Below are 57,671 nucleotides of genomic sequence, written 5' to 3'. Positions count from 1 at the left end.
CCACCGCATCGGCATTGAAATGAAGGACATCCCCGTGCCCAAGTGGGTGGTGTTCTCGGTTCTCGTCGCCGGGTTCATGATGCTGTTCATGCGCTTCGTGGATCTGCTGATTGCCTTGCTCCAGCGCCGCGTGGATGGCTTCAGCCTGGCCGACGAGGCCCACGACGCCCTGAGCCTGGTCCGCGACGACTCCGCGCCCGCGTCCCGGGAGGCCCGGCCATGACCGCAACCGCCCTGTTTCTTCTTCTGTTCGCGTTCATGTTCATGGGCATGCCCATCGCCATCGCGCTGGGCCTGTCGTCGATCACCACGATCTTGCTGTTCACCAACGATTCCCTGGCCTCGGTGGCGCTCAAGCTGTTCGAGGCGACCACCCGCCACTACACCCTTCTCGCGATTCCGTTTTTCATCCTGTCCTCGCAGTTCCTGTCCACCGGCGGCGTGGCGCGGCGCCTGATCCGCTTTGCCATGGCCAGCGTGGGCTTCATTCGCGGCGGCATGGCCATGGCCTCGGTGCTGGCGTGCATGCTGTTCGCCGCCGTGTCCGGCTCCTCGCCCGCCACCGTGGCCGCCATTGGCGGCATTGTCATCGGGGCCATGGTCAAGGCCGGCTTCCCCAAGAGCTTCGCCGCCGGTGTCATCACCAACGCCGGCACCCTGGGCATCCTGATTCCGCCCAGTATCGTCATGCTGGTGTATTCGGCCGCCACGGAAGTGTCGGCGGCGCGCATGTTCATGGCCGGCGTGGTGCCGGGCATCGCCATCGGCCTCGTGCTGATGGTCGCCATCTACGTGGTGGCCACCGTGCGCCGCCTGCCCCGGCAGCCCTTCGTGGGCTGGGCGGAACTGGGGCGCGCGGCCGTGGGGGCCTCGGGCGGCCTGATCATGATCCTGTTCGTCCTGGGCGTGATCTATGGCGGCGTGGCCAGCCCCACCGAGGCGGCGGCGCTGTCGGCCCTGTACGCCTTCGTGATCGCCGTGTTCGTCTATCGCGACATGGGCCCGCTCAGCCCCGCCCGCCTGGGCGGACGCGCGCCCGGCGCGATGGACGTGCTGCTGGCCGTGCCGCGCTCGCTGATCGATCCCGACGTGCGCCGGGTGGTGCTCGATGCCGCCAAGGTCAGCATCATGCTGCTGTTCATCATCGGCAACGCGATGCTGTTCGCCCACGTGCTGACCACCGCCCAGATTCCCCAGACCATCGCCCAGACGATCAGCGGGCTGGGCTTGCCGGCCTGGGGCTTCCTGATCATCGTCAATATTTTGCTGCTGATCGCCGGCAACTTCATGGAGCCCTCGGCGATCTTGCTGATCATGGCGCCGATCTTGCTGCCCATCGCCTTGTCGCTGGGCATCGATCCGGTTCACTTCGGCATCATCATGGTGGTGAACATGGAAATCGGCATGATCACCCCGCCGGTTGGCCTCAACCTGTTCGTGACCGCCGGCATCACCAACCAGAGCATCTTGTGGGTGGTGCGGGCCTCGCTGCCCTGGCTGCTGCTGATGCTGGTGTGCCTGCTGGTCGTCACCTACGTGCCCGGGCTGTCGTTGTTCCTGCCCAACCAGATGATGGGCCAGCCCCTGGGATGAAAACGACCCGGAAACCGAAACAAGGAAAGGGGGGCCCGCGCCCCCCTTTTTTCTTGCACAGCACCACGCCCGAAGCGGCGGGCGCCTATTCTTCCCGGGGGCGGGCGCCCGCCGGCACCCCGGCCTCGGCCAGCACCCGGGCAACGTCGAGCGAGAAATCCTCGCCCCCCTTCACCGCGTGCCCGCACCCGGGCGCGATATGGTATTCGGGCAGGAAGGCCACGGTGTTCATCCAGCCCAGGGCATCCAGGGCCCCGATCACCTGATAGGGAGGCCGGGCCAGGGGCGGCAGGTACACCGGCGCGCCCAGCGTCACCACCTGGATGTCGGGCAACGGCTTGGGCAGGCGGGCCAGGGTGTTGGCGATCACGAAATTGCCCTTGCTGTGGCCCACCAGCAGCCGCAGGCCCGGAAAGGCCGCCAGCAAGGCGTGCAAGGCATCCTCGTCGCCGGCCGTCGCCCCCGGTTCCGGCACGGGCGGCACGGGAGGCACCGGGGGGGCGGCCCACCCCACCAGGCCCTGTTGCCAGGCCAGCAGGTCGGCGGTCCACCGCGCGGCCAGATTGCCCATCCGCAGGCCAAACCACGCCCCCAGCCCCTCGCTCCAGGCCTCGGCCACGCCATAGCCGGGCACGATGCCCGCCACCGGACGGCCCAGGTGGCGGGCCACGTCGCGGGCGAAGGCCGCCGTTCCCAGGCACGAACTGCCCGCGCCGGTGACCACGACCGTGTCCAGCCCCGGATGCTGGGCCGGATCAAACACCGGCCCCGGCGCGAGCGGCCGCCCCGGCACCCGATAGCGGCGCACGCCCAGGCCCGCGCCCGGTTCCGGGTCCACGACCACCACCGCGCCCTCGGGGATCGGCTGATGCGAGAGCGCCGTCTGTTCGGCCTCGCTCAGAAGCTCGACATGATAAAAGGCTCGATCCAGCACGGTATTCAAACGCTCCCGCGCCACCACGGCCGAAACCGGGGCCGGCGCCACGGGGGAGGAACCATCGCTCATGCCAACCCCTCGACCAGAAGGAAAACCAAAAGGGCGCCCATTGGGCCCCGCCCGCCGGGGCGGGGTCAAGGATCCTGGTGTCCCCGGCCCGGGGCACCCGCTCTCTTGCGTGCGAAATCGGCCATGCCCAGATGAAAAACACCAAACCGATCCGGCGGATCGATCGAACCAGGGCGCGCCGCTCTCGCGGCGTTGGGGAGCCCTCTTGCGACGGCATCCAGGGCTTCACCTGATTGCCCTGGCCCGTCTCCCCTTGGTTCTTGCACTCCCCCAAGGCTCTGGTACCCTCGGGACCGGCCGGAGAGGCGCCGTGAGGACGCCTCCCCTTGGCTTTTGCTGTCTTGCGGAGATCAACCATGGCCCCATCCGCCCCCCGGGACGTCGCCCTCGCCGGCCTGCGCCTGGGGAGTGTCGACCTGGTGCCGGTCTTGTTCGTTCTTGGCCTTCTGGTCACCGGGCTGGGCGTGGCCATGCTGGCGCCGGCGCTGCTGGATGCCCTGGTGCATGACAAGGACTGGGGGGCCTTTTTGCAAGCGGCGGGCATCAGCGTGTTCGTGGGCCTGCTGCTGGTGCTGGGCAACCACCGCCCCCATCTGCGCTTGAACCTGCGCCAGGGCTTCGTGCTCACCGCCCTGGCCTGGGTGACCCTGGGCGTGGTCGGCAGCCTGCCTTTCATGCTCTCGGCCGAAAGCATGAGCTTCAGCGACGCCTACTTCGAAAGCGTCTCGGGCCTCACCACCACCGGCTCCACCGTGATGTCGGGGCTCGACACCCAGCCGCCCGGCCTCTTGTTCTGGCGCGCGCTTTTGCAGTGGATCGGGGGCATTGGCATCATCGGCATGGCCATTGTCCTGCTGCCCGCCTTGCGAGTCGGTGGCATGCAGCTGTTTCGCATGGAAAGCTCGGACACCACCGAGCACGGCCTGACCCGCATTGGCGCGCTTGGGGTGTCGATCACCGCCATCTACATCGCGCTCACGATCCTGATCACCATCGGCTACCTGGTGGCGGGCTCGACCCCGTTCGACGCCGTATGCCTCGCGTTCTCGACGGTGTCGACCGGCGGCTACGCCAACTCCGACGCCTCGCTGGCTGGCATGACCACCCTGGGCCTGTGGATCTCCACGCTGGGGATGATGATGGGGTCGCTGCCCTTTCCCCTGTATGCCCGGGCGGTGCGCGGCAACCCCCTGATCTTGTGGCGCGACCATCAGGTGCGGGGCTTCGTGATCTTCCTGGTCACCTGCTGGCTGGCCGTGGCCGGCTGGCGCTGGCTGACCACCGACGTCGAGTTCTTCAAGGCGCTGACCGCCGCCGCCTTCAACCTGACCTCGATCGTCAGCACCACCGGCTACGCGTCGGAAGACTATACCTTGTGGGGATCGTATCCGGTCTTGATGGTGTTCATGCTCACCTTCGTGGGCGGATGCACGGGCTCGACCGCCGGCGGCATCAAGATGTTCCGCCTGCAAATCTCGCTCAAGATCCTGCGCACCCACATCCGCCGGCGCCATCTGCCCAACGCCGTGATCTTGCCCACCTACGGCGGGCGTCCGATCGACGACGACATCTCGGTTTCGGTGCTCCTGTTCTTTTTCGCCATGGGCTCGACCACCTCCTTGATCGCGCTCATCCTCACCGCCACCGGCCTTGATTGGGTGACCGCCCTCACGGGCGCCGCGACCGCGATTTGCAACGTGGGCCCGGGCCTGGGCCCGATCATCGGCCCCGTGGGCAACTTCGCGCCCCTGCCCGACGTGGCCAAGTGGGTGCTGTCGTTCGCCATGGTCCTGGGACGCCTGGAATTCTTCACTGTCCTGGTCTTGCTCGACCGCCGCTTCTGGACCGCTTGACGCGTGTGGCGCCTTGAATAACCGGACGAGTCGCGCTACCCTTGGTTCAGTCTCTCCGCCCCCGTGCCGGTCTCGATCCGGGCGCGGGGGTTTGTTCGAGCGGCTCCGCGTCGCGCGCCTGCGCTCTTGCCTTTTCCTCCCTTTGTGCTCCCTTTTCTTCTGATCCCGCGAGGACTCCATGTCGATCATCGCCGAGCGCCTGTCCGCCATCAAGCCGTCACCGACCATCGCCGTGACCACCAAGGCCAACGAGCTCAAGGCCGCCGGACGCGACGTCATCGGACTGGGCGCGGGAGAACCTGACTTCGACACGCCGGCCCACATCTGCGAGGCCGCCGCCGAAGCCATGAAGCGCGGCGAAACCCGCTACACCCCGGTGGCCGGCACCGTGGCCCTGCGCAAGGCCATTGCCGCCAAGCTGAAGCGCGAGAACGACCTGGACTACGCGCTGAACGAAATCAGCGTGGGCTGTGGCGGCAAGCAGACCATCTACAACGCCATGATGGCCACCGTCGAACCCGGAACCGAGGTCATCATTCCCACCCCCTACTGGGTGAGCTACCCCGACATCACCTTGCTGTGCGGGGGTACGCCGGTGTTCGTGCCGTGCACGGCCGAAACCGGCTTCAAGATGACCCCCAACGCGCTGGAGCGGGCCATCACCTACCGTACCCGCTGGGTGATCCTGAACAGCCCGTCGAACCCCACGGGGGCCGCCTACTCGGCCGACGAGCTGGCCGCGCTGGCCCATGTGCTGATGGCGCACCCGCATGTGTGGGTGATGAGCGACGACATTTACGAGCATCTGGTCTACGACGGCTTCAAGTTCGCGACCATTGCCCAGGTTGAACCGCGCCTCAAGAACCGCACCTTGACCCTGAACGGTGTGTCGAAGGCCTTTTCGATGACCGGCTGGCGCGTGGGCTACGCGGCCGGCCCGGCCGAGCTGATCTCGGCCATGAACACGCTGCAAAGCCAGTCGACCACCCACACCAGTTCGATCAGCCAGGCGGCGGCGGTCGCGGCCCTCAACGGCCCGCTGGACTTCCTGGCCGAGCGCAACGCGCTGTTCCAGGAACGCCGCGATCTGGTGGTGGCCCGCCTGAACGATTGCCCGGGCCTGTCGGTCAACAAGCCCGAAGGCGCGTTCTATGTGTATCCGTCGTGCGCCGGCGTGATCGGCAAGACGGCGCCCAGCGGCAAGCGCATCGAAACCGACGAGGATTTCGTGACCGAGCTGCTGGAAGCCGAGGGCGTGGCCGCTGTCCATGGGGCCGCCTTTGGCCTGTCGCCTTATTTCCGCATCAGCTACGCCACGGCGACCCAGACGCTGGAAGAAGCCTGCACGCGCATCCGCCGCTTCTGCGAAAGTTTGACCTGACCCCAGCCTGATCAACCGTTGCAAGAAAGAGAAAAGGGCGCTCCCTTGGGGCGCCCTTTTCCCTTGCCAGCCTCCGCGCACCCTGGAACCATGCGAAAACATCCGGTACTCGACCGGAAAAGGGGAAGCCAGAAGGAAAACCCGGGCCCGGAATACGGCGCGTCCGCTTCTTCCGGGGCCATCTTGCCTTCCTTGATCCGGGATGAACGCCGGGCGGTGTGTCGTCCCGTTTGCCTTCCCCCTTATCATCGGTTTCAGGAGTAACAGCCATGCCCGACAGAGCGTCCGCGCCCCGTGTGGCCGCCATCGTGGGTCCCTATTCCAGTGGCAAGACCACCTTGATGGAATCGATCCTGCTGGCCACCGAGGCGATCCACCGCAAGGGCACGGTCGTCGACCATTCGACCGTGGGCGATGCCTCGCCCGAGGCCCGCGACCGCGAAATGACCGTTGAGGTCAACATCGCCCAGACCACCTACCTGAACGGGGCCTGGACGTTCCTGGACTGCCCGGGATCGGTCGAGTTCCTGCAAGATACCTTCAACGCCCTGGCGGTGTGCGACGTGGCCGTGGTGGTGTGCGAACCCGACCCGGCCCGGGCCGTGATGCTGACCCCGATGCTGCAGTTCCTCGACAGCCGGGGCATCCCGCACATGATCTTCATCAACAAGATGGAGAACGCGGAATCGTCGGTGCGCGCCATGATCGAGGCGTTGCAGCTGGTTTCCGCCCGCCCCCTGGTCGCGCGCGAAATCCCGATCCGCGAGGAAGGCAAGGTCGTGGGCTACGTCGACGTGGTCAGCGAACGCGCCTACCGCTACCAGGAAGGCCAGCCCAGCGCCCTGATCCAGATTCCCGAGGCCCTGACCGATCGCGAAAGCTCCCAGCGCCAGGATCTGCTCGAACACCTGGCCGATTTCGACGACACGCTGCTGGAAACCCTGCTGTCCGACGTGGTGCCGCCCAAGGAAGACATCTACCAGTCGCTGGCCCGCGACCTGAGCGAGGACCTGGTGGTCCCGGTGTTCTTTGGCAGCGCCGTTCAGGATAACGGCATCCGCCGCCTGCTCAAGGCGCTGCGCCACGAAGCCCCGACCCTGGACGAAACCCGGACCCGCCTGGGGCTGGAGGGCCAGGACCCCATCGTTCAGGTGTTCCGCACCCGCCATGCCGAGCACGTGGGCAAGCTGTCCATCGCCCGCGTGTGGTCGGGCGGCCTGAGGGATGGCCAGGCGCTGGGCGGCGAAAAAGTCACCGGCCTGTTCACCTTCCCCGCCGGCCAGCAAACCAAGGGGACCGAGGTGCCCGCCGGCACGATCGTGGGCATTGGCCGCCTGGAAAGCGTGACCACCGGCGCCCTGATCAACGCCGAGATGGTGGCCGACCCGTCGCCGCGCCTGGGCCCCCTGTTCGCGCTGGCCTTGCGCACCCGCAAGCAGGGCGACGACGTCAAGCTGACCGCCTCGCTGGCCAAGCTGTGCGAGGAAGACCCCTCGCTGTCGGTCGACATGAACGCCGACACCGGCGAGCTGCTGCTGTGGGGTCAGGGAGATATCCACCTGCAAGTCGCCCTGGCCCGGCTCTCGCGGCAGTTCCACGTGGATGTCGATGCCTCGCGCCCGCAGGTGCCCTACAAGGAAACCATCCGGGGCTCGGTCGATCAGCAGGGCCGCTTCAAGCGCCAGACCGGGGGCCATGGCCAGTTCGGCGACGTGCACCTGACCTTGCGCCCGCAGCCACGCGGCGCCGGCTTTGTGTTCCACGACACCATCACCGGCGGCGTGGTGCCCAGGCAGTACATTCCGGCGGTGGAATACGGGGTCAACGAATACCTGTCGCGCGGCCCGCTCGGCTTCCCGGTGGTTGACCTGTCCGTGACCCTGACCGACGGCAGCTACCACGTGGTTGACAGCTCGGAACAGGCGTTCCGCTCGGCGGCCCAGCTGGCCATGCGCGAAGGCATGCCCAAGTGCGATCCGGTGCTGCTGGAGCCCATCTTGTCGGTGGAAATCAGCGTGCCCACCGAGGCCACCAGCCGCGCCCAGCGTGCCTTGACCACCCGGCGCGGCCAGATCCTGGGCTTCATGCCCAAGGAAGGATGGACCGGCTGGGACGTGGTTCAAGGCTACCTGCCGCAGGCCGAAATGCACGACCTGATCGTCGAGTTGCGCTCGGCGACCATGGGCGTGGGCACCTTCAGCTGGACCTTCGACCACCTGCAGGAACTGGTCGGCCGCCAGGCCGACGACGTGGTGGAAGCCCGCAAGGCCTTCCTGGCTGCCTGAGTCCTGTTTCTTGCCCGCGGGGGGCGCGTGGCCCCCTTTTACCGGCCGGGGATGGGAAAATCCCCGGTTCGGTACGCCAGCGCCCCCGGGCTTGGTTTGCCTTCCGGAAAAGAAAAAAGGCCGGGGACCCGGTGCCCCCAGCCTTTTTCCTTTCGGCGGGCCCCCTCCGCGAGGGTTCCCTCGTCTTGTTAGCGCACGAACACCCGCACTTCGTCGGTGCCCGGGGTGGTGGTGGCCGATTGGGTGATCCGGCTGGGCGGAATGCCGAGGCGGGAGAGCACCCGCACCACCTGTTCGGCCCCGCGCGCGGCGGCGCTGGCCGATCCGCCCGAAACCGCGACCACCGAGAACACGGTGTTGGGATTGCGGGCCAGCGCGGCCTGGGCGGCGCGGGTCAGGGCATCCTCGAAGCGCACGTTGGGCTGATCGAAGCGGATCACGACCAGGGGCACCCCGCCCGGCTCCGCGCCCGCCGAGGCCGGGCCCATCGAGCGCAAGGAGGTGGGGGCGCCGGCCAGCTGGGGGACCGCGCCACCGGTGCCGCCGGTGCTGTAGCCATCGGGCCCGATGGCGCCGAAAAGCTGGCCATTGCGGATGGCCGAGGTCAGCGACGACAGATTGCCGCGCTCGTTGGCGACATAGGCGCTCTGGCGGCGGATGTCGCTGGCCAGTTCGTTCAGCAGGCGATCAATCAGGACCACGGTCTGCTGGGTTTCGTCTTCCAGCACGCGCAACTGGCGGTGATCCTCGTCAACCGCGCCCGGAATGGCGTAGGACGAACGCACCGAGTTCATCAGATAGGCGGCGGTGGCCTGGTTGACCGAAATCATCTGGGCCAGCTGGTCCATCAACACGATGTCCTGGTTGATGGTGTTCAACTGGGCCTGGGCGGTTTCCCAACGGTTCATCAAGATGGGGTTGCCGGGCGTGGTGCCCAGCTGCAACCGGGCCCGCATGCTGGCCACGTTTTCGTGATAGCCGTTGCTGTCTTGAATGGTCTTGTTGCGCAGCGCCTGAAGCTGGGTGTTCTGGCTGCGGATGGTTTCTTGCAGCTGGGTCAGTTCCTGGCGGAACGACACCACCTTCTGGCCCACGAAGGTGCCGGTGGGGGCGCCCGGGCTCACGCCCTCGGGTTCAAAATACGTGCTGCCCAGTTGCGGCGGGCCACCCTCGGCGCCGACGGTAAAACCGGCACTTCCGGTATTCCCTGACGACGAACTCCCCAGGGACGGGAACAAGACGTTATTCCCCCCCTCGCACGCGGCCAGGGCGACGGCGGCCGTGATCAGGACGAAATGCTTGTTTCTGAAGAACGCCATCGACGACGACCTTTTTGCCAAGGCTGGGCCTCTCCTCGATCCGATGGCGCTTGCCGGAGCCGTGCGCGCCGGTGCCGTGCCGTCCCCCCAGACCTGCAACGGAGCTTTTCTCGCGAACAACCTTCCCGCCCCCAACCCAGGAGCGCAGGCAGCCGGTGCTTGGGACGGTCGAGGGTGCCCTAAGAATTTTGCGGCAGTGTACTCAAGAGGGTCTAGGGTCACAAGCGGGTTTTGCGGTTGTCCCCAGGCGGGAAAGGGCTTCCGGCGCCGCCGTGGCGGACCGGCCACGCCCGCCGAATGGGGGTATGGAAAAAAATGACGCTTTCCTTGCCTTTTTGCCTTGCACGCCGGGCGCCTCTCGGGTAAAAAGCCGTCCTCCCGCCGGACGCCCCTGAGGCGCCGCTGGGAAGCGGCAAGGAAAAAGCGCCCGTAGCTCAACTGGATAGAGCATCTGACTACGGATCAGAAGGTTAGGAGTTCGAATCTTCTCGGGCGCGCCACCTTCCTTCCCCGCCCCGTCCGGGTCCGGACGTAAAAAATCGACCGACATGCGCCCGTAGCTCAACTGGATAGAGCATCTGACTACGGATCAGAAGGTTAGGAGTTCGAATCTTCTCGGGCGCGCCATTCCCGCACAAAACCGTCCACGCAGAATGCCGCCGTTTCCACCCTGGAAGCGACGCTGACGGCATGCTTGAAGACGTGCGCGGCATGCTTACTCACAGATGGAAACAGGCGGTTCCCGGCGCGGCAGCCGGATTTCAACGGCAAGGCCAACCTCGCGGGAAGGAAGGATCAGCGCATCGCCTCCGTGTGCCTGCGCGATCGCCTTGACGATGGGCAGGCCCAGACCGGAGCCGCCACCGCTACGCCCCCGCGAATCGTCCGCGCGCCAGAACCGCTCGAAGGCACGCGCGCGGCTTTCGTCGGCAAGCCCTGGTCCGGTGTCGGTGCAGCGGAAGAAAACGTGCTCTCCGGCCACCCCGGTCTCGACGTGCACCGTGCTTTGTGACGCGTAGCGGCAGCAGTTTTCGAGAATCGCGACGAAGGCCTGCCGCAATCGCGGGCGGTCGGCACCCGTGACGGCGCTGTTCAACGACAGGGTTGTGTCGATCCCGGCCGTGCCGAACTGATCCTCAAGCGCGGTCAGCGCCGCCCCGGCCTCCACCGCCAGATCAAGACGTGAATATTGCAAATCGAGCTGACCGGCATTGCTCAGCGCCAGCGTGCGCAATTCCTCCACGATCCCCGACAGATCGTCCACATGCTCGATAAGCCGGCCATAAAGCTCGGCGCTGGGGATGAAGGCGCCATCCAGCAGGCCCTGCAACCGGCCGCGCAGGATGGTCAAAGGGGTACGCAGCTCATGCGCGATCGCCGAATTCGAGTACCGCAATTCGGCCTCGGCGCGCTGCAACCGCTCCGCCATCTGATTGAAGTCGTCGACCAGATCGCTCGCCTCGCCGAAATTGCTTCGGCGCAAGGAGGCGCGCGCCGAAAAATCCCCCTCCGCAACCCTGCGCGCGGCCCCGGCAACCGATTTCAACGGATCCACAATCCGCCGGGCAAGGACCCAGCCGAGCAACGAGGCGGTTGATATGCCGATACCCAGAAGCAGACCCAGGGTGACGACATCACCCGTGCGCAGGAAATCGTCGTCCACGGAATTCGGATAAAGCCATTCGTAGATGAAAAAGAAATAGGCCGTCAGCCCGAAATAAACGACGGCGAAGGCAAGCAGGGTCAGCGCGATCATCGCGCGGACAATCCGCGAATTCAGGTTTCTAGCCATGCGCGTTGTCTAGCCGGTACCCGACGCCACGGACACCGGCGAGCAGGCCGTCAACCCCGGCCGCCGCCAGTTTGCGACGCAGATTGCTGATATGACTGTCCACCGTCCGGTCAAGCGCCTCGCCTTCCGGCAGGCAGGCATCGACCAGTTCCGAGCGCTCGAACACCTTGCCCAGGCTCGCGGCCATATGGGCCAGAATGCGAAATTCGGTTCGCGTCAGGTCGAGCGTCACCGGTCCCGTCGGGCTTTCAACCTCCACGCGATAAGCCTGCGGATCCACCGTCAGCGGCCCGACGCGCAACACCTGTTCGCCGCCGCGCCCCATGGTCCGGCGCAAGACGGCCTTGGCACGGGCCACGATCTCAAGCGGGTTGAACGGCTTGACGACATAGTCGTCGGCACCGATGCGCAGTGCCTGCAACTTGTCGAGATCCTCCGCCAGCGCGGTGACCATGATGACGGGCGTATCGCCCCGGCGACGGATCGCCGCCAGCACCTCGTAACCGTCCTGACCCGGTAGCTTGATGTCCAGCACCACCAGGTCGGGCCGCAGGCGCAGGTGATGGGCAAGCCCGACGGTTCCATCCCCCGCGGTGACGATCCGGAACCCCTCGCGCGACAGATAGGTCCCGATGATGTCAGAAATCTCGGGCTCGTCTTCAACAATGAGGATCAAGGCATTGTTCATGGCTATTTCTCCAATTCCTCAAGCACCGCCTCCGATCCTTCGTCGGGCCATCACCAATTTTTTCTTAAAATTATTCCCCCATGATTTGACATCGGTCAATCGATTGACAACAACGTAAAGCACCGGCACGAAGAAAACCGCCAGCACTGTCGCGGATAGCATCCCGCCAAACACGCCGGTCCCGATTGCATTTTGGATTTCAGAGCCGGCGCCACGGGCGGTCATCAACGGGACAACCCCCAGGATGAAGGCCAGCGACGTCATCAAGATAGGCCGAAGCCGCAACCGGGATGCCTGCAGCACCGCCCGACAGAGACCCTTTCCCTCCCGCCGCAGGTGTCGCGCGTATTCAACCAGCAAGATGGCGTTCTTGGCGGAAAGCCCGATGATCGTAATGAGGCCCACCTTGAAAAACACGTCATTCTCCATCCCACGCGCCAGTACCGCCAGTACCGCGCCGAGCACGCCCAGCGGCACGACCAGCATGACCGCCAGCGGGATTGACCAGCTTTCATAAAGTGCCGCGAGCACGAGGAACACGACCAGCATGGAGGCGGCCAGAAGCACCGGCGCCTGCGCCGCCGATTGTTTTTCCTGCAAGGACTGACCCGTCCACTCCAGCGCGAAGCTCTTTGGCAACTTTCGCGCCAGACGCTCCATCTCGGCCATGGCCACACCGCTGGACACTCCCGGCGCGGCCGAGCCTGAGATGCGGGCGGCTGGATAGCCGTTGTAGCGTTCCAGTTGCAACGGCGTGCTTTCCCAGACGGGCTGAACGACTTCCGACAATGGAACCATGCCGCCGTCAATGTTGCGCACCTGGAGCCGCAGGACATCCTCGACATGCATCCGCGCGGGCGCATCGGCCTGCACCACAACTTGTTGAAGCCGGCCGTCGTTTGGGAAGTCGTTAACGTAGCTCGATCCAACCGCCGTCGAAATCATGTCACTGATCGCCGAGAAGGAGACCCCAAGCGCCAGCGCCTTCTGACGATCGATCTTCAGCGCTATGCTCTGTCCATCGGGCAGGCCCTCGCTCATGACGCCGGTAAGCACCTTGCTTTCGGATGCCAGCTCGATCAGCTGGTTCTCTGCCGCCTTCAACGCGGCCAGACCCGCGTTCCCCCGGTCCTCCAGCCGCAGCGAAAAGCCTGACGTGGTGCCCAGCGATTCAATGGCGGGGGGCTTCATGATCATCGCGGTGCCTTCGGGGATGGTCACCATCGCGGCCTCGGCCGCCGCGATCTCGTCGTTCACCGTTGTCTCGCGGTCGCTCCAATCCTTCAGACTGGTGAAGGCTTGCGCGGCGTTGGGACCAGAGCCGGAAAAGCCGAACCCCAGAATGACGATGCTCTCGACGATATCGGGACGGGAAGCGGTATGCGCTTCATAGGTTGCGACGATCTCGCGCGTCCGTTCAGCGGTGGCGCCGGCCGGCAGCTCGAACATGGCCATGAAATTCCCCTGATCCTCTTCCGGCACGAACGACGTGGCCACCCGTGAATAGCCAAGGCCCACGGCCACCAGCAGCAAGGCATAGATGACCACCATCCGCCCGCCACGGCGCAGCACCCAGCCGACGGCGCCGGTGTACCGCGCGGTCAAGGCATCGAATTTTCTGTTGAACCACGCGAAGAACCCCTTTCTGGCATGACTGTTCGCGGGTCTCAGGATCGTGGCGCAAAGCGCGGGGGTCAGCGTCAGGGCGAGGAAGGCGGAGAACAGGATTGAAACCGACATCGACAAGGTGAACTGGCGATAGATCGCGCCCACGGAACCGCCAGCCATGCCCATTGGAATGAAGACAGCGGCCAGGACCAGCGTGATCCCGACAATGGCGCCTGAAATCTCGCGCATGGCCTGACGGGTGGCGTCCCTTGGTGACAAGCCCTGTCGGGACATGATCCGCTCGACATTTTCGACGACGACAATGGCATCGTCGACGATGATCCCGATCGCGAGCACCATGCCGAACATGGTCAGCATGTTGATCGAATACCCCGCGACCATCATCACCGCGAAGGTACCCAAAAGCGCGATTGGCGCGACAATGGTTGGGATCAGCGTATAGCGGATTTTCTGCAAGAACAGCAGGACCACCAGGAAAACCAGCACCATGGCCTCGATCAGGGTCTGGATGACCGTGGTAATCGACACCTTTACGAATGGCGCGGTGTTGTAGGAGATCGTGACCTCCATATCCTTCGGCATCGCGGTCCGCAGCTCGGCCAGACGCGCTTCGATCGCGGCGGCGGTGCTCACCGCGTTCGCGCCGGGCGTCATCTGGATCGCGGCCGCCGCCGCGGGCTTCCCATTGCTGCTGACACTGAAAGCAAGGGTCTGCGCGCCGAGTTCCACCCGCGCGACATCCGACAGGAGAAGACGCGAGCCGTCGGTCCGCGCGCGCAACGGTATCGCGGCAAATTCCTCGGGCGTGTTCAACTGGCCCTGGACGGTCAGCGGCGTCGAGACCTTCGTTCCCGGAACCGTTGGCTCGTCGCCGACCCTGCCAGGCGACACCTGAGCGTTTTCGCGCGTGATGGCGGCGGTCACATCGGCCATGGCAAGGTTGTAGGCCGCCAGCTTGGCCGGATCGACCCAGACACGCATGGCGCGTTCTGAACCGAACTGCTGGACACGGCCGACGCCCGGCACGCGCCTCAGTTCTTCACTGATGGCGCGGGTAAGATAATCGCCAAGCGCCAGTTCCCCGGTCTCTCCGCTGAGCGACTTCACTGTAATAACCATCAGAAAACCCGATTCAGCGGCCTCGACACTGAGACCACCGCGCCGGACCGCTTCCGGCAGACGCGGTTCGGCGTTCTTGAGCCGGTTTTGCACATCCACCTGTGCCAGTTCCGGGTCGGTTCCGGGTTTGAACGTCACCGTGATGCTGACGCCACCAGTCGAATCGACCGTGGATTCGGAATAGAGCACGTTCTTGACGCTCGTGAGTTCCTTTTCAATGGGCGTGACCACGCTGTCATTGACGGTTTGCACGGTCGCGCCGGTGTATGTGGCGAAGATGCCAATGCTCGGCGGCGCAATGACGGGAAAACGCGCCACCGGAAGCTGGGGAATGGCGACGAGTCCCGCCAACGCGATGAAGATCGCGATCACCCAGGCAAAGACCGGGCGATCAATGAAGAAGTGTGGCATGATCATCAGACCTTTAACGCTTGGCGGTCGCAGGCGCGGCATCCCGCGCGGCGGTAGCCGGGTTCACGGTCATTCCGTCCTGCACGCGGTCTTGTCCGCGAACGACGATGACCTCGCCCGCCTTCAGGCCCGACGTCACGACAAGGCGCCTTCCCACGGCCTCGCCCAGGACCACGTCGCGCTGTTCGGCCCGCCCGTCGGCCGCCACGACCACGATCCGCGCCTCACCGGCACCGGTGCGAATGACGGCGTCTTCCGGAACGAGCACCGCATCGGGAAGGAGGCCACGGGGTAGTCGCGCGCGCACATACATTCCGGGGAGAAGCTGCAAGCCCGGGTTTTCCGCTTCAATCCGGACTGTCGCGTTGCCGGTTCCCGAATCCACCGCGACATCCGACACCACCAGCGTGCCTGGACGGGGGTGTGGGTTACCCTTCGCGTCGAGGATCTCGACCTGACCTAATCCTTGCCTGGCGGCGGACTGCAATCCGTCAAGTTTCGTCGCGGGCACGCGCAGATCCACATACACACGGTCCAGTTCCTGCACCACGGCGAGTTCCGTCTGGCTCGATGTCGATGCGAGGGCGCCTTCGTCGGCCAGCGTGAGCCCGACATACCCTTTGACCGGCGACCTTATGGTGGCAAAGTCAAGATCGAGCTGGCGGCGGCGAACCACCGCCCGGGCCTCGGCAAGGTTAGCCTGCGCCGTGGCCAGCTCGTTGCGCGCGTCTTCGTAATTCTTGCGGCTCGTCGCGTTGCTTGCAACGAGGGCCTCGGCGCGTTCCATCCCTCGCCGCGCGTGCTCCACCGCCCCTTCGGCTCTGGTCAACCCTGCCCGCGCGGTTTCGAGATCGGCCAGGAGCAAGGCCGGGTCGATTTCAAACAGGATGTCCCCAGCCTCGACCTGGGTCCCCCCTTTCGCAAACCGCCTCTTGATGAGGCCGCCGACCTGGGGCCGTATTTCCACCCTGCGATAGGCGACCACCCGCCCGGGAAGCTCATCGACCAAAACAACGCGTTCCGGGGTAAGCCTGGCGGTGACGACCTGCGTGGGGCCGGGCGCATCGGAGGAAGCGCCCTCCGGCTGCGAAACCGCGCCGCCTCGAAAGATCAGCAGGAACGAAAACACAAAAACGCAAACGACGAAGGCGGCGACCGAAAGGCGATGCAACATGGGACGTGTCCGGACTGAGGATTTCAGCCGATCACTGACACGCGCCCTTCGACACCAGGTCGAGAAATGATGGAGATTTGGTGGAGACGCCGGCGAATTCCGGCGACCGCAAAGGACGCGGGCAAACTCAACCAAAGAAACCAATAGGCTGTCCGCTTCAACGCGAAACAGACAGCCTCCAGAGTAATCCGAGATCAGGTTGGGCCATTTCTTGGCCCAACCTGATCTCGAAGTTACTCTAAAATTTATAGAATTAAACTGAAACTGGGCCAACTTGACTCAAGTTGATCCAGTTTCAGTCCAGCGTGGATCCGTAATGGTCGCCGCCATGATGGGGTAGGTTAAAGAGCACCGCGCGTGAAACCGGATCCGCTCACGGTGCCCTCTCCCTTTTTACCCTCGGGCGATCCGAGAAGCGGTACCCCCTTCTCCCTGACAAACTCTAATCCGGGGCGTTGGGGGGGTCGGGATCCTCGGCCCAGTTGGCGGGGGGCGGCGGGAAGCGGGATAGCGTGGCTTCCAGAAGCGCCACGTGCTCGCCCTCCTCGGCCGCGAACGCGGTGGCCAGGGCCTTGACCTGGGCATTGACCGTGCGCGCGGCCACGCCGGCGTAAAACGCCTGGCCTTGCCGTTCGCTCGCCAACGCCTGAAGCAAGGCGTGGTGGGCGGTCATGCGGTAATGGGTATCCTCGACGCTCGGGGTTTCGGGCGCCTCGGCATTCGGCCACGAGAATTCCCACGGCCGCAGATGGGGCAGCACAACCCCCACCGCCCGGTCCTGAACCTCGCGCAGGTGCAGGCGCGAGAAGTGGGCCATCTTGCGAAACAGCTCCACCACCTCGGGATTGTGGTGCACCTCAAGCGAATCGGCGAGGGCATCGAAGCGTTCGCCCGATTCCTTTTCCAGCGCCACCGCGTGCGCCAAAAACGTTCCCAGGTCATCCATGGCCGCATTCCTCCTGTCGCGGGTCGCCGCCCTTATGCCTTGGCAAGGAAAGGCAGGGCATCCCCTGCCCCCTCGTCATGCCGGGACCGAGCCCCCAACGGGAGGGTGGGAGTCCCCCCTCCCCGCCACGGGTCGCCCCCAGGGCGACCATTACACCACGAATTGGGTTTCCATGTCGCTCAGGGCAACCCGGGGCCGTTCCACCGGCTTCGCCGCCGGCTCGCTGCCACGGAACAAAATGCCGGTTGCAAAGCCGTCATCCTCCAGCAGCGTCCGGAAGGCCTCGGTGCGATCGCTGGCCGGCTGCGACCAGTCCTGATGCACCTTGTCCTTGTAGGCGCGCTGCTCCGGCCGATACGTGATGCACGGCGAGAGCACATGAATGAAGGAAAAGCCCTTGTGACAGATCGCCTCGCAGATCTGGCGGGTCAGCTCGGCCGGCTGCCCGGAAAAAGCCCGCGCCACGAACGAGGCCCCGGCCGACAGCGCGATTTCCAGCGGCTGGAAGGGCGCGATGCCCGGGCCGCCCGGGGTCAGCTTGGAGCCGTCCCAGTCGGCTTCCGTGGTCGGCGAGGCCTGCCCCTTGGTCATGCCATACACGCTGTTGTCCATGACAATGTAGGTCAGGTCGACATTGCGCCGGCAGGCGTGCAGGAAGTGGTTGCCGCCGATCGAAAACCCGTCGCCGTCGCCGCCCGCGACCAGCACGGTCAGATCCTGGCGCGCCATCTTCAGGCCCGTGGCCACCGGCAGGGCGCGGCCATGCACGCCGTGGAACCCGTACACGGTGGAGTACGCGGGCAAACGCGACGAACAGCCGATGCCCGAAATCAAGGCCACGTTCTCGCGCGCCAGGCCCAGTTCGGCCAGGGCGCGGGCCACGCTGGTGATGACGGCAAAGTGGCCGCACCCGGGGCACCACACCGGCTTGACGTCCGAGCGGTAATCCTGCGGGTTGGGGTGGGTCATGCTTTCGCCGTCCATGGTTACTCTCCCTTGTCCCAGGCGGTGACGGCCGCGACGATTTCGTGGGGGCGGATGGGCACCGGTCCCGGCCGGGCGCACACGCGCACCGACCCCGGCAGATCAAGGTGGGCGCGCAGCAGGCGACTGAACTGCATGCCGTGGCTTTGTTCAACCACAAGCACGCGCGACACCCCGGCCAGGGCCTCGGCGACGACCTCGGGCCGCAGGGGCGACAAAAGGCGCACGCTGATCACCCGCACCGCGATCCCGTCGGCGCGCAGGCGGTGCGCGGCATCCATGGCGGCCCCGGTCAGCGACCCCCAGGTGATGATCGCCGTGTCGCCCTCGCCCGCGCCATCGATCACCGCCCAGTGGGCGCCATAGTCAAAGCCGGTGATTTTACGCAGTCGTTTATCGAGCTGCTCCTGGTGGTGGGCCGCCTGGGTGGACGGCGTGCCGCGCGGGCTGTGTTCCAGCCCGTCGGCGGTGTAGGCACACTCGGGCGTGCCCGGAATCGCCATCGGCGACACCCCCGACGCGGTCACGGCGTAGCGCTGGTACGCCATCGCGCCCTGGGCCGAAACCGTTTCGCGCCGGCCCACGAAGGCCACGTCGGCCGGGCGGTCGATGACCGCGCGCGCCTGGCCCATGGCCTGGTCGGTGAGCATGATCACCGGCACCTGCATGGCCTCGGCCAGGTAAACCGACCACTGGGCGGTGAACAGGCAATCCGCGATCGAGGTCGCGGCGGTCACGATGTGCGGCGCGTCGCCATGCAGGCCATAGACCGCCATGTTCAAGTCGGCCTGCTCCGACTTGGTGGGAATCCCCGTCGAGGGACCGCCGCGCATGACGTTGCACACCACGATCGGCACTTCCGCCGCCACGCCCAGCCCCAGGGCCTCGGTCATCAGGGCGAGGCCCGGCCCCGAGGTCGCGGTCATCGAGGGCACCCCCCCGAACGACGCCCCCAGGATCATGTTGATCGAGGCCAGTTCGTCCTCGGCCTGGACCAGGCAGCCGCCCACCTTGGGCAGGGCCACCGCCAGCCATTCCAGGATTTCGGTCGCGGGCGTGATGGGATAGGCGGCCACGAATCGCACGCCGCCTCGCAGCACGCCAAACGCGGTGGCATCGTTGCCGCTGATCGACCATTTCTCGCGCCCGGTCGGGGCCTGGCTCAGGTCAAGCGTGGGGGTGTCGTCGATGGTCGCCACCGCTTCCTCGCCCACCGTCACCGCCTGCAAGCCGGCGGTCAGCGCCGCTTCACCCTTGCGCTTCAGGGTTTTGGACAGAACCGAGGGCACGGTTGCATCGGGCAGGCCAATCAGCGAGGCCACCAGCCCCAGGGCCACCATGTTGACGCGGCCGTCGGGAATCGCGGCCGCCAGATCGCGAAACGGCACCATGACCACCCGCGCCCCGGACGCGGCGATCACCTCCGGCACCGGACCTTGCGCCGGATCCGCGACCACGAGACTCGACGGCGCCAGGGGAATTTCGGCCGCGAAGCGCTCGATGTTGCCCCAGTCCACCGCCACCAGCAGATCGCAAATGTCGTCCAGGCCATCGACCGGACGGGTGCCCAGTCGAACCAGCGCGGCCGACTCTCCCCCTCGGATCTGCGGGCCCAGCGAGCGGGTCATGAGGCCATAGAGACCCGCCTCGGCGGCGGCATCCATCAAGATGCGTCCCGCCGTCATGACACCGGCTCCACCCGAGCCTGTCAACGCGATGGAAACAGAGGCCATCGTCATACTCATGGTCCTTTCCCTGTTCGTCGCCGCGAACCAGGGTCACGGCGAGCCGTCCCGCGCCCGCCTGGGCGGCGACGCGCGCCTTTTCGACCAAATTGAGTCCATGGTTATAAATCCGACATCCTCCCACGCGCAACACTTTGCACCCAAACGGAGAAATGTCCCTTATTTTTCATGGTTTTCCCCGGGATCGAACGGAACGGTTAATTTCTGCGCGCAGGGGCCTGGTTTGCTATATGTCAATTCCGACGCCCCCATTTCCTGCTAGAGGGCCCCTCACGGGTGGGCGATCCCCCGGCCGTCCGTGCGCCGCTTCGCGGCCGCGGCCCGACGGTCCGCCTCCTGTGACCCTAATCCAGCATCCCCAAGGGAGCGTTATCATGAGCCTGAAAATCACCGACGAGTGCATCAACTGCGGTGCGTGCGAGCCGGAATGCCCGAACGAGGCCATCAGCCAGGGCGACCCGACCTTCAAGATCGACCCCAAGAAGTGCACCGAGTGCAAGGGCGTCCATGACGAGCCGCAGTGCGTGCCCGTCTGCCCCGTGGAATGCATCGTCAAGGCCGCCTGAGGCCCCGACCCCAAAGGACCCCAAAGGGGGGGCGGCCGCGCGCCCCCTTTGCGTGCGTGTGCCTTTGAAACGCGACCGGGGGAAAGGCTGTGCCTTCCCCCCTGTTTTTTTAAGTCGTCGCAAGCCCGGCCGTCTGGCGTGCCCCGCGACGCCCGTGCGCCGCGAAGACGCCCGACACCTTACGAAGCCATCGCGCGCAGCATCCACGCGGTCTTTTCATGCGTTTGCATGCGCTGCGTCAGCAGGTCGGCGGTCGGCTGGTCGTTGGCTTCCTCGGCCAGCGGGAACACCGAACGCGCCGTGCGCGCCACCGCTTCCTGGTCGCGGGCCAGTTCGCGGATCATTTCCTCGGCCGGCGGAACCTCGGTCGCTTCCTTGATCACGGTCAGCCCGGCGAACTGGGCATAGCTGCCCGGAGCCGGCTCGCCCAGCGCGCGAATGCGCTCGGCCACCGTATCGACCGCCAGGGCCAGTTCATTGTACTGCGTCTCGAACATGAGATGCAGGGTATTGAACATGGGACCCGTCACGTTCCAGTGGAAGTTGTGGGTCTTGAGATAGAGGGTATAGGTATCCGCCAGCAGGCGGGAGAGCCCCTCGGCGATCGCCTTGCGCTTCTCCTCGGGGATGCCGATGTTGATGGACATGCCGTCGGTCATCGAAAAATCTCCTTGTCTTGGATCCCTCGGCACCGGGGGGACGCGGCGCCGTCCACGCTTTCCCCAGCCCGGGACCAGCGGGGACAACCCCAATCTAGGGATAACCCCACTCTCCATCCAGTCATCTTTTCTGGATTTTTTGTTCGGTTTTATCGATCGTTTAGCCCTCGCTTCTCCGACGGCGGGACGAAAGGCAGACCATGGCCCAAAAAGCACTCCCGACCTTGCGACAACTGCGCTACCTGGTGGCGGTGAGCGATACCCGCCACTTCGGCCGCGCGGCTGAAACCTGCGCGGTCACCCAATCCACCTTGTCGGCCGGGGTCCAGGAACTGGAAACCCTGCTGGGCGTGCGCCTGATCGAGCGGCGCAGCCGCCGGCAGGTCGTGTTCACCCCCCTGGGCGAGGATCTGGCGCAACGCGCCCGCGCCTTGCTCGCCGACGCGGAAGCCCTGGTCGACACGGCCCAGGCCGGTACCCGCCCGCTCACGGGCGAGCTGCACCTGGGCGTGATTCCAACCATTGGCCCCTATGTCCTCCCCTCGCTGATTCCCACCGTGCGCACCGCCTACCCGGACCTGCGCTTGTTCCTGCGCGAGGAGACCTCGGCGTCGCTGCTGGCCCGCCTGCACGCCGGGCGCCTGGATGTCGCCTTGATGGCCCTGCCCTACGCCATCGGGGATCTGCCGCGCCTGGAACTGGTGTCCGAGCCCGTGGTCCTGGCCCTGCCCGAGGGCCACCCCTTGAGCGCCCTGCCCGAAGTCCCCCTGGAAGCCCTGAGCGACGAAACCCTGCTGATGCTGGAGGACGGGCATTGCCTGCGCGAGCACGCCATGGAGGCCTGCCGCCTGACCCGCTCGCGCCAGAACGAGGCCTTCCAGGCCACCAGCCTGGCGACGCTCGCGCGCATGGTCGCGGGCGGCGTGGGGCTCACCTTGATTCCCGCCCTGGCGGTGCCCGAGGAAGCCCGTCCGGGCTCGGGCATCACCGTGCGCCCGGTCGCCGACACCGCCAGCGCGCGCACCCTGGCCTTGCTGTGGCGCCCGGGCTCGCCGCGCGCCCGCGACTACGCCTTGCTGGGCGCCGCGATCGAGCGCACCGTGCGCGCCATTCTGGAAAGCGCCGCCAAACGCCTGGCGGCTCTTGGCGTTCCGGCCGATCCCGCCGGCGCCTTGTTGTCCGACCCCGATAAGGACCGATCATGATCGACTTCCACACCGCGCCCACCCCCAACGGCCGCAAGGTTTCCATCCTTCTGGAAGAACTGGCCCTGCCCTATCAGGTTCACACCGTGAACCTGTCCAAGGGCGAGCAGAAGGCACCCGGGTTCCTGGCCCTGAACGCCAACGGCAAGATTCCCGTGATCGTCGATTCCGAGGGGCCGGTGGTGCTCGCGGAATCGGGCGCCATCCTGATCTACCTGGCCGAGAAGACCGGCTCGGCCCTGCTGCCCGCCACCGGGGCCGCCCGCGCCCAGGTGTTCCAGTGGCTGATGTTCCAGATCAGCGGCCTGGGCGCCACCTTCGGCCGGGTTTTCTATTTCCGCTCGCGCCTGCCCGAGCCCCAGCCCGTGGGTCTTGCCCATTTCGAAACCGAGGCCCAGCGCCTGCTCGACGTGATGGAAACCCAGCTTGCCGCCCACCCCTGGCTCGGGGGAGACACCTACTCCATCGCCGACATTGCCACCTATCCGTGGATGGCCCCCCACGAAAAGCTGGGCATCCCCCTGGGCGAGCGCCCCGCGGTGCGCCGCTGGATGGACACCATGGCCCAGCGCCCGGCCGTGATCGCCGGCATGGCCGTGCCGGGCTGACCCGGAAAGGCGGGCGGGAAGGACAACGGCCTCCGGGCACGAAAACACGCGCTCCCGCCCGAACCCGGCCGGGGCCAGGCCCGGGGATCACCCCGGGCCGCCCACCACCCCGGGAAGGGCCATCAAGGCCACCACGGCGCTAAGGGCCAGGGCGCACAGGCCCGTGAACAGGGCGTTCTCGCGCAGCCCGAAGCGCACCGGCGTCGTGCTCCACGTCGCCGACGAGGCCACCCGCGCCGAGGTCAGCACGGAGGCCGTGAACGGGGACGACGCCGCGACCAGCGCCCACGAACCGCCATAGGCCACCGCCATCATCGCGCCGGGCACCCCGAGAGTGGCGGGACCGGGCAAGGCGGCCGCCAGCAGCGAAATCGACAACACCGGGCTCATGCCCGCCTGACCGCCCGCCACCGCCAGCCACGGCACCATGGCCAGCACCAGCCACGACGGCCAGCCCAGCCACGCAAGCAAAGCCGGCACGGCCTCGGGGGGCAGCACCGCCGCCACCACCAGCCCGATGAACGCCGAGGCCGCGACCACCGCGAGTTCGGTGTGATAGGTCGGGAAGGTCTCGCGCACGTGGGTCAGCAGCCGCGCCCCGGTTTCCGACAACGCGCCGCCCACGGAGCGCCGGCGCAGCACCTGAAGCACGATCCAGCCGGCGGCCACCAGGGGCGAGACCAGCATCACCCCGGCCACCAGCCGGATGCCCAGCCCTTCCTCCAGCGCCACGCCGCCCGCGAAAATCAGCGCGATCACCCCGACCACCGGCACCAGCAGGCTCCACGAGCCGCCTTCGTCGGGTTCGGGGGGCACCGGGGCCGTGGTCCGGCGCACCGGCGAAAACCGGTCCACCCCCCAGCCGATCAGCAAGAACAGACCCGCCACCCCCACCAGCCACGGCGCGCACGCCGACCAGGCGATCTCGGGCAGGGCCGAGAAAATCACCGCCATGCTGACGGTCAAGGGCGACCAGATCAGGGTGGCCACGAACCCCCGGTGCACCGCCTGCGCCATGCGCCGGCGACGGGTGGCCGCGCGCCGGGCCCGCGCCGGGTCGGCGTCGCCGGCCGGGGCCGTGTCGGCGGCGCGGGTGCCCTCCACGATCAAGGTGCCCAGCAGCGGAATGACCCCGAAGTTCAAGATCAGCCCGAACAGGTGGCCGCCCATGGTCAAGGCGCCATAGCGCTGTCCCGGCGGGCGCCGGGCCAGGAAACGCCCGGTGCGGCGCACCAGCTCCGAGGTCAGGGCCGCCTCGCGCAACACCCCGAAACAGGTGAACAGGGCGGCAATGAACCCCGAGCGGCCCAGGGCGTCGCGCAGGTCGATCACGTCCAGCCGGTTGAAGGCCACCGCCGGCACCGCCAGGGCCAGGGCCACCGCGATCATCCCCCGGGCCGAGCGCCCCATGGCCGGCCACACCAGGACCCAGAACACGATCAAGGCGCCCCCCGACCCCCAGGTCAGGTTCTTGGGCGCCCCCAGTTCCATGGCCAGGGTCAAGGCAACGACCATCAGCAGCGACAGCCCGGCCACGGTCTTGCGTCCCCCGGACATGGGCGGGCTCACGGGGGCGCGGTCCGCACCAGGCGGGGCGGATGCCCCGACAGGGGCGTGACCCGCACCGACACCGCGACCCGTTGCGTGCCGCCCCCCAGCATCACGCCCTTGACCGGGCTCACGTCCTCGAAATCGCGGCCCCAGGCCACGGTGATGTGCTCGCGGGTCACGATTTTATCGTTGGTCGGATCCAGGCCGATCCAGCCGCCATTGGGCGCCCCCGGGCACGGCACGAACAAGGAAAGCCAGGCATGGCTGGCATCGCCCCCTTCCAGGGCCGCGCCGTCGTCGGCCGAGCGCGTGAGGATGTAGCCGCTGACATAGCGCGCCGACAGGCCCATGGCCCGCAGGCAGGCGATTTGCAGATGCGCGAAGTCCTGGCACACCCCCCGGCGCCGCGCCAGAACCTCGACCAGGGGCGTGGCGATGGTGGTGGCGGAGGGATCATAGGAAAAGTCGGTGTAAATACGCCGGGTCAGGTCGAGACCCGCTTCCAGAATCGGCCGCCCGGGCGGAAACGACGGGCGCGCGTACTCGGCCACCTCAGGCAGGACACGCGCGTACAAGCTGTCGTGCAACACGGTGCACGCGTCCAGCACATCGGCCCCGAATCCCTGGCTCAGGCGCCGCGCCACCTCTTCCCACGGCGGCGTGATCGCGGGATCGGGAATTTCCGGCGGGTGAATCCGCACCCGGCAGCGCGAGATCAAGGTGAGCGCCTCGTGCGGACGCGACAACGAAAACGTCGTGACCGTGTTGCCGAAGTAGTCGGTGCGTTCCGAGCGCAACTCGGGCAAGGGCGTGGCGCGCAGCTCGGTGTCGATCACCTCCTGGGTTGCGAACGCGCGCGGGCGCAGGTGGGCGCACTGGTGCGACACCGTCACCGGCTGCGAATACGTGTAGGTGGTCACGTGCTCCACGTCATAGACCAGGGGCGCCAGGGGATCGCCCCCCAGAACCCCGGGCGCGGCCTGGGGCAGTAAAACGGAGGCCGGCGCGCTGGCCGGCGCCGGCACGGGGTCGGGTTCGCCGCCCGCGCGGGACTCAGGGGTGCTCACGAAACGATCTCCTCCGTCCCGACCCCGGTCGCGCCTGGGGATGTTTCCTCGTCCCCGGGGGATGCCGGGCCCATTTCGGGACGGCGGTCGGCATCGCGGGCGGCCAGGGCCGCTTCCAGGTCGGGGTGACCGGTCCTTTCCATTTCCGGACTCGTCTCCAGGGCGTGAGCGAAATAATGCAGCGTCAGACTATGGTTCAGCTCGCCCAGCTGGCCGCGCAGGCGCTTGAGCAGCTCGCCCAGCGCCACCTGCCCCGGGCCGGCCTCGGCGTCCAGGGTCACGCGGCGCGGGTCCAAGGTGCGCACCTCGGACAACAGGCCGGTGATCTGGCGGTGCTCCTCGGTGGGCAGGCCAAAGGCCTGATCGGGGGCCAGCTTGGCGATATGCCCTTCAAGCCGGGCAAGCTGATAGGCCAGGGCACGCGGATTGCTTTCGTCGCACACCAGCAGGTCGATGGTCGGCGCCACGCCGGGCGGGGCCAGATAGCGCGAACGGTAGGTCATCGATGAATCGGAAACATCCAGCGCCACGTTCAGGGCCGCCCCCACGTCGGCGTCGTCCACCATCAGCAGGCCGGTCAGCAGGTCGAGAAGGTGGGTCGAGCGCTCCATCCGCCGGCCGATGTCCAGGAAACGCCAGCTCAGCGCCTGGGTCATGGCGTCGAGCGACAGCCCGCCCAGGGCCAGCAAGGGCATGATCAGGCTTTCCAGGGCCCCTTGCGGCGACTCCAGATCCAGGGGCCCTTCCTCGGCCGGCGGCGGCAGCGGCGCCTGGGCCAGTTGCACGATGGCGCGCCAGGTGTCGTTCGAGAGGCGATCGCGCACGGCCACGGCGGTGCGCCGGGCGTTGACCAGGGCGGCGGCCAGCCCCTCGGGTTCCTCGGGATCGGCGTTGAGGCGCAAGACGGCGCGCAGGGCTTCTTCCTGGATGTCGGCGTCGGTGTAGTCGGACTCCAGCGGCAGATGACCCAAAAGGGCGAAGATCGACAGCACCACCGCCAGCTCGGGCTCGCCAAAGCCGTTTTCCGCCGCCAGCACGCAGGCCTTGCGCAGCAATCTTGTCGTGTCTTCGCACCGCTCGGCGTAGCGGCCCAGCCAACAGGTGTTGTCGGCCACGCGCGACGGCAGGTCGCGCAGGCCCCGGCGCGGGGTTTCCTCGCGGCTGCGCACGCTGATCACCGGATCAACGGTTTCGTCCGCCAGCACCCAGACGTCCTTGGTGCCGCCGCCCCGGGTGCGGGCCACCTGACCGGGCGCGAGGCCGGGCCCCGGCCCCACCCGGGCCAGCCCGCCCGGCATGACGATATACCCGCCGTCATGGGCCACCAGATGCACGCGCAGCACCAAAGGCAGCGGTTCCAGGGCCCCGTTGTGCCACACGGGCACGGTGGACAAGGGCACCGCCTCCTGGCCCACGTAGTTCCAGGGCCGGGCGTTGATGTCGGCGGCCAGGGCCTCGCGCTCCTCGGGGGTCGCAAGCGTGGTATCCGAGCGCGCGTTGAACGCCGAGCGCACCGCGAGGGTGTCGAGGTTGCTGCACACGTAAGACCGCTCGCGCGCCTGGCCGCACCACCACGTCGCGACCGAGGGCATCATCAGATCCTCGCCCAGCAACCGCCGGCACAACGCGGGCAGGAAGGGCTTGAGCGCCGGGGCCTCGGCCACGCGCGCCCCCAGGGCATTGGCCACCGATACCGTGCCCGCGTGCACCGCCCCCACCAGCCCGGGCACGCCCAAGGTGCTGTCGCCGCGCAGTTCCAGGGGATCGCAGTAGCTGCCCTCGTTGTGGCGGAAAATCACGTCGATGGGCTTCAGACCCTCCAGGGTCTTGAGGTAAACGCGGTCGTCGCGCGTTGTCATGTCCTCGCCCTCGACCACGGTCAGGCCCAGGTAGCGGGCCAGGTACACGTGTTCGTGGTGGCTGTCGTTGTAGGGTCCCGGCGTCCACACCACCATCAGGGGCGTTTCCACCGCCCGGGGCGTGAGCCGCGCCAGGGTTTCGCGCGCGCGCATGAAAAACGGCGCGAGGCGCTGCACGTTGAAGCCGTGGTAGATCTCGGGCAGCACGCGCGCGACGATCTGGCGGTTTTCCAGGGCATAGCCGGCCCCGGTCGGGGTTTCGGTGCGGTCGTCGATCACCCACCAGCGGCCATCCGGGGCGCGGGCCAAGTCAACGGCGTAGAAATGCAGGAACGTTTTTCCCACCGGCCGCGCCCCGTGCAAGGGACGCAGGAAGCCGGGGTTGGCGTGCAGCAGGGCCGGCGGCAGCTGGCCTTCGTTCAGAAGGTGGTTGGGGCCGTAGAGATCGGCCAGCACGGCGTTGAGCACGGTGGCCCGCTGAATCAGGGCGCACTCGATGTAGCGCCACTCGCGCGGCTCCATCAGCAGCGGGAAGGGGTCCAGCGCCCACGAACGCCCGCCGTCGCCGTGAAAAATCGGGTCCAGGGGCACGTCGTGGGCCAGGCCGGAGTCGCGCAGCAAACGCAAGCCGCGCTCCCAGCGGCGAGTCAGTTCCTCGGGCGCCAGGGTCGAAACCTGCTCCATGAACGGACGCCACGCCGGACGCAGCGACCCGTCCGGAGCCACCATTTCGTCGTATCCCTCGGGCGCCGGATAGGCCAGGGACGGCAGGTCGGGGAGCCCCTGACGCCGGGCGGCCAACTCGGTCGAACGCATCGCGATACTCCACTTGCGCCCCCGGGAAACCCGGAAGGCCGCCCAGAGAACCCGAAAAGCGCGGGCCGTCCACAACCGGCCAAGAGGTTAGCGCTTTTGGTTCCTTTTCAGGTGCATTTCCCAAGCAGGAAAGGAAATCTTCTTGCCTTAGAAATGTTCACGACAGCGGCGGAATCAACCGGACCCGGCCCGTCGCCCTCGCTTTTTGCCCAGATGCGTGTTCTGGCTGGAGAAACGACGTTTTTTTGTCTTCCTCCAGCCCGCAACATCGCGAAACGCCCGCGAATCCCAATAAAAAAGGGCGTTTTGCGTCCATTATGAGCCCGGGCGGCGGCGCAGGTCCAGGGTCATCGGAAAATCCGGGTTCACTTCGGCCGGCGGCACCGGCAGCGGCCCCGCCGAATGGCCGATCGCGAAAAAGCGCGCGAGACGACGGCTTTCCGCCTCGTTGGCATTGACCGGCGTGGTGTCATAGGACCGCCCGCCGGGGTGGGCCACGTGATACATGCACCCGCCCAGCGAGCGCCCGTTCCACGTATCCAGCAGATCGAACACCAGGGGCGTGTGCGGCGCGATGGTGGGATGCAGGCAACGGGAAGGCCACCATGCCCGGTAGCGCACCCCCGCCACCGCCTCGCCCGGGGTGCCGGTTGGAGTCATGGGCAGGCGCCGCCCCTGGCAGGTCAGCACATGGCGCCCGGGCACCAGGCCGGTGGCGCGGATCTGCAGGCGTTCGGCCGAGCTGTCCACGAATCGCACCGTGCCCCCCGCCGACGGATCCTCGCCCATCACGTGCCAGGGCTCCAGGGCGTGGCGCACCTCGATATCGACACCGCCGTGGTGGACGGTGCCATAGGTCGGGAAGCGAAACGCGATGTGCGGCGCGAACCACTCGAAGCGCAGCGGGAAGCCGGCCCGGTTCATGTCGTCGATCACGTCGCGCAGGTCCTGGGCAACGAAGTGCGGCAGCATGAAGCGATCGCGCAGGGCCTGCCCCCAGGGCACCAGGGGGGCCTGGAACGGCGTTTCCCAGAAGCGGGCGATCAGGGCGCGCAGCAACAGTTGCTGAGCCAGGCTCATGCGGGCATGGGGCGGCATCTCGAAGCCCCGGAACTCGACCAGGCCCAGGCGGCCGGTGGGCCCGTCGGGCGAATAGAGCTTGTCGATACTGATTTCGGTGCGGTGCGTGTTGCCGGTGACATCGGTCAGCACGTCGCGCAACACCCGGTCCACCACCCAGGGCGCGATGGTGCCGCACAGGCTTTCGCCGCGCGTGGGCAGGCGATCGAGCGCGATTTCCAGTTCATACAAGCTGTCGTCGCGGGCCTCGTCCACGCGGGGCGCCTGGCTGGTCGGCCCGATGAACAACCCGCTGAACAGGTAGCTGAGCGCCGGATGGACCTGCCAGTAGCGGATCAGGCTGCCCAGCAGGTCGGGCCGGCGCAAGAAGGGGCTGTCGGCCGGGCTCGCGCCCCCCACCACCAGGTGGTTGCCGCCGCCGGTGCCCACGTGGCGGCCGTCGATCATGAACTTTTCCGTGCCCAGGCGGCAGGCGCGGGCTTCCTCGTACAGGGTCTCGGTCACCCTCACCAACTCGTCCCACGACGCGCTGGGCTGCACGTTGACCTCGATCACGCCCGGGTCGGGCGTCACCTTGAGCACGCACAAACGGGGGTCATGGGGCGGCGGATAGCCTTCGATGGTCACGCGGGTATCGAGGGCGGCGGCCGTGTCCTCGATCGCGGTCAGCAGATCCAGGTAATCCTCCAGCGCTTCCACCGGCGGCATGAAGGCATGCAAGCGTCCGTTGCGCACCTCGACGCACAAGGCGGTGCGCACCACGCCGTACCCCCCTTGCGCGCGTTCGATCTCCTGTTCGGGCGAGGGTTCGGCCTCGGGCACGGGAACGGCGGCGGGCCGCGGGTCGGACCCGGGAAGCCCCCCGGCCGGGCGCCGGGTGCGATCGGCCGTGCGGCGGTCCTGACGGGTGAGGCGCGCCGGGGCCAATGGTGGCAACGGCCCGCGCGGCGCGAAGGGATCCAGGGGCGCCATGTAGGGATAGAAGCGGGCCGGAACCCACGGCAGGCTTTCCAGGGGCAGGCGCATGCCCATGGCCGAATCGCCGGGGATCAGGTAGCAGCGCCCCTGCCGGAAACGCCAGACCTCGGTCAGCCAGCGCGCCGGGTGGGCCGGGCTGTTCCAGCGCTGCACCGGCAGGATGTAACCGGTCAACTGATCCAGGCCGCGCTCGAAGGTGCGGGCCAGACGCTCGCGCGTTTGCGGGTCCTTCAGCCGGTTGTCGGTGGGATCGACGTTGAACGGCAGGCGGCTTTCCTGGCCCAGGTAATGCCAGGGGTCCTCGTAGGCCGGCGTCACCGCCTCGCGGTCCACGCCCAGGGCATCGGCCACCGCCGCCAGGAACACCCCGGCATCGCCCGGATCGTGCGGCCCCGGCGTGGCCGGATCGCCCAGGGTCGCCCGGTCGCGCCACAGGGGTTGCCCGTCGGCCCGCCAGTACAGGGCATGGGCCCAGCGCGGCAACTGCTCGCCCGGGTACCATTTGCCCTGCCCGAACACCATCAGGCCATCAGGCGCGAAGCGGGCCTTCAGGCGGTGCAGCAAATCAAGAGCAAGGCGTTCCTTGTCGGGCCCCACCGCCTCGGTGTTCCATTCGGGGCCGTCCATGTCGTCGATGGAAATGAACGTGGGCTCGCCGCCCATGGTCAGGCGGGCATCGGCGGCGTTGAGGCGCGCGTCCACCGCGTGGCCCAGTTCGACGATGCCCTGCCATTGCTCCTCGGTGTAAGGCTTGGTCACGCGCGGTGTTTCCAGCACGCGCTGCACGCTCATGGAAAAATCAAACGTGGTTTCGCAGGCCTCGACCCCGCCCGATACCGGCGCCGCCGAGGGCGTGTCGGGCGTGGCCGCCAGCGGAATGTGCCCCTCGCCGGCGAACAGCCCACTGGTCGGATCCAGGCCGACCCAGCCGGCCCCGGGCAGATAGACTTCGGTCCAGGCGTGCAGGTCGGTGAAATCGGCGGTGGGCCCCTCGGGGCCTTCCAGGGGTTTCTGGTCCGGGGTCAGCTGGATCAGGTAGCCCGACACGAACCGCGCCGCGTACCCCAGATGCCGCAAGATGGCGACCAGCAGCCACGCCGTGTCCCGGCACGAACCGCTGCCCAGGGTCAGGGTTTCCTCGGGCGTTTGCACCCCGGGTTCCATGCGCACCAGATAGCGGATTTCCCGTTGTAGGCGGGCATTGAGATCAACCAGGAAATCCACCGTGCGCCGGGGCGTGCGATCGATCGAGGCCACGAAGGCCGCGAGCTTCGGCCCGGCCTCGGCCACCCGGCGGAAGGGCGCCAGTTCCTCGGCCAGGTCGGAACCATAGGCAAAGGGGCTTTCCTCGGCGTCGGGCTCCAGGAAAAAGTCGAACGGGTTGTACACCGCCATGTCGGCGACCAGATCGACCGTCACCGAGAAATGATCGACCTTTTCCGGAAAAACGATCCGCGCCAGCCAGTTGGCATGCGGGTCTTGCTGCCAGTTGATGAAATGCGGCTGCGGCGAGATATGCAGGGCATACGACAGGATGCGGGTGCGGCTGTGGGGAGCCGGGCGCAGGCGGATCACCTGCGGGGTCAGGCTCACGCGCCGGTCATACGTGTAGACCGTGCGATGGGTCAGCGCGACATGGATGCTCATGGAATACCCCGAACGCCAGAGGAGTGCGCATGGTACGAGCAGAAGCCCACTGCGCGCAAGGCGGGCAGAGATCCCGCGCGGGGCAAGCGGGGCCGCCCCCTTTGGCCCGTTCCGGCCGGGTCTGGCTTTTCGGTCGCGGCGTCCACGCGCGCCATTCCTGGCACTTTCCGGTGACACCCCGGCCCCTTATGTGGAACAAAGGGGCGATCACCGGGCATGGCCCCATCAGGCCCCTTGCATCACCCCCGGCCTGCCGGCTTAACTCGTCGTGCCCGGGCCGCCTGCCTGACGCCCCGAACCGGAGGACCCCCGCCTTGCGCCGCCGTTCCCTTGTCGCCCTTGCTCTTTCCCTTGGCGCCGCCCTTGCCCTGGGCCGCCTCGCGCCCGCCCAGGCGCAATCCCTTTCCTACGAGGAACGCTTCCTGGGCTCGCCCGAGGCCCCGGTGGAAATCATCGAATACTCGTCGCTGCTGTGCTCTCACTGCGCCGACTTCCACGCCCACATCCTGCCCGAGCTGAAAAAAGAATATATCGACACCGGCAAGGTGCGGCTGGTCTTCCGCGACGAAACCCTGGGCCAGCCCCTGGCCGTGGGCGCGGCGATGATCGCCCGGTGCGCCCCGCCCGATGCCTTCTTCACCTTGATCAACACCTTGTTCGCCAATCAAAAAGCCTGGGGCACGGCCAAGAACCCGCTGGATGCCCTGCAAAGCTACGCCGCCCTGGCCGGCCTCGACAAAAGCGCGGTCGCCGGCTGCCTCGACAGCGAGTCCCTGTTCGCGGGCATCCGCCAGGGCGAGGCCCAGGCCAAGGCGCTGGGCATCGATGGCACGCCGACGTTCGTCATCAACGGCAAGCCGGTGATCGTGGGCGCGCAGCCCCTCGACGCCTTCCGGGCCGTGATCGACCCGCTGCTGAAGCCCTGAGCGCGTTTTCTCGGGTCTGACGGAGAGCCCACCCGGTGCTTCATTTTTCGCGTTTGCGCCTGGTGGGCTTCAAATCGTTCGTCGAGCCGGCCGAACTGATCATCGACCCCGGCCTGACCGGGGTGGTGGGGCCCAACGGCTGCGGCAAGTCGAACGTGGTCGAGGCCCTGCGCTGGGTGATGGGCGAAACCTCGGCCCGCCAGTTGCGCGGCACCGACATGGACGACGTGATCTTCGGCGGCACCACCACCCGGCCGCCCCGCAACGTGGCCGAGGTGACCATTTCCCTCGACAACCGCGAGCACACCGCGCCCCCCCAGTTCGACGCCGCCGAGGAACTGGACATCACCCGGCGCATCACCCGGGGCGAGGGCTCGGCCTACAAGGTGAACGGCAAGGAAGTCCGCGCCCGCGACGTCCAGCTTCTGTTCGCCGACGCGGCCACCGGGGCGCGTTCCACCGCCATGGTCAGCCAGGGCCGCGTGGGGGCCCTGATCAACGCCAAGCCCGCCCAGCGCCGCGCCTTGCTGGAGGAAGCGGCCGGCATTGGCGGCCTGCACACCCGCCGCCACGAGGCCGAAACCCGCCTGCGCGCCGCCGAGGGCAACCTCGCGCGCCTCGACGACGTGCTGATTGCCCTGGAAGGCCAGATGGGGGGCTTGCGCCGGCAGGCGAAGCAGGCCCAGGCCTATCGGGCCTTGTCCGAGCAGGTGCAACGGGCCGAGGCCGTGGTGCTGCGCCTGCGCTGGGTGGCCGCGCTCCGGGCGGTGGACACGGCACGGCGCGCCCTGGAGGCGGCCCAGCGCGCCCACGCCGAGGCCACGGCCCGCACCGCCACCGCCACCACCTTGCAAGCCGACGCCGCCCTGGCCCTGGAACCGGCCCGCGCCGCCGAGGCCGAGGCGGGGGCGCGGCTGCAACGCCTGACCCTGGCCCGCGAGCACCTGGACGCCGAGGACCGCGCGCTCGCCCAGGCCACGGCCGAGCACACCACGCGCCTGACCCAGGCCACCGCCGACCTGGGCCGCGAACAGGCCCGCCTGGACGACGCGGCCCAGGCCCTGGAGCGTCTGAAGGAAGACCTGGCCCGCCTGGACGACGAAACCGCCGACGATCCCCTGGCCCAGGCCGCCGCCGCCGAGCGGGTGGACACCGCCACCGACGCCGCCGAAACCCTGGCCGACGCGCTCGCCCGGGCCACCACCCGCCTGGCCGAGCACAAGGCCCGGCGCGACGCCCTGATCCGGGCCGACGCCGAGGCCCGCCAGCGGCGCGACACCACCCTGGCCCGCGTGACCGGCGCCCGGCGCGAGCGCGACGAGGTCGCCGGCACCCAGATCGACCCCCAGGAGCTGGCCGCCGCCACCGAGGCCGAGGCCCAGGCCGACGAAGCCCTGGATCAGGCCCGCGAACGCCAGGAAGAAGCCGAGGCGGCCCGGGCCGAGGCCCGCGCGGCCGCCGAGCACGCGAGCGAAGCCCTGCGCGCCGCCCAGAACACGCTCACCAGCCTGGAAGCCGAGGCGCGGGGCCTGGCCGCGATCCTGGCCCCGGCCCGGCGCACCGACTCCCGCCAGGGCCCCAGCGCCCTTGAAACCCTGCCCGTGCCCCCGGGCCTGGAAAAGGCCCTGGCCGGCGCCCTGGGCGATGCCTCCCAGGCCGGCCTGGATCCGGCCACCGCCAGCCACTGGCGCCCCCTGCCCCCCCTGCGGCTGCCCCCGCTGCCCGAAGGGGCCCGCGCCCTGGCCGAGGCCCTCAAGACGCCCGCGGCCCTGGCGCGGCGCCTGAACGCCACCGGCCTGGTCCCCGACGCCGCCACCGCCGAGCGCCTGCACGGCCAGCTGGCGCCGGGGCAACGCCTGGTTGATCCCGACGGGGGCGTGTGGACGTGGGAAGGCCTCGTGCAGGCCCCGGGCAGCCAGGACGGCGCGGCCGCCGCCGCCGCCCGCCTGGAAACCCGCAACCGTCTGCTGGCCCTGGAAGCCGACACCACCGCCGCCCAGGAGCAGGTGGACCTGGCCGCCCACGCCGAGGCCGAGGCCCGCTTGATCCTGGAAGCCCGCACCGGGGCCGAGCAGGACACCCGCCATCAGGTCCGCGAGGCCGAGCGCGCCCTGACCCAGGCCCGCGAGCGGCGCGCCGCCCTGGACCGCGCCGCCGCCAGCACCGCCGGGCGCCTGAGCGCGCTGGCCGAGGCCCTGATCCGCCTGGAAGAAGACCTGCAAGAAGCCGAGGCCCGGGCCGAGGCCGCCGAGGACGCCCTGGACGCCCTGGGCTCCGATGCCCCGGCCGAGGACGAGGTGGCGCGCCTGAACGCCGACCTTGCCCGGGCACGCTCGGTGCAGGTGGCGGCCCAGGCCGATCACGACCGCCTGAAGCGCGACGCCGACGAACGCGCCCGGCGCCGCCAGGCCCTGGCCCGCGACATCCAGGCCTGGACCGCCCGCGAAGCCGACGCCCAGGCCCGCCTGGACGAACTGAATGCCCGGCGCGAAGGCGCGCTCGCGGCGCTGGCCGACCTGGAAGGGCGCCCCGACGCCCTGGCCGAGCAGCGCGACGCCCTGCTCGACGCCCTGGAGGAAGCCGAGGCCCGGCGCCGCGAGGCCTCCGACGCCCTGGCCCGGAGCGAACGCGCCCTCAAGGACGCCGACAAGGCCCAGCGCGACGCGGAGCGGGCCGAGGCCCAGGCCCGCGAGGACGAGGTGCGCGCCGAGGCGGCCCTGGAGCAGGGCCAGGCCGAGGCCCGCGCCGCCGCCCAGGCCATTGCCGAGCGGCGCGACTGCACGCCCGAGGCCCTGGCCGCCCAGGCCGACCTGCCCCCCGACGACACCTTGCCCCCGATCACCGAGGCCGAGGAGCTGTTCCACCGCCTCAGCCGCCAGCGCGACGCCATGGGCCCGGTCAACCTGCGCGCCGACCAGGAACTGCGCGAGCTGGAGGAGCAGGTTTCCACCCTGACCCTGGAACGCGACGATCTGATTGCCGCCATTGCCCGCCTGCGCCACGGGATCAATGAACTGAACAAGGAAGGCCGCGCCCGCCTGCTGGAGTCGTTCAACAAGGTCGATCAGCACTTCCAGGCCCTGTTCCAGCGCCTGTTCGGGGGTGGGCGCGCCCACCTGACCTTGATCGAATCCGACGACCCCCTGGAAGCGGGGCTGGAAATCATGGCGAGCCCGCCGGGCAAGCGCCTGCAAAGCCTGTCGCTTCTGTCGGGCGGCGAACAGGCCCTGACCGCGACCGCCTTGCTCTTTGCCGTGTTCCTGACCAACCCGGCGCCCATTTGCGTGCTCGACGAGGTGGACGCCCCCCTGGACGACGCCAACGTCGATCGCTTCTGCTCCATGCTGCGCACGCTGACCGACACCACCCGCACCCGCTTCCTGGTGGTCACCCACCACCGCATGACCATGGCGCGCATGGACCGCCTGTTTGGCGTGACCATGGCCGAGCGCGGCATTTCGTCGCTGGTTTCGGTTGATCTGCGCCACGCCGCCGACCTGGCCGCCCAGCCCGGCCCCACCGCGTGAGTCAAGCGCACGAAGTGCGCACCCGGCGTTTGAGGACACCAAAAGGACTCCAACGCAACCGGTTCACCCGGTCGCCCTGGGGGTCTTGGGGGGATGACATCGCCCGACCAAGGCCTATATTGGGGCTCCCCCCTGGCCTGGCTTGCCACGAAGGAAACGATCATGACCCCCTATGACTACGACCTGATCGTCATTGGCGCCGGTTCCGGCGGCGTGCGCGCGGCCCGGGTGGCCGGCAGCTATGGCGCCCGCGTCGCCCTGATCGAAAGCAGCCGGGTGGGCGGAACCTGCGTCATGCGCGGTTGCGTGCCCAAGAAGCTGCTGGTCTACGGGGCCCACTTCGCCCACGACCTGGAGGACATGGCCGGCTTTGGCTGGTCGGTGGAGGGCGCTTCCTTCGACTGGCCGGCCCTGGTCGTTGCCAAGAACCGCGAGCTTGACCGGCTGGAAGGCGTGTACCGCTCCTTGCTGAAGGCCAGCCACGTGGAGCTGATCGAAGGCCGGGGCAAGCTGGTCGATCCCTTCACCGTCGCGGTGGAAGGGCGCAAGATCACGGCCGAGAAGATCCTGATCGCCGTGGGCGGCTGGCCGTCGATGCCGGCGATCCCGGGCATCGAGCACGCCATCACCTCGAACGAGGCGCTGGACCTGATGGTGATGCCCGAGCGCATCCTGATCGTGGGCGGCGGGTACATCGCGGTGGAATTCGCGGGCATCTTCCGGGCCTTTGGCGCCGATGTCTCGCTGGTCATCCGCAAGGACCGGGTGCTGCGCGGCTTCGACGACGACGTGCGCGACGCCCTGACCACCGAAATGACCCGCCAGGGCATTCATATCCTGCCCGAAACCGTGATCAACCGGATCGACAAGCTGCAAGATGGCAGCTACCGGGTCAAGCGCACCCCCGGGCCCGACATCGAAACCGATCTGGTGATGTACGCCACCGGCCGCGCCCCCAACATCTCGGGCCTGGGCCTGGCCGAGGCCGGCGTGCGCGTGGACGCGCGCGGCGTGGTGCCGGTGGACGAATGGAACACCACCAACATCCCCAGCGTGTTCGCGATCGGCGACGTGACCGGGCGCGTGGAGCTGACCCCGGTGGCCCTCAATGAAGGCCTCAACTTCGCGGAAACCCAGTTCAACGACAACCCCCGGGTGATGGACTACAACACGATCCCGTCGGCCGTGTTCAGCTCCCCCCCCATCGGCACCGTGGGCCTGACCGAGGCGGCGGCCCGCCAGCGCGGCCCCGTGCGCGTGTACCGCTCGCGCTTCCGGCCGATGAAGCACACCCTTTCGGGGCGCGCCGAGCAGACCCTGATCAAGCTGATCGTCGATGCCCGCTCCGACCGGGTGCTGGGCTGCCACATGGTCGGCCCCGAGGCCCCGGAGATTATCCAGGGTCTGGCCATCGCCATGAAGTGCGGCGCGACCAAGGCCCAGTTCGACGCCACCATTGGCGTGCACCCCACGGCGGCCGAGGAATTCGTGACCTTGCGCGAGCCCGTGCCCGAGTAACACCGGGCCGCACCCCGGGGGGAAGCGTTCCCCTCCCTACCGGGCGAACTGGGCGCGGTAGCGGGTGGGGGACGTGCCCAGGCGCTGGCGGAAGTGGTGGCGCAAGGTGGCGGCCGAGCCCAGGCCGGCCCGGGTTGCCACGTCCTCGATCCCCAGGCGGGTGGTTTCCAGCAGCTCGCAGGCCAGGGCCACCCGGGCCGCTCCCACCCATTCCCCCGGCGTTGTCCCCGTGGCCTCGAAGAAGCGGCGCAAAAAGGTGCGGGGCGCCACGCCGGCGCGTTGGGCCAGCCGCTCCACGCTCAGGTCCTCGGCCAGCGAGGCCCGCATCCACTCCAGCAGGGCCGCGAGCCCGGCCCCTTCGCTGTGCGCCGCCACCGGGCGCGGGATGAACTGCGCCTGCCCCCCGCCCCGGTGCGCCGGCACCACCAGGGCGCGCGCGATGGTGTTGGCCGCCTGGGCCCCATGGTCTCGGCGCACCAGGTGCAAGCACAGATCCAGCCCGGCGGCGCTGCCGGCCGAGGTCAGGATCGGGCCTTCGTCCACGTACAGCACGTCGGGCTGAAACACGATGTCGGGATAGCGCCGGGCGAAGTCGGCCCCGTGGCGCCAGTGAGTGGTCGCGCCGGCCCGCCAGCACCCCGGCCTCGGCCAGCACGTAGGCCCCGCTGCAAATCGATACCAAGCGCGCCCCTTGCGCGTGAGCCCGGCGCAGGGCGGGCCCCAGAGCCTCGGGCACCTGGGGCCGGGGGTCGCGCCAGCCGGGCACGATCACCGTCCCCGCTCCCTCCAGCCGCTCCAGCCCACCGTCGGCCGCCACCACCAGCCCGCCTTGCGCGCGCAACGGCCCGGGCTCGACGGCGGCGGTTTCCAGCCGGTACCAGCCGCGCGTGCCCGGGGGCGGCGGGGCCCCGAACACCTCCACCACGATGCCGAATTCAAAGGTGCACAGCCCCTGATAGACCAGGGCCACGACCCGGTGCGGGGCGGGGTCCGGCGTCGGCGCCGGCGATGAAACGGGGGGGATCGGCGGGTTTGTCATGATTTTTACGATAGGTGTCAATCGCGCCACTTGCCAGGAAAAAGCGCCCCGCCGACCCTTGGGTCTCCTTGGATCGGAGACCCGCCATGCCCCGTTTTCGCCCCCCTGCCGCGCGTCCTGTTCCCGTCGGCGTTGTCGCCGTGGGCCTGATGGTGCTTTCCAGCCTGCTGTATGTCGTGGGGTATTCGCTGACCAGGATCCTGGTCGTGGAGCACGGGCTGGCGCCGTTGCAGGTTACGTTTTTGCGCTGCGTGCTGGTGCTGGCGGCGGCCGGGCTCGCCATGGCGTGGCCCCGGGCCGGGATCACCCCCGACCGGCTGCTGCGCCCGCGCAGGGCGTGGGTCCAACGCGGGGCGGCGGCGGCCCTGGTGATTTCAAACGTGATGGGGATCGTGGCCTACAGCCTGATGCCCGTCACCCTGGCTTCGGCGCTGGGCTTCCTGACCCCGCTTCTGGTCGCCGGTCTGGCCGGGTGGCTGCTGCGCGAAAGCGTGGGCGCGCGGCGCTGGCTGGGGGTGGGGCTGGCGTTCGTCGGCATGCTGCTGATCGTGCGCCCCGGTGCCGCGCCCCCGCTGACCGGCCTTTTGGCCTCGATCACCGCCGCCCTGGCCTACGCGGTCTACCAGATCCAGATGCGCACCTTGCGCGACGTTGCCACCAGCCTGGACGGCGCCCTTCAGGTCGCGCTGGTCGGTACCCTCGCCCTGGCCGTACCCGCTTGGATCGGCTGGCATCCGGTGTCGGCCCTGGCCTGGGGGCTGGTGGGCGCGTTTGTCGTGGTTCAGACCGCCGCCCTGGTCTGCCTCAACGCCGCCTTGCACCGGGGCGAGGCCTCAAGGCTGGCGCCGTGGCAGTTCTCGGGGCTGGTGTGGGGCATGGCCTTCGACCTTGGCCTTTTCGGGCTCCTGCCCGGGCCGTTGTCGCTGCTGGGGGGCGTGCTGATCGGCGCCGGCGGGGTGCTGGCCCAGACCCGGCCGGGGAAGCGGCGGGGTGGGGGAAGGGAAAGGAAGGGACATCCAGCCCTTGTTGGGGGCCCCGGCCCCCAAACCCCCGGCCGGGGAAGCGGGCTTCCCCGGACCCCTTGCGAGGAATCAGGCGGGAGAACCGGCCTTGAGTAGGGCCACGAACACCGGTTTGTCGTCGTCGGCGCGCCGGCCCTGGAACGGGGACTCCCACGCGCCGCCAGCCTCGGGCAGGGTGCCTTCAAGGATCACGGTGTCGCCCAGGCGGCTTTCGGCCAGGAAATTGACCTCGTAGTGGGTCAGGGGGCTGGCGTCGAGCACCGGCAGGGGCAGGGCATCGAGGATCCACTGGGCATAGTGGGTGTTGTTGACGTGGCCGTTGATGTCCAGGTCGCTGGTGCGCACCCGCACCCGGTCGATTTCGCTCAGGCCGTCGTGGCCGCGCAGCTTGGCCGGATCCTCGGCCCAGGTGCCTTCGGTGCGGCAGAACGCCAGCGCCTCGTCGCCCAGGGCGATTTTCAGCGGCCGGCGGGTGTGCAGATCCAAGGTCAGCCAGCTGGCCGTGGCCTCGGCAAAGCGGCGCCCGCCCACGACCACCTCGTAATCGCGCATCGCGATCGCGCCGGTGGGCTTGCGCACCCAGGTGTTCACGTCCAGGCGCTCGCCCCATTCCGGCCACGGGCCTTGGGCGCGCAGGACAAAGCGCGTGAGCACCCACAAGGTGCCGCGCTCCAGCATGGCGCCAAACCCGTGCCCCAGATGGTCGGCATGGGCCCAGGCCACATCCTGAAGAATCTGCAAAAGCCCCACCAAACCCAGCCGTTTCTGGTGGGTGAGCACCAGGCTGGTGACATCGTGGGGCGCGGTCCAGATCACCTGTTTCATGACGCGGGACCGTAGCCCCGTGCCCGGGCGCCGTCAAGGCGAGGGCGGCGCGGACTCGGGCTTGGGAATATCCGCGAACAGGGGCCATTGGGCATTGTTCAAGGCCTCGCGGTATTGGGAAGCGCGCAACTCATCTTTGCGCACCGTGTCCCGCATGAACCACTCCGCAACCTGCAAGACCACATCCACGACAACGGGAATCACAATAGCCCAAGGAGACTTTTCCCCGTTGTCGGTTGCCGTCAGCAGGGCATCGGTGTGCGCGCAAAAGCCATCTCGCTTGCTGCTGGCCAACCGCAAATCCCGTTTAATTCCCTCCAGTTCCTGGTCTGGGTTGCCTTGGGCAAGCGCCAGGCGCAAGCGCACGATGGCGGCATTGAACTCCGCCCGGGCGTCCTCGTATTCCTTTTCCAATGCGGCCCGTTGCCTGGCGTCGGCGGGCGGAAAAGCTTTCAACACCTTGGCGCAGGCAATGGCTTTGTCCCGCTCCTGGTTCAAGACCGCGATGGCCTGGGGAAAATCTGGGATATCCTCCCCGGCGGCAGGGACCAACACGGGAAAAAGGAGCAGCCCGACAAGCCCCCCCATCACCGCGCCCCACAACCCGCGCCCTGTTTTATCGCGCATGGTTGCCTCCTTTCGCTTGAGATCAAAACCCGACAGCGAACAGATCGCCGCCAAAACGCGTTTCAATGGTGGGACTCTGCCGGCCGTGGGTCAGGACGGGAACTTTGCGCCGGACATAATCGGCCAGTTCCTCCACACTCAGCGCCCCGTTGGCGTCGCGGTCCGCTTCGCCGCGCAAGGCTTCCAGCACCGCCTTGGTCAACGCACCATGCGCCCATGTTTCGCTTTCCAACGAAACCTGATTGGGTCCCGAGGAGGCAAACAAGGTCACGTTTCCTGTCACCAAGCGCCGCAATTCGTCCGCCAGACGATTGCGTTTTTCTCCGGTCGAGGACAGGGCGCCGGCCTCGCAGGCATCTATCAGCAGCACGACCCGCGCGTATTGGGAAAGCACGGCGATTTCACGGCGCAGACGTTCGCCGGACAGGGCGCTGTGCTCCAGGGCCGCGTTGCTTCCCAGCTTCACATCAACGGGCAGCAGGTAGAAATCCTCCAGCGCCCCGGGGCCTGAAACCCGGCCGTGGCCGAAAAAAAACAAGACAACAAGATCATCTCTCGATTGCACAGAAGACTCCTGAAGCTTCCACCGCAACCTCTCCATCTCAAGATATATATTTTCCCGGGTTGCTTCTCCCGGCCTGAAATAGCTCTCGAATCCCAAATCGTAGCGCCCACCCATTTGGTTTTGCATTTCCCTGGCGATCGCGTCGGCATCGTTTTGAGAGTACTTCAATTTCAAGGAGGCTTCTCTGGAATCCCCCACGCCGAGGGTCAGTACAAACAAGCGTGGCCGGGCTCCCACGGGCTGGGGCGCTGCCTGACGGGCAAGATCCTCCCTCATCGCCGCAAGATCCTTGCCACGTTCCTCCTGTTCGGCTTCCAGAAGCGCCTGGGCCAGGGTGGGCGCGGTCAAAATCCGCCTGATAACCTGGGGCCGATAGGAAAAGCGCAATCGCTCGGCCGGAATTTCTCGCGCAGGTTTGTTCCTGCCCTCGTTCATGACCCAGCGTAACGTGGTGTGGGCCCGAGCGGTACCTGCGTAGCGCCCCTCGGGATCCCACGCCACCCAGTTCTGGCCATCCTTGAACACGAACAGGGCCAGCACCTCCGCCCCGTCGTCCAGGCGGTGCCAGCGCACGGTGCCATCGCCGTAGGCGGCCACAACCCGTTTACCGTTGCCGGTGATGTTCACCGCCCACACGATTCCGGGCACCGGCTGGCGCCACAGGGAAGTGCCGTTTTTATCGAAAGCGCGCAACCACCACTCGGTCCCCAGCACGAAGCGCTGGCCGTCGGGGGCGATGGCCAGGCTGCGCGAGGTCTCGAACCGATCCAACGCCAGCGGGCGGCCGTTCACAGTGGGGTGATCGGTGTCTTTCCAATCCTTGATCGACAAGGTGGTTTGGAGAGGGAGCGTGGTGTGGGAAGGAGTGAGGGGTCCCGAAGTCAAGACCAATTTCTCCACATCAAAACGCACCGGGGTCTTGCCCTCCGTTTCGAGCCCCAACTCCACCGTTTGGCCGTCGGCGGACACGGCCAGGGTGGAGTGCGGGTCGCACACATCCATGGGCCGGGGCTCCTGGCGCCAGCGCGGCCTGCCCTGGGCGTCCAGCCGGGCCAGGAAGGGATCCTGGGCTCCCACCACCAAGTCCCCCCCGGGGAGAGGCTTCAGACTCATCACCGTAGTCTGGCTGCCGGAAAGAAGTCGGCGGGTTCCATCTTCGTCCCAAGCCACCACGGGACTTTGCCCCGTCCCATCGTCGTAGCGCCCGGCAGCGTACAAGGTGCGGCCGTCCCGCGACCAAGCGACTTTTGAAAAGTTACCACCGACGAGCCCCGAAACCGAGGGGGCGGACAGCGGGGCCAGGGTATTGCCGTCGTACAGATGCACCAGCGGTTCACCCTCGAACCCCACTGCGAGTCGGTTGTCCCGGGGATTGAAGGCAAGGCCAAAGGGATACTCCAGGCCGGTAGCATGTTGGGCACTCTTCACGCCTTTGGCGTCGTACAGGCGCACCAGCCCATCCAAGCTTGTCGTCGCAAACCGACCATCGCGGGCGAAAGCTACACCGTAGCAATCTCCCCCGTACGCTGCATCCCGGATACGTTCAACCCAGCCGCCCGGTCCTCTTTCGTACAGGCGCACCCCATGGCTTCCTCCCAGCCCCGCAGCCAGCTGCCGGCCATCGGGGGAAAAGGCAAGGTGGAGAACCACGCTAGGCAGGCCTTCCAAACGCTGGATCACGGCCCCCGTGTTGGCGTCGAACAGGTAGAGGGCCAATCCGTTTTTGGGCGGATCCGTCCACCCGCCAGCGGCAATTGTTTCGCCGTCGGGACTGACCGCGACGGCGTAGACCTTGCCCACATCCCCAGGGCCAGAGGGCAGGCGCACGGTGCGTTCCAAGGTGCCGTCGACCAGCCGCCACACCCGCACCGTTTTGTCGTCCGACCCCGTGACCGCCCGGGTTCCGACGAAGTCCACGTCCGCTCGAATGATCGGGGCAGTGTGAAAGCCGGGATCGACCACCAGCACCGGGCGGTCGTACAAGCCATCCGGGGTTTCGTCGGCCCATCCCGCGCCTGCCAGCGCCACGATCAGCCCCACGACCGCCCCCAGGAGGATCCCCCGTCGCATCCGCCCCTCTCCCCTGCCCTTTCTCGCCGCCCCCCCGCCCAAGGATCGGGGTCTGGGGCCCTCGGCCCCAGCGGGGGGCGCGGCCCCAGCGGGGGGCGGGGCAGAGCCCCGCATGCCGCACGCTTCACACCCCCAGGCCGCATCCATAAAAACACTAACGCATTACACCACTTCGCACCATTCCAACGCGCTCCAGAAGGCATGCCGCCATGAAAAAGCCCCGCTCGCGGCGACCGGAGCGGGGCGGGAGGCAAGAGGGAAGGCGGGAAGGCCCGGGAGATTACGAGCCCACGACGATGTGCACGGCGCGGTTGGAGGGGTTGGCGACGTTGGGGCCGGTGGTCACGGGCAAGTCCTGGTTGCCGCGCGCGGTTTCCGAGATCTTTTGCGAGGGCACGCCGGCCGCGACCAGGGCGGATTTGATCGCCGCCACCCGGCGCGCGGACAAGGCGAGGTTGGCGGACGCGTTGCCCACGGTGTCGGCCCAGCCGGTGAGGGTCACCGGGCGGGTGGTGCCGGCGGCGCGGGCGATGGTGCCAACCAGGGCCCGGGCTTCCAAGGACAGTTCAGAGGAGCCGGTGGGGAACAAGATCACGAAGCCGGTTTCGGTTTTGCCGCAATAAGTCTTGAGCCGGGCCAGGGCCGCTTCAAAGGTATCGCGGCATTCGGTGATGGCGGGGGTTTCCCAGCCTTCGTCCAGTTCCTCGACCAGGCAATCAAAGCCGAGCTGCGCCTGGGCCGACAGGGCGGGGTCCTTTTCGCGGGTTCCGCAGGCGTAGAAGGTTTCCATCAGGTCTTCGCGGCGGTCGTAGAGGTCCTTGTAGGTGGTTCCATCCACGCGTGTTTCGGCGTAGTTGACCCGCACCAGGTCCCAGCGGTCGGGGAGTTCGGGGTGCACCACCGCGCCTTCGGCCGCCAGCAGGCCCTTGCGCGCCCAGCGTTGTTGATCGCGCCAGTCGCGTTTGTCGAGCTCGCTTTGCGCCATTGCCTGATAGCCGTCGGCCAGGGCGTTGGTGAAGGCGCTGCCGCTGCGGGGCGCCGTGGTCAGTTCCTCCAGCGGCTTGGTGTCGCCCCAGTCAAAGGCGCTCATGTTATGGGTCATGGGCCCATAGGTTTCGCACCCTGCCAGCATCAGGCCGGCCAGCGCGAAGGCGAGGAGTTTGGCGAAGGGCATCAGACGGACTCCCTGGGTCGGGGGACGGGCAACGTTCCCGCCCGGCCGCGCGGGCCCCGGGAACGCCGACGGTGCCATCGGGACTCGCCTGAAGGGTTCTCCCCCGGGCGCGGCGATTCCGACGGGCATGGACCATTCTTTTCGTTAAGGCTGATGATAGCCGAAACGACAGGCCCCCCCCACAACAAAGTGCCCGATCGGACCGGGGGCGGTTCGTCTTTCCCGAGTCGCGCCGACTGCCGGACAAACAAAGGCGAGAACAGCCCCCGCCCCTTCCCCGTGAAAGGCGACTTACGCGCCCGAGGCCGGAAGATCCAGGGGCACGTCCTTCAAGTCCAGGGGGTGGGGCCGGCCTTCCAGGTCCACGGCCACGAAGACGAACAGGCCTTCCGTCACCTTTTCCACCGCCGCGCTGGTGTGGCGGCGCACCCAGGCCTGAACATCGATGGTCAGGCTGGTGCGCCCGATCCGGGTCAGCGCCGTGTAGCAACTGACCTCGTCGCCCACGTACACGGGCTTGTGAAAGGTGAATCCGGTCACGGCGACGGTCGCGACCCGGCATCCGGCCAGCTGGCGGGCGCGGGTGCCGCCGGCCAGATCCATTTGCGCCATCAGCCACCCCCCGAAAATATCGCCGTAGGGGTTGGTGTCGGCGGGCATGGCAATGGCGCGAAGCGACAAGGTGCCCACCGGCTGATCAAGCGCGGGGGGCACGCTGGGAGGAACGGTCTTGGGCGAGGCGGTCACGCGCGGCGGGCTCCGACAAGAGAAACAGGGGAAAACGGCCGCGCTCGCGGGCAGCCGCATTATGGGGCATGATGACCTGTTTCCCCTCCCTCGGGCAAGCGACTCGCGAAACGATCGATGGGAGCGGCACCCCCCCGCCCCCGCTTGCCCCCCCGGCCCTCCTCTCCAGGCAAAAACCCAAAGGCCCCAGGGGGCGTTGAACAACGGCCCGGCGATGCTCTTGCCGGCGGGCCGGGCCTGTCCCTATAGTCCCGGCCATGAACGATCTCTTCAATGAACAGGCGGCCTCGGCCGACGCCACCGCCTACACCGCCCAGGACATCGAGGTGCTGGAGGGCCTGGAACCGGTCCGCCGGCGCCCGGGCATGTACATTGGCGGCACCGACGAACGCGCCTTGCACCATCTGGTGGCCGAAATCCTGGATAACGCCATGGACGAAGCCGTGGCCGGTCACGCCCAGGTCATTGATCTGGCGCTGAGGGCCGACGGCTCGGTTCTGGTGCGCGACAACGGGCGCGGGATTCCCATCGATCCCCACCCGCGCTTCCCGGACAAAAGCGCCCTGGAAGTGATTTTGACCACCCTGCACTCGGGCGGCAAATTCGGGGGCAGCGCCTACAAGGTGTCGGGCGGCCTGCACGGCGTGGGCCTCTCGGTGGTCAATGCCCTGTCCGAGGAACTGGTGGTCGAGGTGGCGCGCGAGCGGACCCTCTGGTCGCAGCGCTACGCGCGCGGCCTGCCGCAAACCGCCCTGGAGCGGGTGGGCGCGGCCCCCAACCGGCGCGGCACCACCATCATCTTCCGCCCCGACCCCGAGATTTTCGGGCCACGCGCGCGCTTCAAGCCCGGCACCGTGCACCGTCTGGCGCGCTCGAAGGCTTATTTGTTCCGGGGCGTGCGCCTGCGCTGGTCGTGCGCGCCCGAGCTGCTGCGCGACGACGATCCCACCCCGGCCGAGGAGGAGTTGCACTTCCCCAACGGCCTGGAAGACTTCCTGCACTCCCTGGTGTCGGGGCGCTCCCTGGTGGGGGGGCGGGTGTTCGCGGGCAAGACGATGCTGGCCGACGAAGTGGGCTCGGTGGAATGGGCCTTGTGCTGGCCCGAGGACGACGAGGGCTTTTTCAGTTCCTACGTCAACACCATCCCCACCCCCGACGGCGGCACCCACGAAGCGGGCCTGCGCAACGCCCTGACCCGCAGCCTCAAGTCCTTCGCCGAGATGGCCGGCAACAAGAAGGCCGCCTCGCTGATGGCCGAGGACGTGGTGGGCGGCGCGACGGTGATGCTGTCGCTGTTCCTCCGCGAGCCCCAGTTCCAGGGCCAGACCAAGGAACGCCTGGTCAGCGCCGAGGCCACCCGGCTGGTGGAACAGGCCCTGCGCGATCCGTGCGACCACTGGCTGAGCGGCGCGCCCGAGGTGGCCAACGCCGTGCTGGCCTATGCCCTGGAACGGGCCGACGAACGCCAGCGCCGGCGCCAGTCGCGCGAGGCCGGGCGCAAGTCGGCCACCAAGAAGCTGCGCTTGCCGGGCAAGCTCGCCGACTGCACGCGCTCGACCTGCCAGGGCACCGAAATCTTCCTGGTGGAGGGCGACAGCGCCGGCGGCTCGGCCAAGCAGGCCCGCGACCGCGAGACCCAGGCGGTGCTCCCCCTGCGCGGCAAGATCCTGAACGTCGCCAGCGCGTCCATGGACAAGATGCAGGCAAACCAGGAACTCAACGACCTGGTGGAGGCCCTGGGCTGCGGGGCGCGCGCGCGCTTCGACCTGGAGCGGCTGCGCTACGAACGCGTCATCATCATGACCGACGCCGACGTGGACGGCGCCCACATCGCAAGCCTTCTGATGACCTTCTTCTTCCGGGAAATGCCGGGGCTGGTGGCGGCCGGGCACCTGTACCTGGCCTTGCCGCCGCTTTACCGCCTGACCCAGGGCGGCACCAGCGTTTATGCCCGCGACGATGCCCACCGCGACCAGTTGCTGAAAACCCAGTTCAAGGGCAAGGGCAAGATCGAGATCAGCCGCTTCAAGGGCTTGGGCGAAATGCCGCCCGCCCAGTTGCGGGAAACCACGATGGCGTTCGCGACCCGCCAGCTGCTGCGCGTGACCGTGCCCACGGGCCGCACCGAGGAAGACCGCGAGGACGCGCGCGCGGTGGCCCGGCTGGTCGAGGAACTGATGGGCCGCAAGCCCGAGCTTCGCTTCCGCTTCATTCAGGAAAACGCCCGCTTCGTGGAAGGATTGGACATCTGATGAGCAGCGCCGTACAGACCACGTGCCTTATCCAGGCGCCGCCAGCCCTGGTCTGGCGCCTTTTGACCGATTTTCCGGCCTATGGCTCGTGGAATCCGGTGCTGCCATCCATCCGGGGCAAGGCCCAAAAAGGGGCCTGGATCATGCTCACCATCCGCATGCCCGGGCGCCCGCCGGTGCCGGTGCCGGCCCGCCTGACCGTCGTGCGCCCCGAGTCCGAATTGCAGTGGCGCGCCTCGGTGCCGGGGATGGTCGCGGGCGATCACTTCTTCCGCCTGACCCCGCAGGGCGACGGGGCCACGCTGCTGGTCCATGGCGAGGTGTTCTCGGGCCTGCTCGCCGACACGATCATGGGCCGCGCCGTGCAAGAGGCCTCGCGCGAGGCCTACGAAGGAATCAACGCCGCCCTCAAGGCCCACGCCGAGGCCCTGGCCGCGTAACCCCACCCCCCGTTCGCACAAGACCGCGCGCCCGGATCAGGGCCGCGGCACACGCAAGGCGTGTTGATGGCTGACGCCGACCATATGTTCGTCGTGACCGGCGGCCCCGGTTCCGGCAAAAGCACTCTGATCGATGCCCTGACCCGGCGCGGCTTGCGCACGATGCCCGAGGCCGGCCGGGCCATCATACAAGATCAGGTCAGGATTGACGGACCCGCGTTGCCTTGGGCGGATCGCGCGCTCTTCGCCGAGCTCATGCTAGGCTGGGAGCTGCGTTCCTACCACGAGGCTCTCGCGGGTAACGCGCCGGTTCTCATGGATCGTGGAATCCCTGATGTCGTCGGCTATCTCACGCTCTGCGGCCTGCCGGTTCCGGCTCATATCGAGACGGCGGCGCAGGTTCATCCCTACAACAAGCGGGTTTTCCTCGCCCCCTACTGGGACGCCATTTTCACCCAGGACACCGAGCGCAGGCAAGACCGGCAGGAAGCCAAGGCAACCAGCCAGGTCATGGCCGACGTTTACACCCGGTTAGGCTATCAGATTATCGAGCTTCCCCTGGTGGGGGTCGAGCAGCGCGCCGACTTCGTGGTGGAAAACCTGGCCGTCGGATGACGCAACAGACGTTTTTATTTAAACCCGGAAGCCGCTCGACCGGAGCCTGGCGCCGCGCTTTCGCTCCTTGTATTTACGCTCGACTTATCCGAAAAGCAGAGCCTCCTTTTCGGGGCTCTTTCTCACGAAATGCTGTTCGCGCACTTCCTGGCCCCACTGGCTGCCGGCAAACTCCTCGACCAGGGCAAACCCGTGGGCCTCGTACAGATGGCGGGCGGCATCCAGGCCGCTGAAGGTCCACAGATCGGTTTGGGCAAAGGCGCGCGCGTCCACGAACGCCAGCGCCGTTGCCAGAAGCCCGCGCCCGACCCCCAGCCCCCGCGCCCCGTCGGCAACGATGAACCATCGCAAGTGGGCGCGGCCCGAACCCAGGTCCTGGCCATCGATCGCGATCGATCCCACGATCTCGTCGTTTATCAACGCGGTCCAGATCTCGGTGTCGGGGTGGTCCAGCCGGTCGCAGAACGCGGCCAGCCCCCCGGCCACCACGGCCTCGAACCGACGTCCGAACCCCGCGACACGGGCATAATAGGTGGCGTGCAGGTGGGTGATCCGCGCGATCAGGGCGGTGCGGTACCCGGGCGCGATCGTCACCGGGGCCGGCGCCCCGGCCTCTGGCGCCTCCCCGGCCAGCGCGGTGGTGTACAGGCGCAGGCCCTCCAGCACCACGCGCTCCTGACCGGGCCGCAACCGCGCCAGGGCCCCATTCACCTGGGCCCGCGCGAAGGCATGGATTTCCGCCACCCGCTGGCGCCCGGCCGGGGTCAGCGACAAGACCTTGGTGCGCGCGTCCGCCGCGCCCGGCTGCTCGGCCACGACCCCGAACGCGATCAGCTTGCGCACCATGCGGCTGATGGTTGATTTCTCCAGGCGCAGGGCCGCCGACAGATCGCGGGCGGTCACCCCCCCCGCCTCGATCTCGATCAGGGCATGCACGAACGAGGGCGCCCAATCGGTGCCGGCGAAATCGCCGCCCATGAAGCCCAGTTCACGCACGAACCGGCGCGACACACAGCGGATGTCGTCAACAAGGGGTGAGGACTGCGACAGGGGCGGCCTCCCGCGATTAGTTGTATCGCACAACCAATAGCGCCCCCGTCCGTCGCCGTCAATCCTCCCCCGTTACCGCCCCGCCCGTTTCAGGGCTGGCCTTCCATGAAACGGCGCCAGATGTGCACGGGCAGCGACCCGCCGGTGACGCCGTTCATGGAGGAGTTATCATCGTTGCCCACCCACACCCCGGCCAGGGTCTGGCCCGCGAAGCCCACGAACCAGGCGTCGCGGTAGTCCTGGGTGGTGCCGGTCTTGCCCCGGGCGACCTTGCCCGGCAGGGCCGCGCCCTTGCCGGTGCCCCAGGCGACCACGGCTTCCAGCATGTGGTTCATGGCCTCGACGTTTTCGGGGCTGATGACCCGGCGTTCGCCGCTGGGCTGGCGGGCATAGACCACCTGCCCGTCGCGATCGACGATCGACTCGATCGCGTAGGGCATCACGGCCAGCCCGCCGTTCGCGAAGGGGGCGTAGGCCGAGGTCAGGTCAAGGGGCGAGACCTCGAACACCCCCAGGGCGATCGAGGGCTGGGCCATCAGGTTGCCGGTGATGCCCAGGCGGCGCGCCACCTTGACCACCTGGCCGCGCCCGGCCATCTCGGTGATGCGCACCGACACGGTGTTGAGCGACAGGGCCAGGGCCTGGGTCATGCTCACCGGGCCCTTGTAACGCCCGGTATAGTTGCCGGGGCTCCAGCTTCCCACCGTGACCGGGGCGTCCTCCAGGGTGCTCGCGGGGGTCAGGCCCGCTTCCAGGCCGGCCAGGAAGACAAAGGGCTTGAAGGCGCTGCCCGGCTGGCGAAGGGCCTGGGCGGCGCGGTTGAAGGGGGCGTGGTCGTGATCGCGCCCGCCGACCATGGCCCGCACCGCGCCGCTGAAATCCAAGGCGACCAGGGCCGCCTGACGGGCGCCGACCTTTTCCGACTCGGCGTCCATCACCTCGGACACCGCCTTCTCGGCGGTTTCCTGGGTATCCAGGTTCAAGGTGGTGCGCACGATCAGATCGCGGTCGCGCACGCCCGCATAGTCATCCACCTGTTCCAGCACCCAGTCGGCGAAGTAGTCGCCGGCCACGCCCCGTTGCACGCCGGGCAGCGCCGTGGCCGCCTCGGCGGCGGCGGCGCGGGCGGCCTCGGGGGTCAGCCAGTCGGCTTCCACCATGTTTTGCAGCACTTCAAGGGTACGGGAGCGGGCGCGCTCGGGGCTGGCGATGGGGTTGTAGCGCGAGGGCGCCTTGGGCAGGCCGGCCAGCATCGCGGCCTGGTACAAGGTCAGGTCGCGGGCCGGACGGTGGAAATAGCGCCGCGCCGCCGCGTCCACCCCGTGGGTGCCGGCCCCCAGGTACACCCGGTTGATGTACAAGGTCAGAATCTGTTCCTTGGTGAAGGAGCGTTCCAGCCACAGCGACAGCAGCACTTCCTGGACCTTGCGCCGGACCGTGCGCTCGGGGGTAAGGAACAGGTTCTTGGCCACCTGCTGGGTGATGGTCGATCCCCCCTGAACCACCCGGCCCGCGCGCAAGTTGGTGACCATGGCCCGGGCAATGCCCACCAGATCAAGGCCGAAGTGGCTGAGGAAGCGGCGGTCCTCGGTGGCCAGGATGGCGCGGATCAGGGCGGGCGGCGCGTCGCGGGCGCGCAGGGTTTCGCCGTGCAGGTCGCCGAACGCGGCGATCTCGCGCCCGTCGGCGGCCAGCAAGGTCACGGACGGGCGCCGGGTGGTGCGGGCCTCGGCCGCCGGATCGGGCAGATCATAGGCAAACCAGCCCACCACCCCCAGCCCCAGGATCACCATCCATGTGAACATGACCAGGAACAGGCGCACCGCCCCCCAGGGGAAGCCGCCCCGCCGCCGGGGGGATCCGCCCTTGCCGCCCCGGCCCGAGCCGCCGCCCCCGTTCGCGCTCTTGGCGGCGCGCGCCTTGGAAGGCGGGCGTGACGGCGCCGGACGGGTGGTTTTGGTTTTGGCCTTGGCCTTGGGGGAGGACGCTGCCCGCCCCGCGCGGGGCGTGGCCGGCTGGAGCGCTTCCCGCGCCTTCGCGGCGTCCTCCTCGGGCTCGCTCAAGGTCAGGCGGTCGGCGGGATTGACACGCAGATCGAACGGGCGCTCCAGGTTGGGATCCATGACCGTCTTTCGAAAAAATCAGGTAAAGAAAAAAGTCAGACAAAGAAGGATAAAATCGTCATCTCGTCCCCCAAGGGGTTTGACCAGCAAACACCCTTGCCGGGCGGATTCGTCCCCATCGCTCCCTTGAAGCGGGAAGCGGTTGTCTTTATCCTGGTTTGGATCGCAAGACCAGGGCGGTCCACGCCGGACCCAAGGGAGAGTCGTCATGGACCACACGCTGGCCTTCACCATCCCGGAAGACCTGTACCATCGCCTGAGCGCCATGGCCGAACAAGCCGGCCAGGGTCTCGACGCGTGCCTGCGCCAGGCCCTGCAAAGCCATGTGGATGCTTGGGAAGAATACCAAAGAACCGTTGCCGCCCTCCAGGAGGGTGAGCCGCGCCCGGTGCTCAAGGTGGTCAACGAGTAGGATCCCGTGGGGAGCGATCTGCCTTTTTTTCGTTCTGGCCTTGCGACGCCAAACGGTCATTGACGAAGATTCAGTCAGGGCCTAAGCGTGAGGAGTGCGCCCGTAGCAACGGAGTCTCCCATGCCCTCCCTGCCTTTCGACGAAATGACACGGCCCGATGGTGGCATCCGAGCGCCTTATCTGACTTATGACGCCTGGATGGCGCGCACGTCGATCGATACCTTGCGCCAGAAACACACCCAGGCCGACCTGCTTTTCAAGCGCATCGGCATCACCTTTGCCGTGTATGGCGACAGTCAGGGGAGCGAACGCCTGATTCCCTTCGACGTGGTGCCGCGCATCATCAGCGCCGACGAATGGGACTACGTGGCGCGTGGGGTGTGCCAGCGGGTGATGGCGCTCAACCGCTTCATTCACGACGTGTACCACGAGCAAGAAATCCTGAGGGCGGGCAAGGTCCCCCGGGCCCTGGTCGAGAACAACGACCAGTTCCGCGCCGAGATGGTGGGCTTCGAGCCTCCGGGCGGCGTGTACGTGCACATCGCCGGCGTTGACATCGTGCGCACGGGCGAAAACGAATTCCATGTCCTGGAAGACAACCTGCGCACCCCGTCGGGCGTTTCCTACATGATGGAAAACCGCGACATGATGATGCGGTTGTTCCCGGATCTGTTTGACCGCTATTCGGTGGCGCCGGTCAACCACTACCCGCAAGAACTGCTCAAGACCCTGAAATACGTGGCGCCGTCGCCGGTCGGCAGTCCGACCGTGGTGCTGCTGACCCCGGGCCAGTACAACAGCGCCTATTTCGAACACGCCTTCCTGGCCGATGAAATGGGCGTGGAACTGGTGCAAGGGCAGGACCTGTTCGTCGACGACGGCTTTGTGTACATGCGCACCGTCGAGGGACCGCAGCGCGTGGACGTGATCTACCGGCGCATCGACGACGATTTCCTGGATCCCCAGGCCTTCCGCAAGGACAGCATGCTGGGCGTGCCGGGCCTGTTCGAGGCCTACCGCAAGGGCACGGTCACCCTCGCCAACGCGATTGGCACCGGCATTTCCGACGACAAGGCGGTGTACGACTACGTGCCGGCGATGATCGAGTTCTACCTGGGCGAAAAAGCGATCCTGCGCAACGTGCCCACCTATCACCTGGACGACGACGACGACCGCAAGTACGTGCTGGAACACCTTGATGAACTGGTGGTCAAGGAGGTGCACGGCTCGGGCGGCTACGGCATGCTCGTGGGCCCCAAGGCGTCGCGCACGGAAATCGCGGCCTACAAGGACCGGATCCTGGCCAATCCCGGCAACTTCATTGCCCAGCCCACGCTGGCGCTGTCCACCTGCCCCACCTTCGTGAACGAAGGGCTGGCCCCGCGCCATGTCGATCTGCGCCCCTACGTGCTCACCGGCAAGACCACCAACGTGGTGCCGGGCGGGCTCACCCGCGTGGCCCTCAAGGAAGGGTCGCTGGTGGTCAACTCGTCGCAAGGCGGCGGTACCAAAGACACCTGGGTCCTGGAGCGCTGAACCATGCTGAGCCGCACCGCCGACAACCTGTACTGGATGGCCCGCTACGTGGAACGGGCCGAAAACATGGCCCGCATCCTGGATGTGTCGCACCGCATGCACCAGCTGCCCCACAACGGCGAGGGCTCGGGCGCGGAGTGGGAACCGGCCCTGATCATTTCCGGCCAGAAGCCTTCCTACGAAGCCCGCTTCGACGAAATCACGGCCAGCCATGTGATCGCGTTCATGGCCCTGGACCCCGAAAACCCGTCGAGCATCGTTTCCACCCTGGGCTCGGCGCGCGAGAACGCCCGCGCCGAGCGCTTCGTGCTGCCGGTCGAGATGTTCGAAAGCCTGAACGCCACCTGGCTGGAGCTGCGCTCGATCACCTACACCAAGCTGCTGGAGTGGGGGTTTCGCGAGTTTTTCGAGTGGGTCAAGGAACGCTGCCACCAGTTCAACGGCACCACGGTCAGCACCATGGTGCAAACCGATGCCTATTCCTTCACCCGGCTGGGCACGTTCATCGAGCGCGGCGACAACACCGCGCGCCTGCTTGACGTGAAATATCACGTGCTGGCCCCCGACGAGGACCGGCTGGACGAAGCGGTGGACTATTACCAATGGGGCGCGGTGCTGCGCGCCATGTCGGCATTCAAGGCCTACCGGATCACGTACCGCGATTCAATCAAGCCGCGCAAGGTGATCGAGCTACTCACCTTGCGTCGCGAGTTTCCGCGCTCGCTGCACCACTGCACCCACGCCGCCAGCCTGCTTCTGGAGGAAATGAGCCCCGACACCGAGGCCGCCCGCCTCGCCGGCGAGATCAACGCCCGCCTGCGCTACGGCCGGGTCCAGGACATCACCCGGCGCGGCCTGCACGCCTTCCTGACCGAGTTCATCGCCCGCAATGCCCTGATCAGCAACGAGGTCGGCCGGGCGTTCCACCTGGAGGCCTCGACCACCCTGCCCCCGGCCCACCGGCGCCAGCGCCAGCGCCAGTTCTGATCCGTCGCCCCTCCCTTCACGGCGCGGCCCCCCGTGGAAGGGATGGGCAGAACCAACCGCCTCTGGCATACTAAGGGAGGCCCTTTCCCGGGCCCGATCCCCGACATGGCGGAGAGGGTGCGTGCGACTCCTGATTGCTGACGACCACGAGCTGTTTCGCGATGGTCTGCGCCTGGTCCTGGGCGACCTTGCCCCCGAGGTCGAGGTTGTCGAGGCCCGTTCGTTCGACGAAGCCCTGGCCCTGGTCGGCGCCGAGCCTGCGGGGGCCTTCGATCTCCTTCTGGTTGATCTGGTGATGCCCGGCCTGCCCTGGACCGAGGGCCTCGCGCGGCTGCGCGCCCTGGCTCCCGACAGCCCGATCGTGGTGCTGTCGGCCGGCGAGGACGGCGCCCTGGTGCGCGAGGCGGTGCATCGGGGGGCGGCGGGCTTCATCTCGAAAGCCGCCAGCAGCAAGGTCATCCTGGGGGCGCTCAAGCTGGTGTTGTCGGGGGGGTTGTACCTGCCGCCAACCTTGCTCGACGACGCGCCCGCTCCGGCGGGCCTGGGTCACGCCGGGTCCCATGCCCAGGGCGGTCCGGGCGCGCCGGATCCGGCCCTGGCCTCGCCCCTGACGCCGCGCCAGCGCGAGGTGCTGGCCCTGATCGGTCAGGGCAAGTCCAACAAGGAAATCGCCCATGCCCTGGCCTTGTCCGAGGGCACGGTCAAATTGCACGTCACGGCCATTCTCAAGGCCCTGGGCGCCAACAACCGCACCGGCGCGGTGATCGCGGCCCAGCGCCTGGGCCTGACCGGCTGATCGGATTTTTTCATGCCCCGTTACCACGCCCAGCGCGTCCTTCCCTACACCGCCGAGCAGATGTTTGATCTGGTGGCCGATGTCGAATCCTATCCGGCGTTCGTGCCCTGGTGGCAGGAAGCCCGCATCATCACCCGCACGCCCTCGCTGTACCGGACCGACCAGATTCTGGGCCTGGGGCCGGTGCGCTTGCATTTCGGATCGGAAACGCGGTTAATACGCCCCGAGAGCATTCATGTCACGGCACGCGGCGGAGGCTTGCGCCAGCTCACCTTGACGTGGGGATTCGAGCCGCATCCCCAAGGATCGCTGACCCGGCTTGACATGGGCCTGGAGATGGCGACCCTGGGCCTTGACCGCCTTGTGGGACACCTGTCACGCGAAGCAGCCAAAACTTTGGTCGAAGCCTTTGCCAATCGGGCCCGGTCCTTGTACGGAAGACATGGCCGCTTTGTTGCGAAGGGGGACCGCACCGCTTGACACGGCCCCTTTCGTGCGTTCCTTTACGCTCCGGCGACGCATTCTCGGCTGTCGCCCGCTATGGCATTGTTGCGATGGCTCCCGGGCGGTGCCGTCGCCCGCCCGTCCGATCCTTCTGCCACCCGAGCGACTAAATCCTGGAGAGCGCAGCGCATGAACAGGCCCGAGAGAGCCCTCAGCCCTTTGGGCGAGGAAGTTGACGCATTTGTGTCCCCCTTTTCCCGAGGCGGCGATACCCCCGTGGCTCAGGAAACCGATGAACAGGTCGTCCTGCCCGAATACCTGCGTCGCACCTACACCTGGGCCTATCTGGATCCGCGCAACATGCGCTGGCTCGACCGCCACGTGGTGGTGTCCTTCATCCTGTGGGGCAATGCCGACCGCCTGATGGCCTCGGCGTACCGCGAGTTTTCGGCCGGTCAGGAAGTGTTGCAGCCGGCATGTGTCTATGGCCCGTTCTCGCGCGAGCTGTCGGCCGTGGTCGGCCCCACCGGCTACCTGGAAGTCCGCGACATCGCGCCGGTTCAGATCGCCCACACCCGGCCCAAGCTGGCCGGTCTGAGCAACACCCACCTGGTGCGCGCCAACGCCGCCGATCCGGTGGGCCGCGATTTTGATGGCGTGTGCTGCTTCTTCCTGCTGCACGAAATTCCCGACGACTGGAAGGTCCGCGCCGTCAACTCGCTGCTGGCCGCGGTTCGTCCGGGCGGCAAGGCGGTGTTCGTGGATTACCACAAGCCCCTGCCCTACCACCCCTTGAAGCCGATCATGTTCGGGGTGTTCAAGACCCTGGAGCCCTACGCCATGGGCCTGTGGGACGTGGAAATCAGCGACTTCGCCGAGGAACGCGACGCGTTCACCTGGACCAAGGAAACCTTCTTCGGCGGTCTGTACCAGAAGGTTGTCGCCGTCCGGCGCTAGAGTAATCCGAGGCCAGCTTGGGCCATTTCCTGGCCCAACCTGGCCTCGAAGTTACTCT

43 protein-coding genes, 2 tRNA genes and 1 pseudogene (1 of these 46 running past the window's edge) are annotated in these 57,671 nt (G+C 67.7%); 23 read left to right on the top strand and 23 right to left on the bottom strand.

All coding sequences use genetic code 11. From position 1 onward, the window contains the following. Positions 1-223, top strand: the end of a protein-coding gene (locus tag ROR02_RS02600; protein ID WP_218032748.1) for a TRAP transporter small permease. 482 nt of this gene lie to the left of the window's left edge; the window shows 223 of its 705 coding nt (coding positions 483-705); the start codon falls outside the window, past its left edge; the stop codon is at positions 221-223. Then, positions 220-1,593 carry a TRAP transporter large permease gene (locus ROR02_RS02595; protein ID WP_147162440.1) on the top strand — a complete coding sequence of 458 codons (1,374 nt, stop codon included), beginning with the start codon at positions 220-222 and terminating at the stop codon, positions 1,591-1,593. Before ROR02_RS02600 ends, ROR02_RS02595 begins: the two co-directional genes overlap by 4 nt. Positions 1,594-1,678: 85 nt before the next feature. On the opposite strand, the gene ROR02_RS02590 is transcribed toward ROR02_RS02595, so the two are convergent. Continuing rightward, complete coding sequence (locus tag ROR02_RS02590; RefSeq protein ID WP_147162439.1) at positions 1,679-2,599, bottom strand: hypothetical protein; 921 nt, start codon at positions 2,597-2,599, stop codon at positions 1,679-1,681. 356 nt (positions 2,600-2,955) lie between these two features. Here ROR02_RS02590 and ROR02_RS02585 point away from each other — a divergent pair, with 356 nt between their 5' ends. The 3 genes from ROR02_RS02585 (at position 2,956) to ROR02_RS02575 (ending at position 8,118) form a co-directional block, all read left to right on the top strand. Next, complete coding sequence (locus tag ROR02_RS02585) at positions 2,956-4,452, top strand: TrkH family potassium uptake protein (protein WP_147162438.1); 1,497 nt, start codon at positions 2,956-2,958, stop codon at positions 4,450-4,452. A gap of 178 nt (positions 4,453-4,630) precedes the next feature. Then, positions 4,631-5,833, top strand: coding sequence for a pyridoxal phosphate-dependent aminotransferase (locus tag ROR02_RS02580; RefSeq protein WP_147162437.1), 1,203 nt, complete (start codon positions 4,631-4,633; stop codon positions 5,831-5,833). Positions 5,834-6,102: 269 nt separating this feature from the next. Further along, positions 6,103-8,118, top strand: coding sequence for an elongation factor G (locus ROR02_RS02575; RefSeq protein ID WP_147162436.1), 2,016 nt, complete (start codon positions 6,103-6,105; stop codon positions 8,116-8,118). A gap of 188 nt (positions 8,119-8,306) precedes the next feature. Here ROR02_RS02575 and ROR02_RS02570 read toward each other — a convergent pair whose 3' ends face one another. Continuing rightward, complete coding sequence (locus ROR02_RS02570) at positions 8,307-9,437, bottom strand: hypothetical protein (protein ID WP_147162435.1); 1,131 nt, start codon at positions 9,435-9,437, stop codon at positions 8,307-8,309. Between the two features lie 423 nt (positions 9,438-9,860). Here ROR02_RS02570 and ROR02_RS02565 point away from each other — a divergent pair. Together ROR02_RS02565 and ROR02_RS02560 are read left to right on the top strand one after the other, a co-directional pair. After that, positions 9,861-9,937, top strand: a tRNA-Arg gene (locus ROR02_RS02565). Between the two features lie 50 nt (positions 9,938-9,987). Further along, a tRNA-Arg gene (locus tag ROR02_RS02560) sits at positions 9,988-10,064 on the top strand. A gap of 88 nt (positions 10,065-10,152) precedes the next feature. Here ROR02_RS02560 and ROR02_RS02555 read toward each other — a convergent pair. The 7 genes from ROR02_RS02555 to ROR02_RS02525 form a co-directional block, all read right to left on the bottom strand. Next, the gene (locus ROR02_RS02555) at positions 10,153-11,193 is read right to left on the bottom strand and encodes an ATP-binding protein (protein WP_147162434.1); all 1,041 of its coding nucleotides are present in this window, start codon (positions 11,191-11,193) and stop codon (positions 10,153-10,155) included. 28 nt (positions 11,194-11,221) lie between these two features. After that, a complete protein-coding gene (locus ROR02_RS02550; protein ID WP_147162433.1) occupies positions 11,222-11,917 on the bottom strand; it encodes a response regulator in 696 nt (231 codons plus the stop codon). A gap of 18 nt (positions 11,918-11,935) precedes the next feature. Then, positions 11,936-15,082 carry a multidrug efflux RND transporter permease subunit gene (locus ROR02_RS02545; protein ID WP_307725134.1) on the bottom strand — a complete coding sequence of 1,049 codons (3,147 nt, stop codon included), beginning with the start codon at positions 15,080-15,082 and terminating at the stop codon, positions 11,936-11,938. A gap of 7 nt (positions 15,083-15,089) precedes the next feature. Then, positions 15,090-16,250, bottom strand: a complete 1,161-nt coding sequence (locus ROR02_RS02540) for an efflux RND transporter periplasmic adaptor subunit (protein WP_147162432.1) — start codon at positions 16,248-16,250, stop codon at positions 15,090-15,092. Positions 16,251-16,692: 442 nt separating this feature from the next. Then, a complete protein-coding gene (locus ROR02_RS02535) occupies positions 16,693-17,196 on the bottom strand; it encodes a ferritin-like domain-containing protein (RefSeq protein ID WP_147162431.1) in 504 nt (167 codons plus the stop codon). Between the two features lie 150 nt (positions 17,197-17,346). After that, a complete protein-coding gene (locus tag ROR02_RS02530) occupies positions 17,347-18,180 on the bottom strand; it encodes a 2-oxoacid:ferredoxin oxidoreductase subunit beta (RefSeq protein ID WP_147162430.1) in 834 nt (277 codons plus the stop codon). Between the two features lie 2 nt (positions 18,181-18,182). Beyond that, positions 18,183-19,925 (bottom strand): 2-oxoacid:acceptor oxidoreductase subunit alpha, encoded by a 1,743-nt coding sequence (locus tag ROR02_RS02525; RefSeq protein ID WP_307725133.1) that lies wholly within the window; start codon positions 19,923-19,925, stop codon positions 18,183-18,185. 374 nt (positions 19,926-20,299) lie between these two features. Between ROR02_RS02525 and ROR02_RS02520 the strand changes: the two genes are divergently transcribed. Beyond that, on the top strand, positions 20,300-20,491 hold the full coding sequence (locus ROR02_RS02520) for a YfhL family 4Fe-4S dicluster ferredoxin (RefSeq protein ID WP_147162429.1): 192 nt from the start codon (positions 20,300-20,302) through the stop codon (positions 20,489-20,491). Between the two features lie 179 nt (positions 20,492-20,670). Here the strand turns inward: ROR02_RS02520 and ROR02_RS02515 are convergent, their stop codons facing one another. Next, a complete protein-coding gene (locus ROR02_RS02515) occupies positions 20,671-21,150 on the bottom strand; it encodes a Dps family protein (RefSeq protein ID WP_147162428.1) in 480 nt (159 codons plus the stop codon). Between the two features lie 200 nt (positions 21,151-21,350). On the opposite strand from ROR02_RS02515, the gene ROR02_RS02510 reads away from it, so the two are divergent. Next, positions 21,351-22,355, top strand: coding sequence for a LysR substrate-binding domain-containing protein (locus tag ROR02_RS02510; RefSeq protein ID WP_147162427.1), 1,005 nt, complete (start codon positions 21,351-21,353; stop codon positions 22,353-22,355). After that, positions 22,352-22,963, top strand: coding sequence for a glutathione S-transferase family protein (locus tag ROR02_RS02505; RefSeq protein ID WP_147162426.1), 612 nt, complete (start codon positions 22,352-22,354; stop codon positions 22,961-22,963). The genes ROR02_RS02510 and ROR02_RS02505 overlap by 4 nt, the downstream gene beginning before the upstream one ends. An 87-nt stretch (positions 22,964-23,050) precedes the next feature. Here ROR02_RS02505 and ROR02_RS02500 read toward each other — a convergent pair whose 3' ends face one another. The 4 genes from ROR02_RS02500 to ROR02_RS02485 form a co-directional block, all read right to left on the bottom strand. Beyond that, positions 23,051-24,532 carry a hypothetical protein gene (locus ROR02_RS02500; protein WP_246135366.1) on the bottom strand — a complete coding sequence of 494 codons (1,482 nt, stop codon included), beginning with the start codon at positions 24,530-24,532 and terminating at the stop codon, positions 23,051-23,053. Beyond that, positions 24,529-25,581, bottom strand: coding sequence for a transglutaminase family protein (locus ROR02_RS02495; protein WP_246135365.1), 1,053 nt, complete (start codon positions 25,579-25,581; stop codon positions 24,529-24,531). Before ROR02_RS02495 ends, ROR02_RS02500 begins: the two co-directional genes overlap by 4 nt. Then, positions 25,578-28,256, bottom strand: a complete 2,679-nt coding sequence (locus ROR02_RS02490; RefSeq protein ID WP_147162425.1) for a circularly permuted type 2 ATP-grasp protein — start codon at positions 28,254-28,256, stop codon at positions 25,578-25,580. The genes ROR02_RS02495 and ROR02_RS02490 overlap by 4 nt, the downstream gene beginning before the upstream one ends. Before the next feature lie 315 nt (positions 28,257-28,571). After that, a complete protein-coding gene (locus tag ROR02_RS02485) occupies positions 28,572-31,961 on the bottom strand; it encodes a transglutaminase family protein (RefSeq protein WP_147162424.1) in 3,390 nt (1,129 codons plus the stop codon). A 314-nt stretch (positions 31,962-32,275) separates the two neighbouring features. Here ROR02_RS02485 and ROR02_RS02480 point away from each other — a divergent pair, with 314 nt between their 5' ends. The 3 genes from ROR02_RS02480 (at position 32,276) to gor (ending at position 37,932) form a co-directional block, all read left to right on the top strand. Then, positions 32,276-32,887, top strand: coding sequence for a DsbA family protein (locus ROR02_RS02480; RefSeq protein WP_246135364.1), 612 nt, complete (start codon positions 32,276-32,278; stop codon positions 32,885-32,887). Positions 32,888-32,922: 35 nt separating this feature from the next. Further along, a complete protein-coding gene (locus ROR02_RS02475; RefSeq protein WP_147162423.1) occupies positions 32,923-36,414 on the top strand; it encodes a chromosome segregation SMC family protein in 3,492 nt (1,163 codons plus the stop codon). A 162-nt stretch (positions 36,415-36,576) separates the two neighbouring features. Then, entirely contained in the window at positions 36,577-37,932 is a 1,356-nt protein-coding gene (gor, locus tag ROR02_RS02470; RefSeq protein WP_147162422.1) for a glutathione-disulfide reductase, read from the top strand. 36 nt (positions 37,933-37,968) lie between these two features. Here the strand turns inward: gor and ROR02_RS17045 are convergent, their stop codons facing one another. Together ROR02_RS17045 and ftrA are read right to left on the bottom strand one after the other, a co-directional pair. Further along, the gene (locus ROR02_RS17045; protein WP_246135363.1) at positions 37,969-38,499 is read right to left on the bottom strand and encodes a helix-turn-helix domain-containing protein; all 531 of its coding nucleotides are present in this window, start codon (positions 38,497-38,499) and stop codon (positions 37,969-37,971) included. A 112-nt stretch (positions 38,500-38,611) separates the two neighbouring features. After that, positions 38,612-38,971 (bottom strand): annotated as a pseudogene (gene ftrA, locus ROR02_RS17040) (transcriptional regulator FtrA); the annotation flags it as partial. 86 nt (positions 38,972-39,057) lie between these two features. On the opposite strand from ftrA, the gene ROR02_RS02460 reads away from it, so the two are divergent. Next, positions 39,058-40,089 (top strand): DMT family transporter, encoded by a 1,032-nt coding sequence (locus tag ROR02_RS02460; RefSeq protein WP_147162421.1) that lies wholly within the window; start codon positions 39,058-39,060, stop codon positions 40,087-40,089. Here ROR02_RS02460 and ROR02_RS02455 read toward each other — a convergent pair. From ROR02_RS02455 to ROR02_RS02435, 5 genes are all read right to left on the bottom strand, one after another. Next, the gene (locus ROR02_RS02455) at positions 40,063-40,818 is read right to left on the bottom strand and encodes an acyl-[acyl-carrier-protein] thioesterase (RefSeq protein WP_147162420.1); all 756 of its coding nucleotides are present in this window, start codon (positions 40,816-40,818) and stop codon (positions 40,063-40,065) included. The two genes, ROR02_RS02460 and ROR02_RS02455, sit on opposite strands and share 27 nt — an antisense overlap. A 33-nt stretch (positions 40,819-40,851) precedes the next feature. Next, positions 40,852-41,499, bottom strand: a complete 648-nt coding sequence (locus tag ROR02_RS02450) for a hypothetical protein (protein ID WP_147162419.1) — start codon at positions 41,497-41,499, stop codon at positions 40,852-40,854. Beyond that, complete coding sequence (locus ROR02_RS02445) at positions 41,468-44,080, bottom strand: caspase family protein (protein ID WP_147162418.1); 2,613 nt, start codon at positions 44,078-44,080, stop codon at positions 41,468-41,470. Before ROR02_RS02445 ends, ROR02_RS02450 begins: the two co-directional genes overlap by 32 nt. 280 nt (positions 44,081-44,360) lie before the next feature. After that, entirely contained in the window at positions 44,361-45,254 is an 894-nt protein-coding gene (locus ROR02_RS02440; RefSeq protein WP_170244920.1) for an OmpA family protein, read from the bottom strand. Positions 45,255-45,545: 291 nt separating this feature from the next. Continuing rightward, the gene (locus ROR02_RS02435) at positions 45,546-45,914 is read right to left on the bottom strand and encodes an acyl-CoA thioesterase (RefSeq protein WP_246135367.1); all 369 of its coding nucleotides are present in this window, start codon (positions 45,912-45,914) and stop codon (positions 45,546-45,548) included. A 344-nt stretch (positions 45,915-46,258) separates the two neighbouring features. Here ROR02_RS02435 and parE point away from each other — a divergent pair, with 344 nt between their 5' ends. The 3 genes from parE (at position 46,259) to ROR02_RS02420 (ending at position 49,308) form a co-directional block, all read left to right on the top strand. Continuing rightward, on the top strand, positions 46,259-48,253 hold the full coding sequence (gene parE / locus ROR02_RS02430; RefSeq protein WP_147162415.1) for a DNA topoisomerase IV subunit B: 1,995 nt from the start codon (positions 46,259-46,261) through the stop codon (positions 48,251-48,253). Further along, positions 48,253-48,693, top strand: a complete 441-nt coding sequence (locus ROR02_RS02425; RefSeq protein ID WP_147162414.1) for an SRPBCC domain-containing protein — start codon at positions 48,253-48,255, stop codon at positions 48,691-48,693. The genes parE and ROR02_RS02425 overlap by 1 nt, the downstream gene beginning before the upstream one ends. A gap of 66 nt (positions 48,694-48,759) precedes the next feature. Beyond that, positions 48,760-49,308: an AAA family ATPase gene (locus ROR02_RS02420; protein WP_218032747.1), complete on the top strand. Its 549-nt coding sequence runs from the start codon at positions 48,760-48,762 to the stop codon at positions 49,306-49,308. Between the two features lie 84 nt (positions 49,309-49,392). Here the strand turns inward: ROR02_RS02420 and ROR02_RS02415 are convergent, their stop codons facing one another. Together ROR02_RS02415 and ROR02_RS02410 are read right to left on the bottom strand one after the other, a co-directional pair. Further along, the gene (locus ROR02_RS02415) at positions 49,393-50,319 is read right to left on the bottom strand and encodes a bifunctional helix-turn-helix transcriptional regulator/GNAT family N-acetyltransferase (protein ID WP_246135362.1); all 927 of its coding nucleotides are present in this window, start codon (positions 50,317-50,319) and stop codon (positions 49,393-49,395) included. A gap of 128 nt (positions 50,320-50,447) precedes the next feature. After that, positions 50,448-52,481 (bottom strand): transglycosylase domain-containing protein, encoded by a 2,034-nt coding sequence (locus ROR02_RS02410; RefSeq protein ID WP_218032746.1) that lies wholly within the window; start codon positions 52,479-52,481, stop codon positions 50,448-50,450. Between the two features lie 208 nt (positions 52,482-52,689). Here ROR02_RS02410 and ROR02_RS02405 point away from each other — a divergent pair, with 208 nt between their 5' ends. From ROR02_RS02405 to rquA, 6 genes are all read left to right on the top strand, one after another. Next, complete coding sequence (locus ROR02_RS02405; protein ID WP_246135361.1) at positions 52,690-52,893, top strand: ribbon-helix-helix protein, CopG family; 204 nt, start codon at positions 52,690-52,692, stop codon at positions 52,891-52,893. 120 nt (positions 52,894-53,013) lie between these two features. Continuing rightward, positions 53,014-54,429, top strand: a complete 1,416-nt coding sequence (locus ROR02_RS02400) for a circularly permuted type 2 ATP-grasp protein (RefSeq protein WP_147162413.1) — start codon at positions 53,014-53,016, stop codon at positions 54,427-54,429. Between the two features lie 3 nt (positions 54,430-54,432). After that, the gene (locus ROR02_RS02395; RefSeq protein ID WP_147162412.1) at positions 54,433-55,416 is read left to right on the top strand and encodes an alpha-E domain-containing protein; all 984 of its coding nucleotides are present in this window, start codon (positions 54,433-54,435) and stop codon (positions 55,414-55,416) included. 121 nt (positions 55,417-55,537) lie between these two features. After that, entirely contained in the window at positions 55,538-56,212 is a 675-nt protein-coding gene (locus tag ROR02_RS02390) for a LuxR C-terminal-related transcriptional regulator (RefSeq protein ID WP_147162411.1), read from the top strand. 12 nt (positions 56,213-56,224) lie between these two features. Continuing rightward, a complete protein-coding gene (locus tag ROR02_RS02385; protein WP_147162410.1) occupies positions 56,225-56,692 on the top strand; it encodes a type II toxin-antitoxin system RatA family toxin in 468 nt (155 codons plus the stop codon). 240 nt (positions 56,693-56,932) lie between these two features. Continuing rightward, positions 56,933-57,613 carry a rhodoquinone biosynthesis methyltransferase RquA gene (gene rquA / locus ROR02_RS02380; RefSeq protein ID WP_246135360.1) on the top strand — a complete coding sequence of 227 codons (681 nt, stop codon included), beginning with the start codon at positions 56,933-56,935 and terminating at the stop codon, positions 57,611-57,613. Positions 57,614-57,671 lie beyond the last annotated feature (58 nt).

The sequence above is a fragment of the Pararhodospirillum oryzae genome (genome assembly GCF_007992075.1).
Taxonomy (GTDB): Bacteria; Pseudomonadota; Alphaproteobacteria; order Rhodospirillales; family Rhodospirillaceae; genus Pararhodospirillum; species Pararhodospirillum oryzae.
This window is presented reverse-complemented; position numbering and strand designations above follow the sequence as displayed.

Bases quoted from the DNA above. Each gene is read 5' to 3' on its own strand.
- ROR02_RS02490 (WP_147162425.1), bottom strand. From the start codon at position 28,256: ATGCGTTCGACCGAGTTGGCCGCCCGGCGTCAGGGGCTCCCCGACCTG.
- ROR02_RS02410 (WP_218032746.1), bottom strand. From the start codon at position 52,481: ATGGATCCCAACCTGGAGCGCCCGTTCGATCTGCGTGTCAATCCCGCC.
- ROR02_RS02445 (WP_147162418.1), bottom strand. From the start codon at position 44,080: ATGCGACGGGGGATCCTCCTGGGGGCGGTCGTGGGGCTGATCGTGGCG.
- ROR02_RS02555 (WP_147162434.1), bottom strand. From the start codon at position 11,193: ATGATCGCGCTGACCCTGCTTGCCTTCGCCGTCGTTTATTTCGGGCTG.
- ROR02_RS02590 (WP_147162439.1), bottom strand. From the start codon at position 2,599: ATGAGCGATGGTTCCTCCCCCGTGGCGCCGGCCCCGGTTTCGGCCGTG.
- ROR02_RS02530 (WP_147162430.1), bottom strand. From the start codon at position 18,180: ATGGACGGCGAAAGCATGACCCACCCCAACCCGCAGGATTACCGCTCG.
- ROR02_RS02420 (WP_218032747.1), top strand. From the start codon at position 48,760: ATGGCTGACGCCGACCATATGTTCGTCGTGACCGGCGGCCCCGGTTCC.
- parE (WP_147162415.1), top strand. From the start codon at position 46,259: ATGAACGATCTCTTCAATGAACAGGCGGCCTCGGCCGACGCCACCGCC.
- ROR02_RS02585 (WP_147162438.1), top strand. From the start codon at position 2,956: ATGGCCCCATCCGCCCCCCGGGACGTCGCCCTCGCCGGCCTGCGCCTG.
- ROR02_RS02515 (WP_147162428.1), bottom strand. From the start codon at position 21,150: ATGACCGACGGCATGTCCATCAACATCGGCATCCCCGAGGAGAAGCGC.
- ROR02_RS02505 (WP_147162426.1), top strand. From the start codon at position 22,352: ATGATCGACTTCCACACCGCGCCCACCCCCAACGGCCGCAAGGTTTCC.
- ROR02_RS02440 (WP_170244920.1), bottom strand. From the start codon at position 45,254: ATGCCCTTCGCCAAACTCCTCGCCTTCGCGCTGGCCGGCCTGATGCTG.
- ROR02_RS02460 (WP_147162421.1), top strand. From the start codon at position 39,058: ATGCCCCGTTTTCGCCCCCCTGCCGCGCGTCCTGTTCCCGTCGGCGTT.
- gor (WP_147162422.1), top strand. From the start codon at position 36,577: ATGACCCCCTATGACTACGACCTGATCGTCATTGGCGCCGGTTCCGGC.
- ROR02_RS02595 (WP_147162440.1), top strand. From the start codon at position 220: ATGACCGCAACCGCCCTGTTTCTTCTTCTGTTCGCGTTCATGTTCATG.
- ROR02_RS02580 (WP_147162437.1), top strand. From the start codon at position 4,631: ATGTCGATCATCGCCGAGCGCCTGTCCGCCATCAAGCCGTCACCGACC.
- ROR02_RS02545 (WP_307725134.1), bottom strand. From the start codon at position 15,082: ATGATCATGCCACACTTCTTCATTGATCGCCCGGTCTTTGCCTGGGTG.
- ROR02_RS02520 (WP_147162429.1), top strand. From the start codon at position 20,300: ATGAGCCTGAAAATCACCGACGAGTGCATCAACTGCGGTGCGTGCGAG.
- ROR02_RS02435 (WP_246135367.1), bottom strand. From the start codon at position 45,914: ATGCCCGCCGACACCAACCCCTACGGCGATATTTTCGGGGGGTGGCTG.
- ROR02_RS02455 (WP_147162420.1), bottom strand. From the start codon at position 40,818: ATGAAACAGGTGATCTGGACCGCGCCCCACGATGTCACCAGCCTGGTG.
- ROR02_RS02540 (WP_147162432.1), bottom strand. From the start codon at position 16,250: ATGTTGCATCGCCTTTCGGTCGCCGCCTTCGTCGTTTGCGTTTTTGTG.
- ROR02_RS02395 (WP_147162412.1), top strand. From the start codon at position 54,433: ATGCTGAGCCGCACCGCCGACAACCTGTACTGGATGGCCCGCTACGTG.
- ROR02_RS02485 (WP_147162424.1), bottom strand. From the start codon at position 31,961: ATGAGCATCCATGTCGCGCTGACCCATCGCACGGTCTACACGTATGAC.
- ROR02_RS02525 (WP_307725133.1), bottom strand. From the start codon at position 19,925: ATGAGTATGACGATGGCCTCTGTTTCCATCGCGTTGACAGGCTCGGGT.
- ROR02_RS02510 (WP_147162427.1), top strand. From the start codon at position 21,351: ATGGCCCAAAAAGCACTCCCGACCTTGCGACAACTGCGCTACCTGGTG.
- ROR02_RS02550 (WP_147162433.1), bottom strand. From the start codon at position 11,917: ATGAACAATGCCTTGATCCTCATTGTTGAAGACGAGCCCGAGATTTCT.
- ROR02_RS02385 (WP_147162410.1), top strand. From the start codon at position 56,225: ATGCCCCGTTACCACGCCCAGCGCGTCCTTCCCTACACCGCCGAGCAG.
- ROR02_RS02535 (WP_147162431.1), bottom strand. From the start codon at position 17,196: ATGGATGACCTGGGAACGTTTTTGGCGCACGCGGTGGCGCTGGAAAAG.
- ROR02_RS02425 (WP_147162414.1), top strand. From the start codon at position 48,253: ATGAGCAGCGCCGTACAGACCACGTGCCTTATCCAGGCGCCGCCAGCC.
- ROR02_RS02570 (WP_147162435.1), bottom strand. From the start codon at position 9,437: ATGGCGTTCTTCAGAAACAAGCATTTCGTCCTGATCACGGCCGCCGTC.
- ROR02_RS02400 (WP_147162413.1), top strand. From the start codon at position 53,014: ATGCCCTCCCTGCCTTTCGACGAAATGACACGGCCCGATGGTGGCATC.
- ROR02_RS02575 (WP_147162436.1), top strand. From the start codon at position 6,103: ATGCCCGACAGAGCGTCCGCGCCCCGTGTGGCCGCCATCGTGGGTCCC.
- ROR02_RS02405 (WP_246135361.1), top strand. From the start codon at position 52,690: ATGGACCACACGCTGGCCTTCACCATCCCGGAAGACCTGTACCATCGC.